Genomic DNA, 57,671 nt, shown 5'->3' on the forward strand with positions numbered 1-57,671 from the left:
CCTCATGCCCCTTGGCAACGAGGAACAAACGAAAACATCAATGGGCTACTAAGAGAGTATTTTCCAAAAGTAGACGATCTAACAGGTTATTCAAAAGACTACATCAATACTTGTATCGAAAAACTAAATAAACGTCCGCGTAAGTGCTTAGGTTGGAAAACACCTTATGAGCTCTTCTTTGGCAAGGTGTTGCGTTTAATTTGACAATTCAAGGGATAATTATTTTTTTGAAGCCATTCAGTACAGTTAAAGGGTAGAATCTTGTGAAAGGTCGATTTAAGCTTACCTAAGGTAGTTGGATTGCCTACAGGCTAAGATTATGTTTAGCAACGAAATCAATCGAAGAACGCTCATAGAAGACTTATTTGGGTATCGTTATAAATGAATAGTAATTTTGAAATGAAACTGAATTTTAATTATCCGATATTTAGACGAATGCTTTCTTTAGTTGCTATTCAGGACATTAGAGAACCTTTTCCTCAACTCGCAAAAGATTCATAGATTAAATTGAATTCAATTGTGGCTATTAAACACAATTGATTCAGGCGATTGCTGGTTTTTGTAGGCAAAGGAGTCCTTGTGTTAAACTACATAAAAGATCAAAAGTAAGGTTGTGGGAAAAGATGAGGTTATTAGTTGTAGAAGACGATGATGATTTACGCTTGGCATTGGTGGAAGGTTTACGGATGAGTCACTATGCGGTCGACGAAACGGCTGACGGAGAAGAAGCATTGTATCTGCTAACGACGGAAGCTTATGATTTAGTATTGCTCGATTTAAATTTACCTAAAATTGACGGGTTTTCTGTTTTGAAACAAATTCGTGAATCAAATGCCGATTTGAAAATTTTGATTTTAAGTGCGAAATCAAATGCTTTAGATAAGGTCGAGGGCTTAGATTTAGGTGCGAATGATTATTTAACAAAGCCGTTTGATTTTATTGAATTAGAAGCGCGGATTCGTAATTTGTTACGGCGTCAGTTTATTCAAGAAAAAAATATCCTGAAATTTCGTAATATCACGTTAAACATTTCAGAAGGTACGGTGGCGATTGGCGATGAAGCGCTCCAACTAACGAAAAAAGAATTTGCGATTTTACGTTACTTCCTATTGAATCGCGACAAGATTATTAGTCAAGAGGAATTGCTGGAACATGTTTGGGATAGTCGTGCCAATCAGTTTAGTAGTTCGATTCGGGTGCATATTGCGTCACTTCGAAAAAAGTTGCAGCATTATGTTGATTATGAAGTGATTGGTACAAAAGTCGGTGTGGGTTACTATTTAGTCAAAGAAGGGGGTATCGGTGATGTTTAAGCGACTCCCTTTACGGATCAAAATCACCATGGTTACAACATTATTATTAGTGATTTGTAGTGTGGGGCTGACGTTAATTATCAGCTATGCCGGAAAACAAATGTCAGTTCAAATTGCTGAGGTGACGACACCAGCTGCGATAATTGATCCGGCTGAACAACCCCAGACAACGCCTGAGACAGCAGAACAAGCCCGAGTCTCTATGACATTAATTGAACAAAATCAAATTTTGAAACGCTATTATTGGACGAGTTTTGGCTATATGATTCTCATTATTTCAATTGGTGGCTTAGCAGCTTATTATTTTGCCGGTGAGGCGTTGCTTTCGGTAAGTGAATTGAATAAAAAAATTCAAGCAAGCTCGTTGGATAATCTATCAGAGCCGCTAACAATTCCTGAATCAAATGATGAAGTCGCGCAATTAACTCGTTCTTTTAATGCTTTAAAAAGGCAGTTGGATGCAGCATTTACGTTTCAAAAAACTTTTTCAGCCAATGTGGCTCACGAATTACGAACACCGTTAACGGTACTTAAAACGAAATTAGCTGTTTTTCAACGTAAAAATCAAGCATTAAATCAAGAAACGCAATTGTTTGTGGCAGATTTAGACAAGCAGGTCACGCGTTTAATTGAAATGGTTGAAAAATTATTAGAGTTAACGAATGATGATGAGATGACTGAGCAATCGGAAGTGGCGCTGTCTGATTTATTTGAAAGCATTCAATTCGATTTTACTGAAAAATTAAACGCGAAACAAATGAGTTTATCGTTCGATGTATCCGATAAAAGTGTCATCAAAGGTGATTTGGATTTACTTTATCAAGCGTTTTATAATCTGATTGACAATGCAATAAAGTACAGTGAAGCGCAAGCAACGATTCGTATTTCCGCGAGAGAAGACGAGCAGTTGCTGACGATATGGGTGACCGATACGGGTATTGGGATTCCTAAAGAACACCATGCGGCGATTTTTAATCCATTGTATCGTGTCGATGAATCAAGGAATCGACAGATTGGGGGTTCCGGACTCGGCCTAGCGATTGTAAAGAAAATCATTACAAAGCATGAGGGAACGATTGAAATCGTTGAGCATGAGGGAACAGGTACGCAATTTTGCATCACTTTGCCGAAATAACAAAAAGGAAGTGTCACAAATCAAAAATTTGTGACACTTCCTTTTTTCTTTACAGCGATTTAACATGCCCTTTGGTAGGATAGTCGTAGAAGATTCGAAAGGGGAAAAAAAGATGATCAAGATTCAACATTTAATCAAAAAAGAGCAAGAGAAAATATTATTAGACGATTTATCCTTAGAAATCGGTAGTGGACTCACATTTATTACGGGGAGTTCTGGAAGTGGGAAGTCAACGTTATTAAGAATTATTGCGGGCATTGATGCTAACTATTCAGGGGGTGTACAAATTTCGGGGCATGCATTAGAGTCGTTAAAAGCTGCTCAAAAAAGCTATTTAGCCAATCGTGTGCTGGGTTTTGTCTGGCAAGATTATCGTTTGTTAGAAGAGTTAACGGTCGAAGAAAACATTCAATTACCGCTGTATTTACAAAAAGAAGCGGCGCAAGATATTCAAAAGGCGATGGCCGATTTAAATATTTTGTCGTTTGCGAAACAAAAAGTCAAAAACTTATCTGGCGGTCAAAAGCAACGAGTGGCGATTGCACGTGAATTAATGAAAGATCCCGCTATTATTTTAGCGGATGAGCCAACGAGTGCCTTAGATCAAGAAACGGCGAAACAGATTATGGCTATTTTTAGAGAGTTGGCTAAAACACGAACGGTAGTGATTGTGACACATGATCAAAGCAATATCACCGCTAAAGATACGGTTATAGAGCTAGAAAATGGTCAAGTGATTGCTTCAAATCAAACCAATCAAACATCAAATACCGTTGATGTCGCCTTGAAAAAAAACCAATCGTTGAGTCTAGTTTCTTTGTTTCGTCTAACGAAGACGAATTTGTTACGTCATCCAGGTCGTGTTGCGATGGCCTTTTTAACATTATTGATTGGAACGAGTTTACTTGTGACAAGTGTTGGGGATAATGTCGAAACCGGAAATAAAGAAGCTTTTGACGCGATTTTTGATGTATACGGACCGAGTGTTTTAGATATTGGGCTCTATGGAAGCTTTACGAGTGCGGTAGGTACTGGTGATGATTCTGAGGACGGGCCAAGTGCGGACGTCAATCAAGACATTCAACACTTATATCAACGGTATTTAAAAGATCCACGCGTTGAATTTGCGGCCTATACACAAGCTTTTGATCAAATTGAAGTCTCGCTTGATTCAGAAACCCATGCAATCACAAGTAGTGGGAATGTACCGGTAATTAATCGGCTAGTTGCGGGGAAAATGCCAACGGGTGCAGGAGAAGAAGTGGTGGTTCCTGAAAGTTTTGCTAAAAAATTAGGTAAAGAACCAGAAGCGTTATTAGGAAAAACGATTGATTTTTCAGGAAAAATTGTTCGGTGGGAAGGCAACGAACCCATTTTTGAAACGACGAAAACCAAAGCGGTAATTGTCGGAGTGATGGATACGACGATGGTCATGAACTCGGAAGGAGAATACTTTGAGTATGTGATTGAAGATTCATTTTTATTTAGTCATCAAGCGTTAACCAATTTATTAAAAGTGATTGACAAAGAAGTGACCGAATTGAGCTTTGTTGTCCGCGCAAAAACACCACAAGAAATGTTAGCGATTCGCGATGAACTCAATCAAGAGGGCATTGTACCATCCGGTCATTTTGAAGTGGTCGAAGATCTTGTACGATTAGGTGACCAGTCGACGACACAAACGACGGTCGTTAACCGTGTGATGATTGCTATCGTATTCGTATTCGTAGCTGCGGTCTATGCCTTTACTGCATTACTTCGTCGACGAGAATATGCGATTTTTAAATTAAGTGGGTATGATCAAGCCAATCTAACAAGATTGACGATTAGTGAAGGGTTGGTTCAAGGCATCTTGGCATTTGTTGGCTTAATCGTGCTATCTCCGGTCATTAATCAACTAAGTACACAGATTTTTTCACAAAAAATGCTGACAGCGGAGACCTTGCCACTTGTCGCCATCTTATTGTTGGCTTTAGTTGGCTTCAGTAGTCTCGTGACCGAGTTAATTTGCCGTCAGACAACGATTATGCGTGCATTTAAGGTAGGGAAGAAATAATGTTTAAATTAACGAATCTAACAAAAAAATACGCTGGAAAAACGATTTTATCTGATGTTAATTACCAATTTCCCGAACAAGGACTCGTTTGTCTACTCGGTGAATCTGGTGTTGGTAAAAGTACGTTAATCAATATTCTGGCCGGACTTGAGACCGATTATCAAGGAACCGTGACAATTGGCGAACAGTCACTCGGACAGTATACACCGGATCAACTAGCCAATTATCGCAAAGATACGATCGGTTTTGTCTTTCAAGACTATCAATTATTGGAAGGTTATACGGCACTAGAAAACGTGCTCTATCCAATGCAGCTACAAGCGCAACCGTTCGAAGCAGCTAAGACTCAAGCACTGGCTTATTTGAGACAGCTTGGACTCACAGCGCAAGTTGACCAAAAAATTGAAACCTTATCAGGAGGCCAAAAACAACGAGTCGCACTGGCTCGCGCACAGATGAATCAGCCACGTGTGATTTTAGCGGATGAACCAACAGGTGCACTCGATCGGAAAAATACAGACGAAGTGATGGCGATGTTGCAGCAAATGGCACAAAAATGTTTAGTTGTGATGATTACCCATGATGCGAGTCTGTGCCAGTATGCCGATGAAGTGATTACGATAGAAGAGCAAAAAATTGTCGTTCAAAAGCAGAGTGAAAATCGAGGCGGAAATCCACCCAAGTCCCTTCATTTAACCGCCTATCCTAAGGTCAAAACTTGGCACTTAGCAATCAAGCAATTCCGTGTGAGCTTAGGCTCGTATGTCTTGATTGCGGCGATGCTTGCGATTGGTGGAATTTGTACTTTATTGACCTTGTCATCGAACCAATTGGTTGGGGATTCACTGCTCGCCTTTCAAGAAAAAAATGACGTCTTGCGTAATGGCTCGATTCGAACGAAATCGGAAACGATTGATTATCAACAGCTATTTAAGGAACTTCTGATCGATCCACGTTTAGAAGAGGTTTATCAACAAACAGTTTTAAAAGATATTCAACTGACAATAGAGGGCCAAACACTTCAATTACCGGAAAAATTTCCGATGGCTAAAAGTGAGGCGACATTTTCTTATGGTGTCATGCCACGTAAAGGAAAAAATGAAATCGCCTTGAGTGGAACGCTAGCTAAGCAGTTTACGCCAAAAATTGATACATTAGTTGGACAAAAAATGATGATTGAAGTTGCGGGGGAAAATTTGACGTTAACAATCAGTGGTATTTACAATGCTGGTTATGATGATTTTTATCTCAGCTCGGATCGTGAACAAATGCTTTACCCGTCAGACCTCAAGCTAAAAGACGTTTATGCCCTTCACTTTGATGTTAAAAATGTTGCTGATGTACCAATAATCAGCCAAATGTTAACCGACAAGAAAATTAAGCACCAAATGTCGGTCGAGCAAGTTACAACGATTTTACAATCTTTCACTAAAATAAAAACGCTCTTTCTCGTTATTGCAGGCTTAGTTATCGCTGTTTGTCTACTGTTGACGGTAATTCTACTTGGAAAATTACAAGCTAGTCGCAAACAAATGATGGGGTTACTAGCAACATTTGGTTTCAATCAAAAACTACGTAATCGATTATTATGGAACGAAAATCTTTTACTGGCTAGTTTAACCGGTGGCTTGCTAGCTATATTTTATATGATTTTAATCGGTTTAACGAAGGTCTTTCACTGGGAATTGGCGATCGGCTGGCTGCCATTTATCTGCTTGTTTGGCTTCATGTTGCTATTAGTCATCGGTACTGGTTGGTTGATTAATCGTAGAACGTTTAAACATTCAACCGTTCAGTTATTGAAAGGCTAGCGAGAATAATAAAAAGGAAGGCGGTGACGGTTGTCAGAGCCTTCCTTTTTCATTCATGTCATCGAATGTAGCACTGATTATTTAGAGAAAAACAACTTTTGTCACACGCCCTTTTTATTGTCGAAAAGATTTCATTTGTCATTTTAAAAATTTGTGTTAGAATTTCTTATATAAAAAGATATTTTCCTAATAGGAAAGGCGTGGGAGAAATGACAAACAAAAAACCTTATGGAACGGTTTTAATCAAAGCAGCGAAAATTTTAGATTATTTGGCGACTGTTGAACAAGGAGCTATTTTAAAAAATATTGCGCAAGAGGTTAAAATGACAGCCTCTACCACTTTGAAAATTTTAGATACATTATTGTTAATTGGCTATGTCAGTCGAAATGAAGCCGATAAAAGTTATACTTTAGGCCCCGCTTTAGCTAAATACAGCAGTCGCTTTTTTGACCATTCACTTTTAAAAAATAGTGCTTCGCCTATTTTAGAACATTTGCAAACGAAAGTCGATGAGACCATTCATTTAGGGATATTAAACGGGATTGAATTAGTTTATGTTGATAAATTAGAACCAAAACATCAGTCGATTTTTATGTCGTCAAAAGTCGGTATGAGTCGTCCATTGTACAGTACAGGTATGGGGAAAATCTTCTTGAGTGATTATACAGAAGAAGAATTAGTTAAATACTTTTCAGAGGTTACTTTGGAAACGTACACGGAAAAAACGATTACGAATAAATTTTTATTAATCAAAGAACTGGCAAAGATTCATGAAACACAAGTCGCCTATGATGATGAAGAGATGGAAAAGGATTGTTTTTGTATTGCGATGCCGATTAATGGACGCGATGGAATGGAAGGTGCCTTTAGTGTCAGTATGCCTAAATTCAGAGGCACGCCAGAAAATGTTGATTACGTGATTACAGAAATGAAAAAGGCCAAAGAACAAATTGAGGAAAAAATCCAACAATATTAATTGTTGGATTTTTTTGTTGAAAAGGGTTGCAATAAAATAAATACTGTTTATAATCAAAGTATAGAATTTCTTTTTTAGAAAAGATATTTCTTAATAGGAAATTAAAGTGAGGGAATAATAATGGAGATGGAAACAAGATACGGTAGTAGTCCAGAAATGATTCGTCATTTTTCAACAGAACAGCTAAGAGATGAGTTTTTAGTCGAGGAACTATTTGTTCCAGGGAAAGTAATGTTAACATACACTCACAATGATCGAATGATCTTTGGTGGTGTGACACCAACAACAAAAGCTTTAGAAATTAAATTATCGACGGAACTCGGTGTCGATTATTTCTTAGAGCGTCGAGAACTGGGTGTCATCAATATCGGTGGTCCAGGCTCAATGATTGTTGAAGGCCAGGAAGAGCCAATGAAAAATCAAGACGGCTACTACATCGGAAAAGAAACAAAAGACGTTCAATTTAAGTCAGACGATGCTGACAACCCAGCGAAATTCTATGTGGTATCTGTACCAGCGCACAAAATTTATCCAACCGTTAAAATTAGTATCGATGAAATTACACCTTTTGAAACGGGCGAAGATAAAACGTTAAATAAACGTAAAATTTATCAATATGTTCATCCAAATGTGTGTGAAAGTTGTCAATTACAAATGGGTTATACGATTTTAGCTGAAGGTTCTTCTTGGAATACGATGCCTTGTCATACGCATGAAAGAAGAATGGAGACGTATTTATATTTTGATATGGATCCTGATACACGTGTTTTCCATTTCATGGGTAAACCAGACGAGACAAAACACTTAGTCATCGGTAATGAACAAGCATGTATCTCACCCAGCTGGTCGATTCATACGGGTGTAGCAACGGCGGATTATACGTTTATTTGGGCGATGTGTGGTGAAAATATTACTTATACAGACATGGATATGGTTCCGATGAAAGACCTTAAATAAAAGGTAGAAGGAGAAAGAGAATGTCGAATTTTAAGATGGATGTATTTAACTTAGATGGAAAAATCGCTTTAGTCACCGGTGGTATTTATGGAATCGGTTTCGGGATTGCTTCAGCTTTGGCTGCAGCCGGTGCCACGATTGTTTATAACAGCAACACAACGGAAGCGGTTGCACAAGCAGAGAAAGATTATGAAGCAAAAGGGATTGACGCCAAAGGGTATGTTTTTGATATTACCGACGAAGAGGCGGTTGCGGCAGCGATTAAACAAATCGAAGAAGAAGTTGGAACGATTGATATTTTAGTCAACAATGCGGGGATTATTAAACGTATTCCAATGCTAGAAATGTCAGCAGCCGATTATCGCCAAGTGATTGATATTGACTTAACCGGTCAATTTATCGTATCAAAAGCAGTAATACCGGGAATGATCACAAAAGGGCACGGTAAAATTATTAACATTTGTTCGATGATGAGTGAACTCGGACGCGAAACGGTCAGTGCATATGCTTCGGCTAAGGGCGGGCTAAAAATGTTAACGAAAAATATTTGTGCCGAGTTTGGTGAACACAACATTCAATGTAATGGGATTGGACCAGGCTACATTGCAACACCGCAAACGGCACCATTACGTGAAGAAGGACATCCTTTCAACAACTTTATTATTGATAAAACACCAGCCGCTCGTTGGGGAGAAGTAGAAGATTTACAAGGACCGGCTGTCTTCTTGGCATCGGATGCTTCAAACTTTGTGAATGGACATGTGTTATATGTTGACGGTGGTATTTTAGCATCGATTGGAAAACAACCATAAATTTAAATGTTTTAAATAAATACGTAAGCGTTATTTTAACAAGTCTAGGTAAAACGCATTAGCGCTTTTTATCCTAGACTTGTTTGATTATATGATTAAGGTGGCAATGATAGATGAATTATCAAAATTTAAGTCACTCAGACAGGTATATCCTACTTTGTTGTTATTTTATATTCTTCGTGAATGGTCTCTATGCAATGGTTTTTGGTGCAATTATTCCCTTGATTAGCACAGAGTACCAATTAAGTGATACGATGAGTGGCTTACTGTTATCAGGGCATCAAATGGGCAATTTAATTGCCGGATTAGTGGCTGGTATTTTACCGGTTTATTACGGACGCAAGAAATCGATTCTCTTTTTGAGTAGTTTTGTGATGGTTGGTTTTCTGATTATGATTGTGACAGGCAATCCAATCTTACTTCTTTCTGGTTTCTTTTTCACTGGAATTAGTCGTGGAAGTATCTCCAATTTTAATAATAAAACTGTGAATGATATATCTCACAGTGATCCCGCTGCGCTCAATTTATTGCATAGTATTTTTGCTATTGGAGCGTTGATTTCCCCTTTTCTAGTAATTGGTACGACAAATTTATTTGGTCATACGGGTTGGAAATGGGTTAGCGGCTTAATGATTGTGCTAATTTTAATTTCACAGATATTGTTTAGCCGAATGGATGTTGAGGACACGGTTGAAGAGAAACAGACACAAAACGTCAAAGATTATTCGTTCTTCAAAGATCGCTTCTTTTGGAATGCCGTGTTGATTTTATTCTTTTACCTTTGCGCGGAGTCCGTCATCACAGGTTGGCTTGTAAAATATTTTATTGATACCAACACGTTACAAGTCAGTCAGGCACAATTAATTTCCTCATTATTATGGTTAGCAATTTTGTTAGGACGCTTGTTCTGTGTCTTTTATGGTAGTCGTTTTACTAAAGGCAATTTAATTACGGGTATTAGTTTTGGGATGACTATTTTTTATTTTCTATTATTAAATAGTACGAATTTAACCATGATTTTAATTTCGATTACAGGTCTGGGTTTTTCGATGGGGGGGATTTATCCAACAGCGATGACGATTGCAGGTGCATCAATTAAAAAGCATCCGATGGCGATGGGCTGGATTTTAATTATCGGTGGTATTGGGGCGATTTTAATGCCAACGATTACCGGTATTTTGTCGGAAAATATGAACATCTTTGCGGGAATCGCAGCAGTGGTTGTGGCAATTATACTGATGTTTCTGAGTGTTTTATGGTACCGTTTCGGTAATGAAAAAAGGATTGAAAAAATAAATAGATAGGGGCGATTGAATTGTTAACATTACGATTAAAAAAAGAAGATAGGGTCATAGCAGAGCGAAGTCATGAGGAAGAAACGTATTTAGCATTTCAAGGTAGGGAATATAGTGTCGGAGAAGTGATTGAATTGGAACTTGAGCAAGCCAATCAGTTGGTTTGGGTTCAAGTCGATGAGGCGCTAGAGCCAAGTTTGATTTATGTCACAGAAAAAAACTGGGAATACCCGATTATTGTAGAAGAACAATTACGACTGGCTTATCCGAGTAAGATTTTTATAGGTGGTGAACATTATCTTCGTGCTTGGTTGCCAACAGCAGAAGAAACTCAACGTTACCGTAACTTGGCTCGTAATACCCACGACCAAAAAGACGATACGAACGCCTATCCTCACGCCCATGCGAACGTTGAGACGAGAAATGATTCAACCTTCTTTGCCCGTAATGCAATTGATGGCATATTAGCCAATGAAGATCATGGACCGTATCCTTACCAATCATGGGGCATTAACCAACGTAAAGATGCCGAAATCACCATCGATTTTGGTCGCGAAGTAAGACTTGATAAGCTAGCTCTAGTTCTACGTGGTGATTACCCACACGATAGTTATTGGACACAAGTCACCGTTGTTTTTTCAAATGGCGAGGAGCGTATTTTGGAGACAACCAATCAACTCGATCGTCAATATTTTGCGATACCTGAAACAAAAACAACGTCGATCACCTTAAAAGACTTAATAAAAAACGAAGATGAATCACCGTTTCCAGCATTGACCCAAGTAGAGGCTTATGGACGAGAAGTGAATTAGCTAGAAAAGTAATGCTCAATGGCACATTGTCATAGAGCATTACTTTTTTGTATTTGGATGAGTCACTTAGTTTTGACTTGTGCTGAGTAAGAATTATCAATCAGGCTATTTTTACTCTCCAAATTTACAAGTAAGTATGTTATTATTCTATAGTGAAATAATATACAATGATGTAAGAAAGAGGAGAACTATGTCAGTAAAACCACTAAACTTATATACGAATTTTTATGAAGCTGCTAAAAAATATCCAGAGAACCGTTTGATTTCAGATGAATTGTTAGGTGCTTTTCCTGAAATTAAATATGAAACAACTTATCAAGAAATAGTCCCGTTAATTCAACAACGAGCGTTTCAGTTGGCAAGTTTTGGAATTAAAAAAGGCGACAAAGTGATGATCTATAAGAGTCCTAAAATGGATACTTATTTATTAGCGGTTGCGTGTGCTTATTTAGGTGCTGTTCCTGTAATGGTTTCGTACCATTTTTCACTAGCAACACTAAAAGTCTTCAATGAGCGCTTGGATCAGCCATTTATTTTGTTTGATCATGAAACACAAACGACAGTCAGCTTATTAAAAGAAAGTGATCCAATCAAACAAATTCATACACGTGATTTAGTTTTGAAGCCCTATCAAGAGGTGGCGCAGCAATTTTTAGCGGATGATGAGATTTCTTATATGACACATACATCGGGTACAACGGGTATTCCTAAGTTAATTTGTCATTCAGCCTATTCGATGGGATGGCGTGTCGCTTGGCAGCAAGAAATTTTTAAGAAAATCGAATCCGATAACAAATTGTTAAGCTTCCATATTTCACCTGTTCATTCGCGTTACAATATTGGCATGACTTCTTTGATGAGTCTGGGCTTTGAAATTTTGTGTTTGAACAACCCAAAATTAGCAAATGTCTCAGCGATGTTGTCATTGTATCAACCGATTGCGCTTGAGACCCATCCAAATAATTTTGTCCAATGGCGTCAATTAGCAACGAGTGCGGCTGAGGCCTTTTATTCGATTAAATATTATCACTCAACATTTGATGCGATTAACTTAGGCACGATGAAAGAATTTTTAACGGCTTCTAATCAGGAAAATGCTCGTTTTCTGCAAGTTTATGGTCAAAGTGAGTGCGGTCCAATGATTTTAAAATCGCATCGTTTGGAGTCGATTAACCAAACCGATTCGCGTAATATGGGACATGGTTTAGAAGGCTTCACACAAGCACGAATTACCGATGCAGCAGGTGTCGAGTTGCCAGTCAATACAAATGGGCATATTCAATTTTACTCAAAAGGGCGTGCATTAACGTATTATAAAGAATCTGAGCGTTTTGATGAAAATGTTTATGACGCTTGGTGGGATAGTGGCGATTATGGTTCAATCGATGAGGAGGGCCAATTGTATTTAAAAGATCGCCAAGTTGATGTGATTGATCAAATCGATAGTACGTTAGCGATTGAAGATTTTTTACTTGATTCGCTTTCGTTTTTAGATGAAGTGGTGATTATTCGTGGTGAAAATTACTCAACCCAGCCGATTGTTGCATTAAAGTCTGACATGCAAATGGATTGGGACGCTTGGTGGCAGGCAATTGCGGATTTGCCACATATGAACGAACCACTAATTTATGCTTTCGATGAAATTCCACGTACAGCGACAATGAAAGTTCAACGCCTATTATTACAGGAAAAATTTAACCAGGAAAAGGGCTTGTCACGATATTAATCTTGTTTAAAGCAGAATAAATAATCAAAAAAACCATTCGCAGATTTTAAAAAATCGAGAATGGTTTTTTGATGTAGAAGATTAAGGCATGGAAATCTCGACTAAATCCGCTTTGATGATACCATTATATTCGCCATAGATAGTCACGGTATTGTGTAGAGAAAAATCAGTCGTTGATTGGTTAATAATATGAAGTCTTGTTTGACCATCGGCTAACTCTAAAACAAATCGATCCGCTTTCTGGATAGACGGACTATTTTTCCCATCTGTTTTAGTAATGACACCAGTCGCTTTGATTAGTGTTCGCATCGGAATTTCCTCCGCGTGATAGGCAGAATCTTCATATAAGACAGCCTTTTCTTTTAAAGAAGCCAAGTAATCTTCGGTGTAGTTTGTGGTTGGCATTTGGTTCGGAATCATTCCTTTAAAAGTAAAAATAAAACTAACAAGTACGATAATGAAAAGGATCATTCTTTTTTTAGTTAGTGTCATGGGCGGTTACCGCTAGTCATGAACAATGTGCTATTTTTAAATAAAATGATAGCAACGATACTAGGGAGTAAAAAGAAGCTAAGGATTGGTTTGATGAATAAGAGTACAAGGAAGCAACTGATTAAAATAGTATTGATGAAGGTTAGGTATATTTTTTGGATGCTAAAATAAAAAGCTGTTTTTAAGAGTACAATTGTTGGCTGAAAAGGATTTCTAATTGAGAAATAGAGATAGGTTAAACTTATACCGAATACGAAGAAAAATAATAACAGATAAATTGGTGGAAAAAATTTTAATTGTTCGGTTTTAATAGTATAATTGATTGATGTATAAACGACAAAAAACAATAAATTTGTGATGAATGAAAAAGGAAGGGCTTTCTTTATGGATTGAAAAAGCGTTGTTAAATATTCTTTGGGTGTTGGAAGTAGCTGAAGACGATCAAACGTGTTCACAGAGTGTAAAAGTAGAAACAAACTTGGAAAAAAAGTTAAAGAAGTAAGAGTGTATAGAAAGATGTTTTTAAAAGAAAAAGGAACAAGAGATATGCTTAAAAATAACGGTAGGTTTATCAAAGTAAAACTAAGGTTATGTAGGAGCGCCCAATAAATAAGTTGTGAAATTTTGTAAAAGTAATGATTATCAAAGGATTTTCTATTCATAATTAACTCACTTTCTGATTTGAGAGTGTTCATCTTTTTTATCTGTCTAGTTTATTTTGTTCATAAATTTGTTTCGCATACTGTTTTGGAGCTAAGCCGGTAATTTTTTTAAACGTTCGAATAAAGTTTGCATAATCATTGAAACCGCTTAAAAAACAAACTTCGGTAACATTGGAGTGTGTCTCAAGCAGTTGTTTTGCGAGAGAAATACGACTCAATAAAATATATTGATAAATGGTACTACCAACTTCTTTTTTAAACAATCGATTTAAATGAAAGCCGGATAGACCAAATTGCTCCTCTAGAGAAGTTAAGCTGATATCTAAAGTAATATTTTCTTGAATATAATTCAACATTTTTTGAATTATATCGGAGAAATGATTCGTCGGAACTATTTTTGGAGCATGGAAAAATTGCTGATTAATTAGAACAAGAATTTGCGTGAGCAAAGAGTTGGTCAGTACATCTTCACCATAATCTAAGGATTTATAAATGGCTGTTAGTTGATCAAATAGAGAAATCAGTTTCTCTCGGGCAGGTGAAGTTAAATGAATTAATGAATGCTTTTTTTCTGGATCAAAACAAACAAGTAAGTTCGTTTTTTTGCTGGATAATTCGATGATTAATTTTCTGGGAAGGTGAATAATATAGCGTTCATACATACTTTTACCTAAAGGTTTGGGTCCGTGAATTTGGTCATTGCGGATTAAAATTAAATCGCCTGGTTTTAAAATCAGTGATTGATTATCGATAAAAAATTGTACATTTCCATCCATAAATAAATAAATCTCATAATAGTTATGAACATGGAGTTCTACAGGTGGACCATGGTTGATTAGATGGCTAAAATCTGCACCATCTTGAAAGTGCTCAATAATATAATCCATTATAAATTCCTTTCTTGATGTCATTTTTCGCAATAAATACGCCATTTTTAGCAAAGAAAAGGCTTACAATGTATATTATAATAAACTCAAGCAAAAGGCAATAACGAAATATTTAGTGGGAAAATTTTGAACAAGTTTGTTTTGTTCAACAAAATAAAATAAAAAAAAGGGGAGATATCCTTGAAAAAGAGAAGTAAATGGTTGGTAGGTTTATTGGCGACAGGTTCATTGTTAGCGTTTGCAGCATGTGGGGAAAAAGAATCTGAAGCAGGGGCAGATGTGGGGTCAGATACAAACGAGACCGCAAAAGATGAGACGACAGAATTATCGGTTTCTGTTTGGGGTTACGATGCGAATCCTGAATTTAAAGCAATGTTTGGGGCGTTTGAAGATCAACATCCGAATGTAAAAATTAAAGTGGTCGATATTGCAGCAGATCAATATGAAAACAAAGTAACCACGATGTTGGCTGGTGGTGATACAACGGACGTCTTAGGAATGAAAGATGTTGGAAGCTATGTGAACTATGCAAACAAAAATCAACTAGTTGATTTAACGGAAGCGATTGAAGGCCTTTCAGAAGATGATTTTGCAAATTATAAAGGCAACTTAGATGGTTATAAGACAGAAAAAGATCAGTATTTTGCCATGCCTTTTAGAAAAGAAATTTATATGATGTTTTATAACAAGGGGATTTTTGATGAGGCTGGTGTAGACTATCCCGGCGATTTAACTTGGGATGAATATGAAAAACTAGCAGCGGATTTAACTAGTGGCGAAGCCGATAGCAAGGTTTATGGAACATACTATCATACATGGTATCCGTTAGTTCAAGCATTGGCAGCCAATCAAACAGGAAATGATTTAATGTCTGGTAAATATGACTTTTTAGCAGATTATTATGATCGCGTTTTACGTTTACAAAATGAAGGTCATGCAATGGACTACGCAACAATTAAAACAACAAGCACAACGTATTCTTCCGTTTTTGAAACGGGAAAAACAGCAACGATGATCATGGGAAGTTTTTACCTAGGAAAATTGATTAATTCGATTAATACCAATAATTTAGACCTTGATTGGGGCGTAACAACGATCCCTCAAAATGAAAAGGGTGAGATTAAAACATACGGTGGACCAACAGGATTTGCTGTGAGTAACCATTCAAAAAACAAAGATTTAGCAACGGAATTTGTAAAATTCTGTTCAGGTGAAGAAGGAGCGAAGGCTGTTTCTGCAATCGGAATGACAACTGCTTATCAATCAGATGCTGTTTTAGATGTCTTAGCCAGTGTTGAAGGAATGCCACAAGACGAACAATTTAAAAAAGCATTAAAACCTGATCATAATGGTTGGGAATTATTAGCACGACCAGAAGCTGCGGCAATCAATACCATTTTAGGTGAAGAGCACGATTTAATTATGGTTCAAGATAATACAGTGGAAAAAGGCATTAAAGAAATAACCAAACGAATAGAAACAGAAGTGGAATAATCAAAGTGAGTAAGAATCTTGAGGAAAAGATAATCTGCGTCTGAGAGATCATCTTCAAGATTCTTCTTTTCTTTCAAGCTTCTGTCGAGAGGAGGAACTATAGATAAACGACTATCTATAGTGTAAAAAATGGCACAAGTAATCAAGAAAAAAACAAATAGCTTAAAAATAAAAAAGAATCTTACAGGTTTATCTTTTATTCTACCAAACTTTGCTGGATTTTTAGTTTTTACGGTTATTCCGGTGTTTTTCTCATTCATACTTGCTTTTATGAAGTGGGATTCTTTTAGTAAACCTGAGTTTGTCGGATTAGCAAATTTCACAAAAATGTGGAACGATACTTCTTTTTGGATTTCTTTCAAAAATACCATTGTTTATACCGTTGGGGTGGTACCTTTAACACTGATTTGTGCTTTAGGTCTGGCGCTATTATTGAATCAAAAAATTAAAGGGGTTAGTTTTTTTAGGACGGCTTTTTTCTTCCCTTACGTGACCTCTTTAGTCGCGATAGCAGTTGTTTGGAATATGTTATTTCATCCAACTATGGGACCAATCAATCAGTTGTTAAAAGTGGTGATTGCTAACCCACCAGGTTGGACATCTAGTTCTGACTGGGCTTTATGGGCAATTGTGATTGTCAGTGTTTGGCGAGGGATGGGCTATTATATGATCTTATATTTAGCAGGATTGCAGAGTATTTCCAAAGAATTATATGAGGCAGCATCGATGGATGGAGCAAATAATTGGAAACAATTTTGGAATATTACTCTGCCCTCACTAAGACCGACCACTTTTTTTGTAACGGTTATGTTGGTTATTAATAGTTTCAAAGTCTTCGATCTGATTCAAGTAATGACGGATGGTGGTCCAGGTCGTTCGACAAATGTCTTAGTTTATAAAATTTATAACGAAGCGTTTGTTAATTTTGAGTTCGGCTATGCGTCAGCAATCTCATTAGTGATGTTTGTGATTGTGTTAGGAGTTACAGTGATTCAATTTAGTTGGAATAAACGGATGGAGAGGGTGTAGAAGGTGGAAGCAATGGAAGAAGCAACCGTGTTAAAAGGAACGCAGAAAAAAATAAAAAAAGAAACATTGAATTACCGAGAAGGCATTATGATTGCGGTGTTATCGATTCTTTCTCTAGTAGTCCTTATTCCATTTATCTGGATGCTCTCAGCGTCACTCAAAGAAAACAATGATGTTTTTAGTGTACCCATTCAGTGGATTCCGACAAAATTTCGTTGGGAAAATTATGCTGAAATTTGGACAACAATTCCTTTAGTCACATTTTTTAAAAATACGGCATTCTTAAGTGTGACAATTACACTGATTCAATTATTGACAAGCAGTTTTGCAGCTTATGGTTTTTCTAAAATGGCATTTAAAGGTCGAGATATTTTATTCTTAGCTTATATTGGAACAATTGCGGTACCGTGGCAAGTCTATATGATTCCACAATTTATTATGATGCGTCAATTAGGGTTGACGGATAGCTTGCTATCACTTGTATTAATGCAAGCATTTAATGCATTCGGTGTCTTTTTATTAAAACAATACTATGAAAGTATTCCAGATTCATTATGTGAAAGTGCACGAATTGATGGCTTAACTGAGTGGGGCATTTATCGAAGAATCATTTTACCTTTAACCAAACCAGCTTTAGCGAGCTTAACGATTATTACATTTGTTAATACTTGGAATGATTATATGGGACCGTTTATTTATTTAACATCAACAGAAAATAAAACGATTCAATTAGGATTAAAGATGTTCGTGTCATTATATGATGCAGAGTATGCCTTGATTATGGCCGCGTCAGTCATTTCTATTTTACCAGTTGGAATTATTTTCTTATCCATGCAAAAATATTTCGTTGAAGGAATTGCTTCTTCAGGTGTAAAAGGTTAGTACAAAAATCACTTTTTTAGAGTGGTAAAACTAGGAGGTTGTTTCGTTGTCGGAAAAACAAAAGTGGGCAGAAGAGGTTGTCAGAAAAATTGAGGGAAAAATTGAGAAAGAACGTGTGAATTTGTCGGGAGGGATTCCGTATATTCCCGAAAATAATCGTTACATAGACGTCGGAGCAACTGATTTATCATGGTGGACAAATGGCTTTTGGGGTGGACTCTTATGGCAGTTATATGGGGCAACTCAAAAAGAGGGATTTAAAGAATCGGCAGTTGCACTAGAAAATCGTTTAGACCAACCACTAGAAGAGTTCGAAGAGATCCATCACGATGTCGGTTTTATGTGGCTGCACACATCAGTAGCCCAGTATCGTCAACTTGGAAGTCATAAATCTTATCAAAGAAGTTTGCACGCAGCAACTATTTTGGCAGGGCGTTTTAATTTAGCAGGTCAATTTCTACGTTGTTGGAATGAAGATAAAGTTGGCTGGGTAATTATTGACAGCATGATGAATATCCCGTTACTTTACTGGGCAAGCAGCGAGACCAATGATCCACGCTTTAGTCAAATAGCTGAGGCTCATTCTGAAACTGTCCGTCAATATTTAGTACGAAAAGATGGATCCGTTAATCATATTGGTGTATTTGATCCGGAATCAGGTACTTATTTACATTCAGTAGCAGGCCAAGGTTATGCCGCGGATTCTTCATGGTCAAGGGGGCAAGGCTGGGCAATCTATGGTTTTGCATTAAGTTATAAATACTCGCAAAAGATGGAATACCTAGAAACGGCAAAACAAGTAGCCAACTATGTCATTAGTCAGTTACAAGAAACAAATTATTTAGCCAAATGTGACTATCGTGCCCCTTCAACTCCAGAAATTTATGATAGTACGGCATCTGTGATTACGGCATGTGGATTGCTAGAAATCGCGAATTGGTTGGATGGCCCAGAAAAAGAATTTTATACAAATGTAGCATTTAAAATCTTATTAGCGGTCGAGAAAATTGCTAATTGGAATCCAGAAGAAGCAGGCATTATTCCAATGGGAACCGTTCAATATCATAGTGAACGAGGCCGACATGTGCCCATTATTTATGGAGATTATTTCTTTACGGAAGGCATTTTAAGGTTATTAGGTCGAGAAAGTGATATGTGGTAAAAAGCATAATCCAATAAGATTTGTTTCAATATAGACTGAGCGAAATCGCGATTGATTTCACTCAGTCTATAAGTGTTTTCAGACAAAATAAAAGGCGAGCAAGGCAACTAGAGATTCCTTCCCAGTAATTTCCTTTCATGGAAAGTAAGCGTTTTATTTAATTTGTTGTCTGCAAATGTTACAATCATTTTAAGAGTTGAAATAAGATAGTTATCGTTATTTTTAGGGGGAGTGTAAGTGAAGAAATTAATTGGTGTCGATATTGGCGGGACAAAAGTAGCGGTGGGCTTGATTGATCTGAGTGGGGCTGTTTTAGAAGAATTGATTGTGGCGAGTGATGGAAGGAATCGGGAGCCGATGTTTGAGATTGTGGTCGACGCGATTCGTTCGTTATTAAAAAAAGTCGGTTTAGCAGAAGAGGAAATTGCTTTAGGCGTTGGCGTTCCAGGGATTGTCGACAGTAAAAATGGTATTGCTATTTTCCAAAATAATTTAGACTGGGAAAATTTTCCGATTCGTGATCGATTACAAGCGGCCTTTCCTAAAGTAGACATGATTAAGATTGATAATGATGTTGTACATGCTGGATTTGCTGAATGGCGGGCATCGGGTTTAACAAAAGAAGATTCCCTCGTGTTTTTAACGATCTCAACGGGAATTGCGAGTCCAATTTTTGAAGGGGGCGTACCGATTCGTGGTCGAGGGTTAGCGGGTGAGGTCGGGCTTGTACCAGTTCGGACGGCGAATGGAACGAAGACGGAACGCTTAGAATTTGTTGCCAGTGGTTCGGCTTTAGAAGCGAAAGCACAAGCACGTTATGTCGATGCTACAATGACATCAGCTCGATTATTTGAACAATATCTTCAAAATGAGGCACGAGCAGTCGAGCTGATCGATGACTTTTTAGATTCATTGACACATGGTGTTTATATCATTACCTCGCTGATTAATCCGACACAAATCGTCTTAGGCGGAAGTGTGTTGATGCGCAATCCGTATCTATTGCCACTCCTAAAAGAACGTTTGCTAAATGAAATGCTACCAGTTCAACAAGAAAGTGTGGCAGCACTTGTTTTGAGTCAATACGAAAACAATGCGAGTTTAGTTGGTGCTGGGTTATCGGTAGTATAAAATCGTAGCCGTAACAACAGAAAAAGAGAACCCTGAAGTTCTCTTTTTCAGTTTTATTTTAGGATGATTCTGTTGTTTCTAAAATTGAAATCGTTGGGTCTTTAAATCTATCAAGATTAATTGGTAGATTTTTATCCATTAGTGCGGCGATGTCTGCTCGTTTTTCGGCATTATTTGCAAAAAGAACACCCAATGGGCGACGATTTTCATCGAGGTAAGCAATCGTGAACTTCGGTTCGTCGCTTGAACCACGAGTCACGGTTTGGTTCCAAGTTAACGTATGACCTAAATATTCAAAGGTTTGATCGTATTCATCTGTCCAGAAATAAGGACGTGTCGCATAGACTTCACTTTTTGGTTGGATAATATTATGTGCCACGCAACGCCCATGAGCTCTTGCGTGTTCCCAGTGTTCGACGTGAACAAGCTCACCTTGGTACGGCCAAACGGTACAGTCACCGGCGGCATAAACGTCTGGTAAAGAAGTTTCACCGTATTCATTCACGACAATCCCTCGCTGCACTTCTAAATCAGGATGGGCGATGGATGTATTTGGAACGACGCCAATACCGATAATCACCATTTGGCAGTTAATTTTTTTCCCACTCGCCGTCAAAGCTGCTGTCACATGACCTTGTTCATCTTTTTCGAATGCTGTTATATCTTCACTTGTCAAAAGAGTAACGCCGTGCGAACGATGCATATTGCTAAAATAATGGGATGCTTCTTCACCGACAATTCGACCAAGTGGCAAGGGTGCGTGTTCGATGACCGTTACATTTAATCCAACTTGTGCGAATGTTGACGCCATTTCGAGGCCAATGAAGCCCGCCCCAACAATCACGATATCTTTTGATTTTTTATCCCAAGCTTTAATTTTTTGAGCGTTTTCAAAATCGCGTAAATAAAAAATCCCTTCTGCATCAACGCCAGGTGCATTGAACATTCGTAAAGTTGAACCAATCGCTAAAACTAACTGATCGTAAGGAATCGATTCTTTTTTATTTGTTTGAACGGTGTGATTTTCCGGGTCAATCGAAACAATTTCTGTTCCTAATTTTAAGGTGATTTTTTCATCTTCGTAAAAAGTTTCATCGCGAAAAACAGGTGGTGATACGGTCTCTTGCGCCAACATCCAGTTTTTTGACAACTCTTTCAAATCATACGGCAAACTTGCTTGCTTTCCGACTAATGTAATTTTTCCTTGGTACCCTTTCGTACGTAATTCCTTCGCAACATTATACCCTGCAATTGAAGCACCAACTATGACAACACCGTGTGCCATTTTCATCATCTCCTAGATTGATCGTAAGTTATTTGGTATTCGTACTACTTTCAGTATACCGCTCGGAAGTTTTTTACGCACGTAAAGCGATTATGAGCGTAACTCTTTGTAAAAAAACGCTTTCTTCCTATAATAAGAACAAGACGTATTTTTTTATCGTGTTTCAAAAGTAAACCAAAGAGGTGAAGCCAGATGGTTCCATATGAAAATGATTATGAGAGAGAAAAACAACTACTCCAAACGTATTTCCCATCCATTCAAGCAGATTCAGCAGAGATGGATTCAAAAATAGAAAAGGTAGCCGCTTTTGAACAAGCGCTCCGAGGATTGATGGCTGTTTGCGGCGACGATCCGACACGTGAAGGTGTGATTGAAACACCGTATCGTTTCATGAAGGCCTTTTTAGAATATACAGAGGGGTATCGTGAAGATCCGAAAAAACACTTGGAAAAGGTCTTTGATGTGCCGTATCAAGAACTAATTGTCGTCAAAGACATTGAATTTTATTCGATGTGTGAACATCATCTCGCCCCATTTTTTGGCGTCGCACATGTTGGTTATTTTCCAGGCGAAAAAATTACTGGTCTATCGAAAATCGCGCGGATGGTTGAGGGGTACGCGCGTCGTTTTCAAGTGCAAGAGCGATTAACGACGCAAATTGTCGAGGCGCTAGAGGAAGTGCTGAATCCAACCGGCATTATGGTAGTCGTCGAGGCAAAACATTTATGCATGTGTAGTCGTGGCGTTAAAAAATCCAGTGCCGTCACTTTGACTTCAGCTACTCGTGGCGCGTTTACAACGGATTCCGCTTTGCGCGGTGAATTTTTGTCATTGATTAGAGAACATTAGGAGGGATGCTCCGATGAAAAAAGTAGCGATTATCACTGGGAGTGCCACCGGGTTAGGGAAGCAGACAGCGATTGCACTTGCCAAAGCAGGCAACCAAGTAGTGATTAATTACGTTCATAGTCAAGCAGCAGCCGAAGAGACAGCCGGGCTGATTCAAGCGAAATATGAAGTCGATACGCTCATTGTTCAAGGCGATATGCGTCAAATAGACGATGTTCAACGACTAGTTTCCGAGACGAAAGCTCGATTTGGACGTATCGATATTCTGGTGCATAATGCCGGCCCTTTTATTAAAGAACAAAAGAAATTGAGTGAATACGACTTAAGTGATTGGCAGTCAATGATTGATGGGAATTTGAATAGTTATTTTTATCTATTACACGCGGTCTTACCTGAAATGATCAAAAATCAATGGGGACGCATCGTGATGCTTGGTTTTGAAAAAGTCGGTAACGCCCCGGCTTGGCGTTATCGCAGTGCTTATGCTGCATCCAAAAGTGGCGCTGCTTCTTTGACGAGAACCGTCGCTCTAGAAGAAGCCGAAAACGGTATTACAGTCAATATGGTTTGTCCGGGCGATATAAAAGGAGCGTTTAAAGAAATGACGATTAAAGAGGCGATGCAAGTACCTTTCGAAGGTAAGCGACGCCCGGGTGTCGGCGAAGATATTGCACGAACCATTGCTTTTTTATGTGATGAGCAATCCGATTACCTGACCGGCAGCATTATCGAAGTCACAGGCGGTAAAGAAGTCTTAGCCAAACGTAATCAAAGATAATAAAAAGAACAAGGAGCGGAGAAGCTCCTTGTTCTTTTTATTACGCATGTGAAACTAGATTTCCATGATTAATAAAACGTTTACAAAATGAAATTAACGTGCTACGATTCTCTTGTAAACATTATAATGAATGGCTAAACCTGTAAAGGAAAATATATAGCTGTGGGTGGAGAGTGCTTGAGTAAATAATGATTCTAAGTAAAATTAGTCATTTCTCATATTGATAAAGCCATTTAATTATTGATTGAAAAGTCAATAATACACTCTAAAAAGGAATAAAAAGTTGTTGACGATAATACAAGATATTTTGTCTACATGAAGTGTATGTTTATTAATAGAAATGAGGAGGCTGGCTAATGAGTTTGTTTAAAAAGAAGAACGAAAGGTCACTATTCACTGCTTTTATCTCTTATTTTTTAATTTTTTTGATTCCATTTTTATTGCTAACGACTGTATTATATTACTCAGCTATTATAGGATTAAAGCAACAACTTTATTCAACGAATCAAAATAGTTTAAAACAAGCAATGAATCTTTTAGATGAGCGCCTAAAAGATTTAGAAAAATTAACGGATACGATTCAATTTAACCCAAAACTATCAAGTTTTATGCTCAACCATCCGTTCTACTCATTAGATAGCAATAATGAATTAGGAAGAATACAAGCAAACCATAGTTTTATTGAGGAAATGTATGTCTACTATGATCAAGATAAAAAATTTTATTCTAAAAATGGTAGTTATGATTTGGCGACTTTTCAATTCAATAAGTATGAGACAGTCGCTTTTGAAGCAGGTGAATTAGAAGAAAATCTAACGAAGAATCACCCAAAACTAAATGCTACACTTTATAGTAGTGGCGTATCAGATAAATTGTTTCAGTATTATGTTCCTTTGAAAAATAGTGGGATTACTTATGGTAACGTTTTATTTGTTTTGAATAACAGTGAGTTAGAAAAAATGATGAATATGACATCAAATGATTTACCAGGATTTACGTACCTCTTAGATGAAAGCTACAGTACCTTACTCTCACTAACTGAATCAGGCAAAGAGCATGCTGACCTTAAAATAGAAAAAGAAACATTGAATAACAAAAAATTGGAATATGCTGATAAGCAATACGATTTATCTTCTTTTAAATCCGAAATATCAGGAATTACGTTGGCTTTATTAGTTGAAGATAATCAATTTTTAAAGCCAGTTATACAAACAAGGAATCTTTTCTACTTGTTAATTGCACTAATTTTTATATTAGGAAGCCTTTTTAGTTATATTCTAGGACTAAAAAAATATTTGCCTATGAAAAAAATAGAAGATTCATTTGAAAAAATTTTATCAAAAGAATCACTTGATTTTGAAGATGGAAATAGATTATTTTTTGAAAATAAGATTAATTTGGTTTTGAAAAATCACTTGGAATTAAATCAAATTGTAAGTGAGCAGAAAGTTTATTTATTAAACTACTTTTTAGAGAGCTTAATCAGTGGGCACTATCGAGAGGAAAATCAGTTAAAATATGAAATGGAAAAACTTGATTTTAAATTAGCTGGTAAAGCATTTTTTGTTGTTGTGATGTCATCGGAATGGTCAGAGAATAAAGAAGAAAATACAAAAATAAAAACGGTTTTTATTGATCAGTTCCCCCGAACGATAAAAGGAACAACATATCATTTGATTGAGTTAGCTACAAAGAAACAAATTGTTATGCTGGGTTGTACAACCAAAGCAGAAATAAATTCATTGTTGGCAGTTAGTGAGTTAAAGCAATTTAGTCAAACTTTCTTACCTGCAAAATTGAGTTTTACTGTTGGAAATTTTTATGACAACTTGTTATACATCAATCGATCGTATATCGATGCGTTAACAGCTGCAGAATATTTTAAAGACACAGATAGGGATATTATTTATTATGAGGAGATATCTCATCGACAAGTATATTTTTCAAGTATACCAATTGATAGTAAAAGCAAATTACATAAAAGTTTAATGGAAGGCGATGAAGTAGTAGCAAAAGAAGTATTAGAATCTATTTTCTCTAAGAATAAGATCGCTCAAATGAGTATCTATGAAAAACGTTATTATTGCTATGATGTAATAAGCACGGTTTTCAATTGCGTGAGTCAAGAGAATCAGCAATCTATAGTTAAAAATTTTGATCATTTGATGAGTTCGGATGTTTTAGATGATATTCATGAAGAGTTGAAAAAAATAACAGATGATTTTTGTAGTGTGATGAACTTCATGAAAGAAAAAGAAACGAAAGATTTAGGACAAAAAATAATGAAATATATCCATGAAAATTATGCTTCAATGGATTTGTCGTTAGAAGCAATTGCGGTCAATTTTGACTTTTCAGTTTCATATCTCAGTCGGGTCGTCAAAGAACAAGTTGGAATCACTTTTTCTAACTATGTTCAAGAATTAAGATTAGTGAAAATAAAAGAAGAGCTAATTTATACGCCAAAAACAATTAAAGAAATTGTGAATGATGCAGGCTACCATGATGTGTCAAATTATACTAGAAAATTTAAACAAATAATTGGTGTTACTCCAGGTCAGTATAGAAAAGAGAATAGAAAAGAAAACTCAATGATTCGGTTGTAATTAATTATCAAATAAGAATCAAATCATTGAACTTTACTGAAAATCCCTCAACCTTATCTTAATGGTTGAGGGATTTTCAATAACTAGTATATAAATTGAAGAAGATAAAAGAGAAAGATAGACTTAGGATATTAAAAAAAGTCAAAACTTACATACTCCATCATTAGCTAAAAGTGATAAAAGGCTATATATCAACGTTAATTGAAGAGAACAACTACATATTGAATAAATATCAAAAATAAATTATCTTTAAGTAGTCATGTTGAATGCGCTTTCAAAAAAGTTTTTTTATATTATGTGACTAAATTAGAAATGAATAGGAGAGAGAATAAATGAGAAGAATGTCTAAATTATTCGCTGTAGCCACAATATGTGGTGTTTTATTATCTGGTTGTGGAAAAGCAAAAGCAGATAGTAAAAAGCAAGAAGAGATACAGGTCGATGTAGAGATGGCGAATTTCCCAATTGTGAAAGAGAAACTTTCATTAACAATGATGGCTCCAGGAACAGGTTTGTCAGAATGGAAAGATATGCCAACCCTGCAAGAATATGAGAAGATGACAAATATGAGTTTTGAATATACTACACCTCCGATGAGTGATTTTCCGACTAAGCTAAATCTGATGTTTGCTAGTGGTGATTTACCAGATATTATTATGGGCGCGGGTAAAAAATATTTAACACCTGCAATGGAAGTCGCTTATGGTAGTCAAGGATTACTCCTACCGTTAGAAGATTTAATTCCTGAATACGCACCTAATTTTAATAAATTGATGGAAGAAGATCCAAATATCAGAAAATCAATTACAACTCCAGATGGACATATTTATTCCTTACCAGCTATTGGTAGATTACCGCAATCAATTTGGGCGAAAAACCCTTTATGGTACAAAGGCGAATGGTTAGAAAAATTGAATATTAGTAATGAAGAGTTACCAAAAACGACGGAAGAATTTTATGATTTATTAGTCCGATTTAGAGATGAAGATCCGAATGGTAATGGCAAAAAAGATGAGATTCCATTGACTGATTCTAAATTAAACAGTGTTCGTCCATGGTTACTCGCTGCTTTTGGTATGAAAGAATTAGGAATCGAAGAAGTAGATGGTGTTGTCCGATATACACCGATCACAGAGGAATATAAAGCTTTTCTTGAGTATACGAACAAATTATTCACAGAAAAGTTACTTGATACGGAAGTATACTCACAGTCAGATGAACAAAAGAAATCAAAAGGACAAAATAATGAAATTGGGGTTTTCCCAGATTATTTCGCCTTTTTTACAACAGGATCAAGTGAATCAGAGAGTTTAAATGATTACATGTTTCATCCATTAACTAGTGAACAATCACCAAAAGCAGTCGTTCCAGGGAGTCCTAGAATCAATCGAGGAACTTTCTTGATTACAAAAAATAACCCCAGTCCAGAAGCATCTTTACGATGGGCCGATTACTTTTATTCAAAAGAAGGATATGAATTTATTAGTCAAGGTCCAGAAGGTGTCTTATGGGAATATGCAGAAAATGATAAAGGAGAACAAGTAAAAATCTACGCAGAAAACGTCAATATAGCGAAAAAAGAAGAAACAAGAGGAGCAATCACTCCGAACTATGGTATTCCACTACCGTCAGCAGATATTCCACTTGTAGGACCAAAAGAAAACCCAAATGACCCGGATTCTTCAGAATTCCAACAATTTATTGAAAAAGAAACAGAGGAAAAAGTTGTCCCTTATGCAGAAGTTCCGTATCCATTAATCTTTTTGACGAAAGAAGAGCAAGATAAAGTTAACGCGATTGAAACGGATTTGAAGACGTACATTGAACAAATGGAAGCGAAGTTTATTACTGGTGTTGAGCCACTTAGCAACTGGGATACGTATATAGATACGATTGAATCAATGGGTGTCGAGGCTTACATCCAAGTTTATCAAGATGCATATGATTCATGGGAAAAACAATAAACGGTCGTGTATTACTAGACGTAATCTGAAAAAGAAAAGAGTAATCAAGAACGGAGCCTATTTATGAAAAAAGAATATAAGTTTCCCGAAAACTTTTTTTGGGGAACTGCCACAAGTGCTGTGCAATCAGAAGGTAGAGTATCAGGGGATCAAAAAGGGATGGACATATGGGATTATTCTTCAAAAGAGTATAATCATCGATTCTATCATGGTATCACAACGGAACAAGTCTCAGGATTTTATCGAGATTACAGAGAAGATATAAAAAAAGCTAGTGATATTTCTCTAAACTCTTTTCGAACATCTATTTCTTGGGCACGGTTGATACCAAATGGTGTGGGTGAGATAAATCCAGAAGCAATTACCTTTTATAAAAATGTTTTTACAGAACTGCGAGAAAAAGGCTTGTCTGTCTTTGTAAATCTCTATCATTTTGATATGCCAATGGCGCTACAAAAAGAAGGTGGATTCGAAAATAAAAATACTATCGAAGCATATAAGAACTATGCGGAAACTTGTTTTGACTTGTTTGGAGATTTGGTCGATTATTGGTTCACTTTTAATGAGCCAATGATTCCAGCTGAGGCAGGCTATTTACATGATAGACACTATCCTTATGTTGTTGATTTTAAGCGAGCGGCTCAAGTACTCCATAACATTGTTGTTTCCCACTGTGAAGCTGTTCGTGTTTTTCGTAAAAAGAAACGAAATAACCAGATAGGAATTATTATGGATGTCTTACCTGTCTATCCTAGGAGTAGTCACCCCGCAGATATGGAAGCTGCAAGAATGGCTGATTTATTTTATACGAGAAGTTTAAATGAAGTGATTTTAAAAGGGGAATACCCCGTAGAATTAATTGAGATTCTCACAGAATATAATCAATTACCTCCTCAAGTGTCGAAAGAAGAATTAGCATTAATAAAAGCTACAAAAATTGATTTATTGGGAATTAATTATTACCAACCAAGGCGTGTGAAAGCCAAAGAGTGTCTAGTTAATCCCAACGGTGTATTTATGCCTGAGAATTTTTTTGATCCTTACATTATGCCAGGTCGTCGGATGAATACTTCTCGAGGCATTGAAATCTATCCTAAGGGAATCTATGATATTGCCATCAATATAAAAAAATTATATGGAGACATTCCGTGGTTTGTTTCTGAAAATGGTATAGGTATTCAAGACGAAGAGGCGTTTATCAGGGATGGTATTGTTCAAGATGACTATCGTATTGAATTCTTAACGGAACACCTACAGTGGCTTCATAAGGCGATGAAAGAAGGCGTAAATTGCAAAGGTTACCATATGTGGACTTTTGTCGATTGTTGGTCATGGATCAATACATTTAAGAATAGATATGGTTTTTATCGTTTGAATTTAGAAACGGGAGAAAAAACCTTGAAGAAATCAGGTATTTGGTTTAAAGAAGTTATTGAAAATAACGGATTTGAGGTTTAGTAATCAAGTGATGAGGCTGAGGAGATAGAATGAAAAATCAAGCAGATGTAATCAATCGAGTAGAAATTGTTTTTCAAGATAGACCTAAAATCGTCGAAATGTTTAAAGCTTGTTATAAAAATACTTTAGAAACTACATTGTCTTATGATGAGCAAACAGAAACATCTTTTATGGTGACAGGAGATATTCCTGCGATGTGGCTACGTGACTCTGTCAATCAATTAAGACCATATTTATTGATTGCTGAACACGATGAGTCATTGCAAAGAGTAATTGAAGGGGTAATAAAAAAACTAAAAATATGTGTATTACATGATCCTTATGCTAATGCATTTAACGAGGAAAACAATAATAAGGGGCATCAAACTGATCTGACCAAAATGACCGGAAATGTTTGGGAACGAAAATATGAAATTGACTCCCTTTGTTCTCCGATTCAGTTATCTTATTTGTACTGGAAGAATACTGGAAAGAGTAATCATTTTGATGACTTATTTTTTAAAGTCATACTAAATATATTAGATGTTTGGGAAACTGAACAGGAACATTTTAAAAAATCTGATTATACTTTTCAGCGTCCGGGTGCGAGATATACGTCAATTTTACCAAATGATGGGCAAGGAACTAAGGTTTCTTATACAGGAATGACCTGGTCAGGTTTTCGACCGAGTGATGATCGTTGTGAATACGGTTATCTCATTCCATCGAATATGTTTGCTACAGTGGTGTTAAATTACATTTTAGAAATAAATAATTTTTTTTATCAAGATATGACACTGGCTGAACGAGTGGAAACATTACGAAATCTTATCCAAGATGGTATTAAGAAGAACGCTGTGATTAATGATAGTGATTTTGGTGAAGTATATGCCTATGAGGTCGATGGCTTAGGAAACACATTGATAATGGATGATGCGAATGTACCTAGTCTACTGTCACTACCTTATATTGGTTATTGTGATGTAGAAGATGAAATTTATCAGAATACACGTAAAATGATTCTGAGTAAAAAAAATCCATACTATTTTGAAGGTGAGTTTGCAAAGGGTATTGGTAGTCCACATACACATCCAGATTATATTTGGCATATTAGTTTGGCAGTTGAAGGGATGACATCTATTAATCCAGCAGATCATCAGCGGTTGTTGGATTACTTTGAGAAAACAGATGCAGACACTAATTTAGTTCATGAAGGTTTTCATAAAGATGATCCTTTTGTTTATACTCGCGAGTGGTTTTCTTGGTCAAATGCGATGTTTGTTGAATACATCATGAAGTTATGTGGTTTAGAAATTAAAACTGTTTGACGATTTGGGAATGAAAAGGATGAGTAAAATGACTGAACAATCATTGTTTGTTTTAGATTTGGGTGGATCCGCTGTGAAATATTCTGTCTGGTACCAGGAAGAGTTACATGAAAAGGGAAAATTTAAAACACCTAAAACATTCACTTCTTTTTTAGAAAAAGTCGTTGGAATTAAAGAACGACTCGCAAAGAAATACAATTTGGTTGGATGCGCATGTAGTTTGCCAGGGACAGTAAATGTGGAAGAAAAAATAATTGAGGGAACAAGTGCGATAAAATATATTCATCAAGAGACCTTTATTGAATCATTAGAGTCATGTTTAGGTCTACCTATTCGCTTAGAAAATGATGCAAATTGTGCTGCTTTAGCAGAAGTTTCTTTAGGTGCTGCCAAAGGAAAGAAAGATGTTTTAGTCCTTGTTTTAGGATCAGGGATTGGTGGAGCAATCATCAAGCATGGACGATTAGAAAAAGGTTATCACTTAGTAGGAGGTGAATTCGGTTATATGCTACTAAATGAGGAACAAAATTTTAGTCAATTATCTTCACCAGTAGCATTAGCTAAGAGAGTTTCAGAAAGAAAAGGCTATTCTTGTGATAAAATGACGAGTAGAGAAGTATTTGATTTAGCGGATAAAAATGATCCGATAGCATTCGAGGAAGTTGAGAAGATGTTTCATTTTTTGGCAATTGGATTATATAATTTACAGATGAGTATTGATCCAGAAATTATTTTAATTGGTGGTGCAATTTCAAAAAGAAGTGATTTACTACAAAGAATAAACGCGAAATTTGAAACATTATTTTTAGGGAAAAAGCAGATTGGGATTCGTCCCAATATTGCGATTTGTCAATTTGAAAATGATGCTAATTTAATCGGTGCTGTTGTTAATTATCACATCGGATAAAAAACAATTAGAAGTAAAGGTTGTTTTAACATTCCACGAGTATCTGAAATGATGTTTCATTTAAATTTTCACAAATGACGATTCTGATAATTTATTCATGTTAAGAAAATTATGAAATATTAAGCGATAGAAAGGCTGAATTGACAGTCATTTTATCGCTTTTTATTTTATTTGAAAATAATTAAGATGGAACTATGAAACATTTATATGTGATTTGACTCGACGTATCCCAGAAAGTCAATTTGAGAGGATTCAATACTACGAAGTTTGTAATTATTGAATCCTTTTTATTGGTAATTAAGGAGCAATAAGCAAGTAGGTCACGAAAATGGATGTCCATTGAGAATCCCATGAGTATTATTTTAAGTCCATTACATTTCAGCAGTTTATTCTGTTTTTCTCGTCGAATTAGCATAGGAATCAGGCGGTAAGTCAGATATAATAGAGAAAGTTCAATCAAGTAGATGAGGAGTGTTTTTATGGAAAATTTATTGGAATTAACAAAGGAATTAACGATGATTCCGTCACCGACGGGGTATACGCGTACGATTATTGATTTTTTAGCGAACAAATTAAGTGCAATGGGTTATGAAACGACAGAAAATCGAAAAGGGAGCTTAATTGTAACCGTTCCCGGTAAAAATACGCAAGAGCATCGTTTTATTACGGCGCATATTGATACGTTAGGCGCAATGGTTCGTGGGATTCGTCCAAATGGTCGACTAAAACTTGATCGCGTCGGCGGCTTTACCTTTAATGCGATTGAAGGTGAATATTGTACGATTCATACACAAACAGGGAAAGAAATTAGTGGGACGATTTTAATGCGTCAAACAAGTGTCCATGTGTATAAAGATGCGGCAACGGCTGAGCGTAATCAGGACAATATGGAAATTCGTTTAGATGAAAAAACGACCAACGCCGAAGAAACACGGGCGTTAGGGATTGAAGTTGGCGATTTTATCAGTTTTGATCCACGAACCGAAATTACCGATGGTGGATTCATTAAATCACGTCACCTAGATGATAAAGTCAGTGCGGCGATTTTATTAGTGTTTTTAGAAAAAATCAAAGCAACAGGCGAAGAATTACCGTATACAACTCATTTCTTATTTTCAAATAACGAAGAAATCGGTTATGGAGGCAACTCCAATATTGATGACAAAGTCGTTGAATACGTTGCGGTTGATATGGGTGCAATGGGCGATGACCAGCAAACCGATGAGTATACGGTATCGATTTGTGTGAAAGATGGATCGGGTCCTTATCATTTAGATTTACGCAATCATTTTGTGGCGCTTTGCCAAGCGAATAATATTCCATACAAATTAGATATTTACCCGTTTTATGGTAGTGATGCTTCAGCGGCGATGCGTGCCGGAGCGGATGTAAAACACGGATTGATCGGGGCTGGGATTGAAGCAAGTCATGCGTATGAGCGAACACATCGCGATTCAATCGAGGCAACGTATCAGTTAGTTGAGAAGTATTTATTTAGTTCAATGGTTTAATCAAATAATAGAGATGGTTAGGGAGTAAAGATGGAAAAGAAGCTGCACTATCAATATGTGTTATTGCAATGTAGTTTTTACGCTGTTTCGGCGTGTTTTATTGGTTATATGGTTCCTGTTTTGCAAAAACAAGGGTTTAATCATTCACAAATCGGCTTATTTTTAGGATTAAGGGCGTTATTTAGCGTGATCTTTCAACCAGCCATTGCGAATTTTATGGAAAAATTTCAAGCAAAAATTTCCTTTAATCAACTGATTGCCGCAATGGTTGTTGTTAGTATGGCGATGACCGGTGTGCAATTGCTACAACCTGCCTTTTTGGGGATGACCTTTGTCTTTATCTTATACGGTGTCTCATCTTTTAGCATGGTGTCTTTTATTGATGCCATGTCGACGTTGTATTTTTACCAAGGAAAAAAAGTCAATTATCCTGTGGCACGTGGAGCAGGTTCCTTGAGTTATGCGATTAGTGCCTTATTAATTGGTTCATTGGTCGAAGCACAGACCATTTTAATGGCACAGTTCTTCTTATTTATTCCGTTACTATTGGCCGTTTTAAGTATTGAAAAAATTAAAGGCATTGAAGCAGCACACGATGAAAAGGAAGCGCAAGTTTCCTTTAAAGCACTCTTTAAAGAATATCCCGTTTTTAAGTATTTCTTGTTAGCAGTGATTTTTTCATTTGTTGGAAAAGAGATGTCTTCTAGTTTCTTGATTGATGTTTATCGTTCATTAGGTGGCGACAATCAAAGCTATGGCATCGGAACGTTTTTACTTGCTTCAAGTGAAATACCAGCAGCCATTTTGTTTACGAAATTATTGGATCGTGTAGGTATTCGTCGTTTAATGCTCATGTCATTCTTCTTTGCTTTTTTACGTATCTTCCTAATTATGCTTGCGCCGAATCTGTTCTTTTTAAATTTCGCGCAAATGTTACAAATGTTTGGTAACGGGCTATTTTGGGCAGGAAATATTCAATTTATTCGGACCGTTTTACCGGCAAAATATTCCGTAAAAGCGCAAGCGGCCGTGGGTGTTTGTTATTTAGGAATTGGTAGTGGCATCGGTGCTCCGTTAAGCGGGGTCATACTCGAACAAACAAACTTACTAACGTTATTGGCGGTTTCTTCCTTACTTGCTTTGGTCGGACTAATTGTTTTATTTTTTGGTTCCAAGCATCAAGCACATTCAAAAGTAATCCAACCAATTGAATAAAGAATAAAAGATTTCAGGTCTTGACATTCGGCCTGAAATCTTTTATTCTCTTTGTAAGCGGTTTATGTTTATCGATAAACAAAAAAAGAAAGTGAGCAATTAAAGTATGAATAAATCAGTTACAATTAAAGACATTGCTCAAAAAGTTGGCGTCAGTGAAACGACGATTTCCCGTTATTTAAATCAGAAATACGAATACATGTCTGAAAAAACCCGTGATAAAATTGCGACCGTCATTCAAGAGCTCGATTATCGACCGAATCATATGGCACGCTCGTTGAAATCACAAAAAAGTCGGATGATTGGCGCAGTGATTGCCGATATCGAAAATCCCTTTTCAGCGATGATTATTAAAGGATTGAGTGATAAATGTGAAGCGTTGGATTACACTTTGCTCATTGCGATTTCTGATAACTCGGCAGCAAATGAACGCAAACAAATTGAAAAACTTTTGGACAATCAAGTCGATGGACTCATCGTCAATACGTCCGGTGATAACGAGGACTACTTGCTAGTCTTAAACGAAAGTGGCTTTCCAATGATTTTACTGGATCGTGGCGTCAGTCAAGGAAAAATAGATACCGTTACGACTGATAACCAAGGTGCTGTGCAAGACATGTTGGCGTTTCTTGTGGATGAAGGTTTTCGCTCGATTGGCTTTTTTTGTGATGAACTTTCGAATACGGTTCGGCAAGAGCGCTGCAATAGTTTTGAAAAAGTCATGGTAGCACAAGCGGAAAAGAACCTAAAAGGGGTCGTTTATTTAAGGAATCCAGCGATGGACTCGGAATTGGCAGCTGCCTTACAGGATTTTTACACTTATCCGGAACCACGCGTTATTTTTGGCGCCAATAGTTTGATGACTCTGAAGCTTTTGGAATTAATGAAACAAGCCAACTATGTGATTAATCAAGATTTTAGTATTTGTGGCTTTGATGATTTAGCTTGGGCTAAAGTCATGACGCCAGCGTTAACAACGATTCACCAAAACTCCTATGATTTAGGTGTGGAATCATTGAACCAACTTGTTGCCAAAATCAATCAAAAGACAGTTGGGCAAGCCAAGATAACCAAACTTCCAGCGCACTTGAAAATCAGGGAATCAACTCAAATCAAACCCTAAAAACCGAGCAATCGGTTTTTATATCACTCTTTATGTTTATCGATAAACATAAAGCTATGAAAGCATTTATAACAAGAGAGGAGACTGAAAATGGCAGATGTAATGTTAGTCGGAGAACCGCTAGTTTTATTTTATGCGCAAGAGTATGGTTCATTAGCAGAAGTGAACCATTTTACGAAAGGACTTGCTGGAGCGGAAGTCAATGTCGGAATTGGTTTATCAAGATTGGGGCACCAAGTTTCGTATTTAACGAAAATTAGTACGGATGAAATGGGTGATTATATTTATCAGGCGCTTGAAAAAGAGCAATTGGCTTCACCTTATATTTTAAGGGAACCGACCTTGCCAGTCGGTATCATGTATAAGAATAAGGTTAAAGAAGGCGATCCAAAAACCCTCTACTATCGTAAAGGCAGTGCGGCTTCGAAAATGACGAAAGCAGATATTGACCGGATTGATTTCAGTCAGTTAAAACTTGTCCATTTAACCGGCATTCCAGCCGCACTTAGCCCAGAGTTTAGAGAAGCCTGCTTTTATTTGATACAGCAAGCAAAAGAAAGCGGTTGCTTATTGACGTTTGACTCGAATTTACGTCCAAGTTTATGGGAATCCGAAGCATTAATGATTCAAACGATTAATGAATTAGCGGTCCTTTCAGATATTTTTTTACCTGGTTTAGAGGAAGGACAATTGTTGACAGGATTAACGACAACGGAGGAAATCGCGGATTATTATTTAACGCGTGGCGTGTCACACGTTGTGGTTAAAAATGGGGCACAAGGAGCGTTTGTCAAAAGCCAAAATCAAGAGAAGCAGTTGGTTGAGGGGTTTCTAGTGGAAAAAGTTGTGGATACGGTCGGAGCAGGCGATGGTTTTGCGGTTGGCATTATTGATGGTTTACTCCGAAAACTTTCACTGCCAGAAGCAGTTGAAAATGCCAATGCGATTGGGGCCATCCAAGTGCAACATGTTAGTGATAATGAAGCGTTACCTACTTTGGTAGAACTTCAAGAATTCAAAGAAAACACACAGAGAGGGCGTTAAAAATGTCGAGAAAAATGACGATTTTAAATCAATTAAAAGAAAATTATGTCTTTGCCGTAGTTCGAGGGAAATCGGTTGAAGAAGCGTTAATTATTTCCAAAAAATGTGTGGCAGGAGGCATTAAAAATATAGAATTGACGTACACAACACCAAATGCTGCTCAGGCGATTCGTACATTTGTGGAAAAAAATACGGATGTAGAGGTGGTCGTTGGTGCAGGGACCGTTCTAGACAGTGCAACGGCTAATGAAGCCATTTTAGCGGGTGCGCAATTTATCGTTAGTCCACATTTCGATGCAAAAATTAGTGTGGTGTGTAATCGTTATGCGATTCCTTATTTACCTGGTTGTGGCAGCGTAACGGAGATGGTTACCGCGATGGAAAGTGGCGCAGATGTCGTTAAACTCTTCCCAGGCGGTCTATTCGGTGCCAATTTCATTAAAGACGTACATGGTCCGTTGCCATTTGCTGAGATGATGCCCTCAGGAGGTGTTTCAATCGATAATATCGATCAATGGATGGCTGCAGGTGCTTGGGCAGTCGGAGTGGGTGGTGCGTTAACGCAAGACGTTGCAACAGCTGGTTATGGGAGTGTCGAAGCGATTGCCAAACGTTTCATTGATAAAGTAAACGAGTCAAAATAAAAACAACGGACGCGTAAGAAAGTAGCTAGTAAAAAGCCATTTCTTACGCATCCGTTTCTTTTTTAGTACCCAGCTGTTAAATCAACTGGATTGCGTGTTAAGGTCTGATTCGTCAGATAACTAGTCAAATTTTCGCGATAAATTTCAGTGACTTTTTGTTGGAAATGACGAACTAAACCAGAAATATGTGGTGTAATCAATACATTTTCCATCGCCCATAGTGGACTATCTGCTGCCAAAGGCTCTTCTTCAAAAACATCCAATCCAGCGAAGCTTAGCTGCTTGGTTTCCAACGCACGAATTAGAGCGTCTGTATCAACGCTTGGGCCACGCCCGACGTTGATGAAGCTTGCGCCAGGTTTGATTTGTTGGAAGAAAGAATCGTTGTAGTAATGATGCGTCTCCTTCGTTAGTGGTAAAATATTGACGATAATATCATATTCGGCGAAATGTTGTGCGGCATCGGCTTGTTTATAGATGGTTTTAAAATGTTCCAATTGGCGACCGCTGCGACTCACTCCAGAAACTTCTACCCCTAGACCTTGAGAAATAAGTGCTAATCGTTGACCGATTTTTCCAGGACCGATAATCAGCATTTTTTTACCATTTAACTCATCATAAGAAATGGTCTCATAAGAAACCCACTCACGCTTGGCTTGTCCTAAAATAGACGCTTGAATGCCGCGGTAACGAGTTAAAAGCATACCGATAACCGATTCAGCAATTGGAATGGCATGAATCCCGCTCATGTTGCTTAGTAAAATGCCTTGTTCAGCAAGCTGAGCTAAATCCAAATAGTCGACACCCGCACTATTGGCTTGTATCCACTTGAGAGAGTGATTTTCTAAAGCTAAAATTTGTTGACCAATCTCAGGATGCCAACCAAGTAACATCTCCACCTGAGCGAGCTCCTCCGTAGAAATGGGGGTCTCTGGATTACGAAATTCATAATTGGGAGCAAGAGCTTGTAAAGTATCCAAATATTCAGGACGTAAGGTAATAGCGGTATAAATAATTTTATTCGTCATAATGTCCTCCTTTAAAGTTGTTGCTTCAAGTGTAACAAATAAAACAAAACGAAGAAAGTATTCTCGATGTTCGCTGTCTGTATGGTAAAATCATTCATAAGGAACAAGGAAGGAACGAGATCAAATGAAACAAAAAAGTGTCTATTTGAATACGCGTTGGATCGGTTATTTTTTGATCGGTATGGGTGTTTTCTTTTTTGCATTGGCGTTATTTGCTCAAGTCATCAGTCCGACAACGAATACCTTGCCGTTAGAGCAAACAATCCTTTTCCGCTTGATTTTCTTAGCCTCGTTCGGCTTACCAGCATTGGTTTTACTAATCATTGGTGGCATCGTTCTTTTTCGGAACAGTCGTAAACGAAAAAGAGAAGAAGCATTAAAAGCACATGGAAAGAAAATTCAAGCAACGAATTTAACAATTGAAAGTTCAAATGTTCAAGTCAATCGACAATATCAAATGTATCTTACTTGCACGTATCAAGATAAAAAAGGCGATTATTTCCTTTTCAAAAGTCGTTTATTACGCTTGAATCCACTCCCTTTTTTAGGTGACGAGGTAACGGTTTATGTCGATCCAGAAAAACAACAAGATTATTTTGTCGATATTGAAGGCAGTATGGCTAAAGTTTATGAATAATAAAAACAGCTTCCATGGCGTGATTGGCCAAGAAGCTGTTTTTTTTAGTGTCGTTAAGCAGAAACCAGTTGTACACGAATGCCTGAAGGATCCGTCACGGTTGCACCTGTTTCATTTTTTTGAACGCTATGACCGAGTGCTTCTAAGTGTTCAATTGCTTGGTTTAAAGCCGTTATATCTGGATATTTTAGCGTATAAAAAGCCATGCCTAACTGATTCGGTTGGGATTTTGGTGCGCCAACACCCATCCATGTATTAATGGCGATGTGGTGGTGATATTGACCGGTTGCAAGGAAGAGTGCTTGATTGGCATAACGGCTAACAATATCAAAGCCAAGGCCTTTCGTGTAGAAGTCTTTCGTTTGTTCTAAGTCCGAAACATATAAATGCAAATGACCCATAATCGTTTTCGTTGGGATGCCTTGCCAACCAGCGGCTGTTTGTTGTTGTGCAAGTGCATTGAAATTCAACGGATCAATCGTCATCTCAACGAGTTCGTCTTGCCATGTCCATTCTTCTGGTACGCGATCAATGTAAATCTCAATTTCATTGCCCTCAGGATCAGTTAAATAAAGAGCTTCACTAACACTGTGATCGGCTGCGGCAAAAGGATAACCGGCTTGATGTAAATGAGCGGTAAAGTTAGCTAAATCTGAGCGTTCTGGTAATAAAAGGGCAAAATGATACATCCCAGCAGAACGTTTTGGTCGTGGTGAAAAATCAGGTGTCGCAACGAGTGTTAATAAGACTTGTTGACCATCCGCTGTAAATGCTATCGTTGAAGGCGTTTCGTTGATTATTTTTAAGCCTAAAATGGTTGTATAAAAATCTTTCATTTTTGAAAAATCTTGGACATTCAATTGAACCTCAGTCACAATCGTATTTGGTTTTTGATGAAAATGCATGATGTCATCCTCCGATACATAATTTGTAGGTCTAAAGTAGCATGCATTTTTTTGAGGGTCAACGAACTTGCCTTGGCCCAAAATAGGCAAAGAAGTTATTTTTTGGTAAAGTAAGGATAATCATAAATAGAGAGGAAGAATCGCATGTCATTATTATTATCACCTGTTCAGATTGCTAAATTAGCGTTAAAAAACCGCGTTGTGATGCCACCGATGTGTATGTATGAAGTCCACAAAGAAGATGGGGTTGCGACACCGTTTCACTTTGCTCACTACGGTGCACGAGCAATTGGGCAAGTTGGTTTGATTATTATTGAAGCGACAGCTGTAGCTCCGGACGGTCGCTTAACGAACCAAGATTTAGGTTTATGGAATGAAGAACAAGCACAAAAACTAAAAGAACTAGTGGCAACCCTCCATTTTTTAGGGGCGAAAGTCGGTATCCAGTTAGGTCATGGGGGACGTAAAGCCAAAGATGCCGTACAACCGATTGCATCAAGTGCGATTCCATTTAACGAGACGTACAAAAGGCCGCATGAGATGACCAAAGAAATGATCAAACAAACGCAACAAGATTTTATTGACGCAACGAAACGAGCCATTGCAGCGGGTGTCGATATGATTGAAATTCATGGTGCGCACGGCTATTTATTGAATGAATTTTTAGCCCCTCAAACGAATCAAAGAAAAGACGAGTATGGGGGAACTTTAGAAAATCGCTATCGTTTTGTCCGAGAAATTATTCAAGAAATTCGGCAATTTTATCAAGGTTCCTTGTGGATTCGTCTTTCACTAAGCGATTATTCGGAACCGCAAAATAGCTTAGAAGAGTGGCAAACATTGGCACAATGGTTGGAAGCCGATGGGATCGATTGCATCGATGTATCGACTGGCGGCTTACTTGATAGGACACCAAATATGCCAATTCATGCAGGGTATCAAGTTCCTTTTGCCACGCAGATAAAAGAAGCGGTTTCGATTCCAGTGACAGCGGTCGGCTTACTCGACAACCCGGGCTTATGCGAATTTCTATTACAGACCAATCAAACCGACTTGGTCGCAATTGGTCGAGGCCTGATTCGAAATACCAATTGGCTAGCCGATGCGGCAAAAGAGTTAAAAGAGCGCGATTTTCAAGTTTATAATCATTCTTATTTTAGAGGACAGCAGTAAATCAAGGAAAGTCGCCAATTGATAAGGGATTAATGGTACAATAACGGTGTCTTTTTCGTTTAAGTGATGAAAAAGGGAAATTTGAAAAGGGTTGGTGAAAAGAATGGGGAAATATTTAGTACTGCAAACCGATTTTGGGTTAGGAGACGGTGCAGTGAGTGCGATGTATGGTGTAGCACGCATGGTAAGTAACGAAATTACGATCAGTGATTTGACACATGAAATTCCACCATATGATATTTGGGTGGCATCGTATCGCTTGTATCAGACGGTGAAGTATTGGCCTGTCGGTACAGTCTTTGTTTCGGTGGTCGATCCAGGGGTTGGAAGTACGCGTCGAAGCATTGTTTGTAAAACAAAATCAGGCCATTATATTATTACGCCAGATAACGGCACGCTGACACATATTCAGCATTATGATGGAATTGAAGAGATTCGCGAAATTGATGAGGTGACGAGTCGTTTACCGCATTCAGAAGAGAGTCATACGTTCCACGGACGTGATATTTATGCCTATAATGGTGCACGTTTGGCTAGTCAAGAAATTACTTTTGAAGAACTAGGTGAAGTCGTAGCGCTCGAAAGCATTGAATGGTTAACCATTGAAGAAGCACAATTATCAGAAGGTCGTTTGACGGGAAGTATTGATGTGTTAGATGTGCGTTTTGGTTCACTTTGGACCAATATTCCGTTAGCTTTCTTTAAAGAATCCAATATTCAACATGGAGATTTATTACAAGTAACGATTTTCCACCAAGGGCGAAAAGTCTATCAAAACTTATTACAATTTGCCAAATCATTTGCGGATGTTAACGTTGGTGAACCACTAGTCTATATCAATTCCTTGGTCAATATAGGCGTGGCAGTCAACCAAGCATCTTTTTCAGAGTTGTATCAAATTGGTACGGGGATTGATTGGAAAATTGAATTAAGAAAAGCGAAGAAAATTGTCTTCGAGGAGGAAAACGAATGAAAAAAGAAATTTCAGTTAAAACAATTGTAGCTATCGGAATCGGTTCGGCGGTATTTGTTATTTTAGGGCGTTTTGCAGTGATTCCAGTACCGGGCGTGCCAAATACTAACTTAGAAACAGCGTATCCATTCTTAGCTTTAATGTCAGTTTTATTTGGACCCGTTGCCGGTGGCTTAATCGGCTTTATCGGTCATACGTTAAAAGATTTAACATACGGGACACCTTGGTGGAGCTGGATTATCTGTTCCGGTGTCATGGGCTTGATTTATGGCTATGCAGGGCGTAAAATTGATTTGAAAAGTGGCATATTTGCTAAAAAAGAAATTATTACATTTAATTTATATCAAATCGTTGGTAATGCACTTGTTTGGGGGTTATTAGCTCCAGCATTAGATGTTTTAATTTATGCAGAACCAGCTAAAAAAGTCTTCACACAAGGGATTGTTTCAGCTACTTTTAATGCGATTTCTGTCGCAATTATTGGGACATTATTAATGAAAGCTTATGCAGCAACACAAGTTAAAGCAGGCAGCTTGAAAAAAGATTAACCAAGGTGAACGAATGCGTGTTTTGTGTCAGCAGCGCATTCAAACCCGTAAACCAAAATAGCCGAGAGGAATTTCTCGGCTTTTCGTTTGTCGTTGGTGCATCGTATCGAAAAAAAGAGAAAGGAAGACAAGATGAAAAAACCAATGATTCAGTTTACTGATTTTACGTTTCAATACCATAGTCAGTCAGAGCCAACGTTAAAAAATCTGAATGTGACGATTAACGAAGGCGAAAAAATTCTTGTTGTCGGACCATCAGGAAGTGGGAAGTCAACCTTTGCCAATTGCATCAATGGGCTGATCCCAAATCAATACGAAGGGCATTTAAGTGGTGCAGTTCAGATCAATGGCAAAGATTTAGCTAGCCATTCCCTGTTTGATTTATCTTTCAGTACGAGTACAGTTTTACAAGATACAGACGGTCAGTTTATTGGCTTAACTGTGGCAGAAGACATTGCTTTTGTGCTTGAAAATGATACCGTTGAACAAAAAAAGATGCACGAACAAGTCGCTTATTGGTCCGAAGTCGTATCGATTGATGGCCATTTAGACAAGCGCCCACAAGATCTTTCTGGTGGACAAAAACAGCGAGTATCGATGGCAGGCGTCTTGATTAATGAGGCACCAATTTTGTTATTCGATGAGCCGTTAGCCAATTTAGATCCTGCGGCAGGTAAAGAGGCAATTCACTTAATTGATCGCATTCATCAAAAAAATGAAACGACAATCGTGATTATTGAGCATCGATTAGAAGATGTTTTAGCGAGTCCTGTCGATCGTATTATTATTTTTAACGAAGGAAAAATCATTGCCGATGATACGCCAGAAAAAATATTGAAGACGAATATTTTAACTGAAAGTGGTATTCGGGAGCCGTTATATATTACCGCAATGAAAAAAGCCGGTGTCGATTTGGACCAAATTACCGCGATTGCGGATGTTGAAACAGTTAATGGTCCAAATCTAAAAGCACAAATGCAAAATTGGCAAGGGGATTCTTTAGTTAAAGAGCCAGCCATTGCGAAAGAACCTTTGTTAGCACTAGAAAATATCACGTACCGTTACCGTAAGCATGACCGTTTTGTCTTGGAGAATTTAACAACAACCATTGGACAAGGCGAAAAAGTCAGTATTGTTGGCAGAAACGGTGCGGGGAAATCAACGCTCTTTAAAGCCATTTGTGGTTTTATTGCGGCCCAAGGGGCGATGACTTGGAAAGGAATCGATTTAACGCACGATTCAATTAAAGAACGAGCGGATAAAATTGGTTACGTCTTACAAAACCCAAATCAGATGATTTCTCAAAAAATGATTTTTGATGAAGTCGCACTTGGATTGAGATTACGTCATGTGTCGGAAGAAATGATCAAAGAACGAGTCGAGAAAGTTTTAACGATTTGTGGCTTGTATCCATTTCGTAATTGGCCGATTTCAGCGTTAAGTTACGGACAGAAAAAACGCGTAACGATTGCCTCGATTTTAGTTTTAGAACCTGAGATGATTATTTTAGATGAGCCAACAGCGGGTCAAGATTACCACCACTACACGGAAATGATGACCTTTTTAGATACGTTGAACCAATTAGGTAAAACCATTGTGATGATTACGCACGACATGCATCTGATGCTCGAGTATAGTGAACGAACCTTGGTGATCGATCAAGGAACCATTTTAGCGGATGGCACGCCGATTGAAATCTTAACGTCACCACTCTTTGTTGAACAAGCGTCACTCAAAGAAACGAGCTTATTCACCTTTGCCAAACAAATTGGCTTAGTCGATCCAATCGGTTTTACCCAACATTTTATCGATAGCGAAAAAGAGGTGACTCACAGATGAAAGAACAACAAACACTGGGGTTCCATCCAGGCGAGACTTTGATTCATCGTGTGAATCCAACCGCCAAACTGGTCTTTTTATTACTCGTATCGATTGCTTGCATGACAACTTATGACACGCGATTTTTAATCGTAGTCAGTCTGTTGTCGATTGGGTTATTTCCTTTATCGCAAATAAAATGGCATCAAATTTCGTTTGTCATTAAATTTATTGCCGTCTTTTCAATCTTAAATTTAGTGATGGTTTATATTTTTGAACCCGAATATGGTGTTTTTATCTACGGAACGCGTCATGTCCTTTTAGAAGGCTGGGGCCGTTTTACTCTGACACAAGAGCAAGTCTTTTATTTGTTTAATTTAGCGCTGAAATATTTTTGTACGATTCCGCTAGCGATTGTCTTTTTATTAACGACCAATCCGAGTTCCTTTGCGTCGAGTTTAAATAAAATTGGCGTCAGTTATAAAATTGGTTATGCAGTCGCACTTGCTTTGCGTTATATTCCAGATATTCAAGAGGAGTTTTTCACGATTTCTCAAGCGCAACAAGCTCGAGGCTATGAAATGTCTAAGAAAGGGAAGCTTATCCAACGCGTGAAAGGCGTTGCACAAATTATCGTGCCCCTTATTTTCTCAAGTCTTGATCGAATTGAAACAATTAGTACAGCGATGGAGTTGCGTCGTTTTGGTCAAAAGAAAACCCGAACATGGTATGTGGAACAACCGTTTAAAAGAAGTGATTTTCTACTGATGTTGCTCGCTGTTTTCATTGTTGGTATCAGCTTAAGCCTGTTTAAAATTAATGGCGGACGTTTTTACAATCCGTTTATTTAACTCAAGAAAAGGAAATGGCCGAAGACGCTATTTTCTTTTTTTGTTCTTTTTCGAGTTCAATTGTTTGACGATTGTTTTATTATCGATTATGATTAGTACGAATTCGAGGTAATATATCTCGAAATAAAACTAATTTGTTTACTTAAAAGGAGAAAATTACATGTCAAACTATATTTCAATGTTAGAAAACCGTCGTTCAATTTATGCTTTAGGAAATGATTTACCAATTTCAGAAGAAGCAGTAACAGATTTAATTAAAGCGGCTGTTAAAGCAAGCCCATCATCATTCAACTCACAAACATCTCGTGTTGTTATCTTAATGGATGACGCACATGCAAAATTATGGAACATCGTTGAAAACACATTAAAACCATTAACACCAGCAGAAGCTTTCCCAAATACTCAAGAAAAATTAGCAAGTTTCGCAGCAGGTAAAGGCACGATTTTATTCTTTGAAGATACAAGCGTTGTTAAAGCGTTACAAGAACAATTTGCTTTATATGCAGAAAACTTCCCAATTTGGTCAGACCAATCAACAGGAATTGCACAACACGCTGTTTGGGTAGCCTTAGCAGAAGCAAACATTGGCGCAAGCTTACAACACTACAACCCAATCATTGACGCAGAAGTTGCTGCAACTTGGGATATTCCAGCAAACTGGAAATTAACAGCACAAATGCCATTTGGTTCAATCAAAGCACCAGCTGCTGAAAAAGAATTCATGAATGACGCTGAGCGTTTCATGGTCATCAAATAATTTATAGCTACAACATGCACACGACGAAGGAAACTTTTTCGTGTGTTTTTGTATGATACAATATAAGAAAGCGTTTTAATTTAAGGAGGGAAAAAGCATGAAGATTTATTATCATGGGCATTCTGTTGTTCGAATAGAATTGGCAAATGGAGAAACCTTATTAATTGATCCGTTCATTAAGGGGAATCCTTTAACCGATTTAGAAGTTACGACAGTCAAAGCCAATTACGTATTGGTCACACATGGTCACAATGATCATGTGGGTGATATGGTTGAAATCGGTCAAGCGAATGAGGCTTTATTGATTAGTATGGTTGAGATTTGTGATTTTGCCACGACACAAGGAGTAAAACGAACACATGGGATGAATCTGGGTGGGTCGTATGATTTTCCATTTGGAAAAGTGACGCTCACTCCGGCTTTGCATAGTTCAAGCTACACTTTTGGCGAGCAGACCCTTTATATGGGAGAGGCTGCGGGAATCATGATTGAAGCGGAAGGAAAAACGATTTTTCATGCCGGCGACACGGCAGATTTTAGCGACTTGTCTTTGATTGGTGAACAATATGACATTGATGTGGCTTTTTTGCCAATTGGTGATAATTTTACGATGGGACCAGAGGCTGCCGTCCGTGCGGCTAAGCGTTTAAAAGCCAAAAAAGTTGTACCGATTCACTACAATACCTTTCCAATAATTGAACAAGATCCGCACGCATTTGTGGCGAAGTTAGCCGGTATCGGCCAAGTCTTAGCAGTCGGTGAATCATTGACTCTTTAATTTAATTGTAGGTTATCACTTGACAATTAAAAGAAGTTTCGTTAAAGTATCATTAATTTCATATGAAACGTTAATGAGAAGAGTAACGATGGCTTTTGTTTGTAGAGACCTCTGTTTGGTGAAAAAGAGGAACAAAGAAAATCGTGAAGATGAACTCAGAGTTTTCCATAAGGTTCACGCTTTATGGACGGGTGCGACCGTTACATTGTCAGGTTTTATTTGAAACTGTTGAGGTGTTGTTTGTGAAAACAACATAAATTTGGGTGGTAACACGGAAAATATCCGTCCCTTCGTCAATTCATTTTGGCGAAGGGGCGGTTTTTTTATTTTATAATCTATTTTTGGAGGAGAAAAAAATGGCAGAAGTTGAAAGTTTTACATTAGATCACACAAAGGTAAAGGCACCGTATGTTCGCTTAATTGCAGAAGAACAAGGTACAAAAGGGGATGTCATTGCCAATTACGATATTCGATTCTTACAACCGAACGAAAAAGAATTACCAACGGGGGTTGTCCACACGTTTGAACATTTATTAGCCGACTTATTACGCGATCGGATTGATGGGATTATTGATATTTCACCTTTTGGTTGCCGGACGGGTTTTCATTTAATTACTTGGGGTGTGCCAAGTGCAAAGGAAATCGCGATTGCTTTGACAGAAGTTTTGAATATTATCGCCTATGAAACAAAGTTTGAAGACATTCAAGGTGTATCGCTTGAAAGTTGCGGCAATTATCGCGATCATTCACTATTTGGTGCCAAAGAATACGCCAAAATTGTATTGGCGGATGGCATTAGTGAGGATGCGTTTGAACGACGCGTAGTGGGCTAATGTATTTCCCGAATTTACGCTTGAAAGTTGTCCTAGTGGTTGGGACGGCACAAGGCATCGGTGAGGCAGTTGTTGAGCATTTTCTGACAGAAGGCGCAATCGTCATTGCTGCGGATATTGCTTACACTTCAAAAAAATTGGAAAAAATAACGGAAACGTTGCACCAAATACAGGTTGATGTCTCACAAGAAGACAGTCTGATTGCTTTGGTTAAGCAATTAGAAGAATATCAGTTGGTTCCTGATATTTTTGTAGCTGTTGCAGGGATTTCAACGATGGACTTTTTAATTGAGAGTCAAACGAGTGATTACGACCGCGTCCAAGCAGTCAATGCGCGCGGCGTTTATCTCAGTTGCAAGTATGTTGTCCGTCTAATGACCACCTTCAAACAATCTGGACGGGTGATTTTAATCGCTTCACAAGCCGGAAAAAATGGCTATCGTGGGATGTCTGCTTATGTGGCTTCGAAATATGCGGTTCTTGGTCTAACGAAAACCTTAGCGATTGAAGTCGCCTCAAAAGGCATTTTAGTCAATGCCGTTTGTCCGGGTATTATCGAGACGCCAATGAAACATCGTGAACGGGTCGAAGGTGGGCAACTACGAGGGATGAGTGCGGTGCAAGTCTTAGCAGAAGATCAAAGTCAAGTACCGCTCGGTCGAACAGGAACACCGCAAGATGTGGCAAATGTGGTCTTATTTTTGGCCAGTCCATTAGCGAGTTATATGACAGGACAAAGCATCAATGTTACGGGTGGTATGACAATGCACTAATAAAAAGGAGAATGAAAATGAAAAAGAAAAAAGTTGGTTATGGGTTTTTATTGTTTGCGAGTATTATACTAATTAGCGGTTGTGGCAAAGCATCAAATGCGGAAACACCAGAGAAAAAATCAATCGCTTCAGAACAAGCAGTCGAAAAAGTGATTGTTGGATCGGTTGGTTCCGATGCAGATATTTGGACTTTTATTTCCAAATCAGAGGCAGCGAAAGAAGCGGGCATCGAAATTGAAGTGAAAAATATTACCGGCGGACCAATTACCAACGCGGCAACCGTTGATGGAGATGTGGATGCGAATGCGTTTCAGTCGATTGGTTATTTAGAAAGCTTTAACGAATCAAGTCCAGATAAATTAGTACCAATTGCGACAACGTATGTTGAACCTTTAGGGATTTACTCAGAGAAATTTGAATCGGTTGAAGACATTGCAGAAGGTTCAACCATTGCATTAGCGGATAATCCATCGAATACAACGCGCGGCTTACGTTTACTAGAAACTGCAGGATTAATTAAGTTAAAAGCGGATTTTGATGATGGGATCGGCACGCCTGACGATATTATTGAAAATCCGAAATCGCTGAAATTTACCTTAATCGATGATCTAACAGGACCAAGAATTTTACCCGACGTTGATGTCGTTCTAATTAGTAATACGATTGCCTTAGAAGGCGGGTTAAATGTCTTAAAGGATTCTATTTTCCATGAAGAAGCGGATACGGCTTTACGTGCCACGATTAACGTGATCGTTACGAAAGAAGGACGCGAAAATGAAGCGGCACTCCAAAAATTAGGTGAATTGTATCACTCACCAGAAGTCCAAGCATACATTGAAGAAACCTTTGATGGGACAAAAGTTGAAGTCGAAGAATCGATTGAAACAATCTGGGGGGAATAAAGTGAAAATAGCGGTGATAGCGGCAATGTCCGAGGAATTAGCTCCGTTACGAAATTTTTTCCCCTCAACAATGGTTTGGCGACGTGGCAAAACAATCATTGAAGAAGTCCATGCCAATTTGTACCTTGTCGAATCAGGCATTGGAAAAACGAACGCCGCTGCAATGAGTGCTTGGTTGTGTGAAAAAATCAAACCAGATCTCATCATTAATACTGGAACAACGGGCGCTTTTCAATCGGATATTCCTTTAGGAAGTGTCATTTATAGTCCAACGTTCCTTTATAGTGACGTTGATGCAACAGGATTTGGTTACAAAGTCGGTCAGGTGCCTCAAATGCCAGCGCAGTATCCGGTGGACGAGGCCTTGTTGCAAAAAACGGCAACGATTTTAAAACAAGCGGAAATCGATGCGAGAGAAGGGTTAATTGTCACGAGTGATTCATTTATGAGTGACCTTTCAGCGATTGCAACGATTCGCCAAAAATTTCCAACAATCGTGGCTTCTGATATGGAAAGCGCGGCGATTGCGCAAGTCGCTCATTTTTATCAGATTCCGGTGTTAAATATTCGGGGTGTCTCAGATCATGTCGGGCAAGAAGCGCCCGAAACGTTTGAAGCGACATTGGAATTGGCAGCGAACAATGCGTTTGCGAGTGTTAAAGTTCTTTTAGATGCTTGGGGATAAAAAATAAAAGATACGTCCAGACAAATTAAAAACTGTCGGGCGTATCTTTTGTTTCACGTGAAACATTTATTAAGGTAATTCAGTTAAAAAGCGTTCTTTTCCTTGAAAGACAACGAGTTGATTGACATCAAATTCTTTTAGGAGTTGGCTCATTTCCGGGAAAAGTAAGCGATAGTCTTCCGCGACATGGGCATCCGAACCAAGTGTAAATAATTTTCCACCTAAGCTTTGGTACAAAGGAATGCCATAACGGTATAAGTGGGCATTTTGATACTTACCAAAACTTTTAGCATTGACTTCAAAAGCCAAGTCACGCTCGATGACCTTTTTGAAAATAGCGGTTAATTCTTTTTCGAAGTGTTCTTCGAGCTCTTTTTCAGTAAAATCAAAACGACGCAAACCGTATTCAAAGTGGGTTAAAATATGTCCGTCTGGGAATTTCTCTAAGACAGCTAACATTTGATCAAAATAGGTTTTAACGACAGTTAATTTGTCCATCGTTAAGACACGATCGTCCATGTAATCAAACTTTCCGTTTTGATGAATGCTTAACAGCTTTAAATCATACGGATGTGCCGTTAAATAATCCATGATTTTTTGTTCTTGGCCAGGAACGACACCGATTTCAATCCCTCGTAAGAGCTTAGTAGCTGTCGTTTCTTGTAGTTCTTCCAGTTTCTTCGTTAAGACATGATAATCAGGAATATCATCTTTAAAGCCCGTCCCTGAATTCTCTAAGTCAAAGTGATCAGTGGCAACAAAAAATTCGGGTTGGTGGATCAAATAGTTTTCAAACTGTTCATTGGAATCAAAGGATAAAAAGGTATGTAAATGTTGATCGTAATACTTCATAAAATCCCTCCCTAGTGAAGATAAGGATAGCATAATTTGAAAAGAAGGGACAGTTGGAGTTCTTTTTTGTCAAAAAGCACCTACTAAGATTCGAGGAGAAGAGGTATACTAAAAGAAAAACAATAATGAGGTGGAGAAATGTATCAAGCACAAGAAAAACGTTACGAAAACATGCAATATCGTTCGGTTGGTAAGTCAGGTCTTAAGCTCCCATTAATTTCTTTAGGTTTATGGCATAATTTTGGCGATGTCGATCCGTTAGACAATCAAAGAAAACTCATTTTTAAAGCATTTGATGAAGGGATTACGCATTTTGACTTGGCGAATAACTATGGTCCGCCAGCCGGTTCAGCTGAAAGTAATTTTGGACGCATGTTAAAAGAAGATTTAAGCGCTTACCGCGATGAAATGATTATTTCGTCAAAAGCGGGTTATTATATGTGGGAAGGACCTTACGGTGAGTGGGGGTCCAAGAAAAACTTGATTGCTAGTTGTGATCAAAGTTTAAAACGTTTAGGCCTTGATTATGTCGATATTTTTTATCACCATCGTCCAGATCCGAATACACCGTTAGAAGAAACAGCCCATGCGCTTGATTTACTCGTGCGTCAAGGAAAAGCGCTATATGTTGGGATTTCGAATTATTCTGCGGAGCAAACAACAGCGATGACTAAAATTTTGAAAGAACAAAAAACACCATTTATTATTCATCAACAAAAATATAGTATGTTCGAACGGACGCCGGAAGAAGGTTTGTTTCAAGTTTTAGAAGAGGAAGGCATTGGTGCGATTACTTTTTCACCTTTAGCTCAAGGTTTATTAACGGATCGTTACTTAAATGGCATTCCGGAAGATTCACGTGCAGCGCGTTCCGATAGTCCGTTTTTATCAACCGATCGTGTGGAGGAAACGTTAGCGAAGGTGAAAGAACTCAATAAGATTGCTGAAGCAAGAGGACAAACATTAGCAGAAATGGCGCTTTCGTGGAATATTCGTCAAGAAGTTGTCAGCAGCGTCTTGATTGGTGCTTCAAGAGTGTCACAATTAGAAGATAATTTAAAAGCGTTAAACAATCTCGCGTTCTCAGAAGAAGAATTAGCGGAAATTGATGCCTTAACGTTAACGTAAGAAAGTAGGGATGGCGTATTTTAAGCATCGAAAAAGTCATGACAAAAGACCAAATGCGAATCGTGGATCAATTAGTGAAAGACATTTGGCCAGAAATCTATACGCCAATTATTGGGACAGAGCAAGTCAATTATATGTTAGAAACGTATCAATCACTTGAAAATATCAAAAAAGAAATCGCACAAGGGGATCAATATTTTATTTTAATGGCGGATGATCAGCCCGTTGGTTATACGGCTTATCGTGCGTCGTCGGATGAAATCTATTTGAGTAAGCTGTATTTAAGTGAGCGCACTCGTGGTCAAGGCTATGGGAAACAAGTTTTTGCTTGGTATGATCAACTAGCTGCCGGCAAGAAAATCCGCCTGAATGTGAATAAATACAATCAGCGCGCGATTGCTGTTTATGAACATCAAGGCTTTCAATGCGTTGAAGCTTGCCAAAATGATATTGGTCAAGGTTATATTATGGATGATTATGTTTATTTGAAGGATTTAAGTTAGGAATCCATCGTTAAAGGAGAGGGGAGAAATTCTTTCTCCTTTTTTGTGACATTTTAGCTAATCAAACGTTTGATTAATGAAGGGAGGGGGAGTAGGTTGGAGCAAGAGGCGATAGAAAGACTTTATCAAGCATATGGTCAAGGGATGCTGCTTTATGCTTGGAGTTTAACGAAACACAAAAGTGATGCGGAAAATCTTGTCAGCGAGGCGTTTTATCAATTGGCGCTACAAAAAACGGCACCAAAAGAAATCAAATTTTGGCTGTACCGTGTCATTAAAAATGGATTTCTGGATCAACAACGGCGAAAAAAGCGCTGGAAGTTCACCTTATTTCATCACGAGGCGAAAAGCCAGACGCAACAAGTAGATGAGTGGTTAATTGAAAAAGAAAGCCACCAAGCGCTCTACCGTAGCATTGAAAAATTGACTCCCCCTTACAAAGAAGTTCTTGTATTCTTTTATTTTTTAGATTGGTCGATTCAAGAAATTGCTGACTATCTAGCCTTATCAAATGGACAAACAAGAACGATTTTGTACCGTGGACGCAAGAAATTAAAGGAGGATTTAGGCGATGACTGATTGGCAAGCATTAATCAAACGAGTGAAAAATAAACAAGCAACCCCAGAAGAGCAAGCACTCTTTGAAGAAAAACGTGCGGAGTATCAAGCATTTCAAGATTACTTATTAGAAGATGAATGGGAAAGAATAGTAGAAAAACCAGCGATGGATTTACCAGAAGAGTCTTTTCAAAAAATGAAACGGGCGACAAATCGTCGGATTGTTATCAAAATTCTTTTAGTACTGTTGTGTCTAGTGGGTATTTTGGGTATCGGAAATTATATAGGTAAGAAGGTAATGGATCGCTTCTATTATAATCCCACGGTGACTAGTTTGGAGAGTGAACTTTCCGATTTAGCCATCTATGATTTGCTGTATACGGAACTGACCAGACCGGAAATCGAATGGAATTATAGCCAAACGACACCTTTATCGGGTGGTAACTATCAAATTCAAAATTATTATCAAGAAAAATATGCACTGAATCAAACGCCAAGTTTACAAGTCACCTATCAAATAAAAAAAGGAAAAGTGACTTATCCTAACAATTATGAAAATCCTTTATTGGATGTCGAGCATTATCCGATGTTTTTATATAGTGATCGGCAAGAGAACGCTCAGATGATTGAAACAACCAAAGCAACAACGTTAAATAAAGTCAAACAACTCCCTAAAAGTGGCAGTGTTTTTGGTTTTTTTACCTTTAAAGAAGCCTTAACAACACAAGAAATGCTTGAATTTTTTGGAAAATTTGGTGGAGTGAATATTCGTGGGCTGTCCGTAGAAAATCAAACACTAGAAGATAGTCAAAACAATGGTGATTTACATGGGTTAGGAATGGATTTGATGCATGGTATTTCTGCTCAACATGGAAATAAAGCTCTTATGGAAATGAATAAAGAGTACCCTGAGCTTTTCCCATTTGCATATTTATATAGTCGACCTGGATTTACGGCGGAAACTTACGAACAACATTATTTATCCTTGTTACGTTATTTGATCGATCATCAAGAGCTGTTGTCGTACATACCTGACGCATCAGTGACAATGGATGAATTGAAACAAGCGCTGGCTTATGTTGAAAAAAATGGCGTGAAAATTAACGGTATTTATTTTTCTGGCAGTGTCGATGACTTTTTATATTATGCTCAAAAAGAAGAAGTCTTAATAATGGACGTTTTTGAAGCGAGCTTGTATCGTCAAGGTGAATAATTGTTCGTTTGAATCTTACGAATGAATCCTGATTTTTCAATCAAAAATCGTTGCCTTTTCTTTCAAAATTGAGTATGCTTTGCAAAGCAATTTATTTTGAAAGTAGGGATCGAAGAAGTGAAGCGTTTATTGGTATTTGTGATCGGAATTTTACTCCTTTTAGCGGTGTTGTTTAGTGGACGAACATGGTTAAATCAAACGGAGAATAACAATAGTGAAGCGGTTGGTGGAACGAAAGAACAGGTGACGATTTTTAACTGGGGCGAGTATGTCGATCCTGATTTAATTCAGAAATTTGAAGAAGAAACTGGCTACAAAGTGATTTATAGTACGTTTGATTCCAATGAAGGAATGGAGACCAAAATTAAGCAAGGCGGAACGGCGTATGATTTGGTTTTTCCGAGTGAATCGATTATTCCTAAAATGCTCGAAAACGGCTTATTACTTCCTTTAGACCACGATAAAATCGAGGGAATGGATCAGCTATCAAGCTTTTTAATGAATCAAAATTTTGATCAAGGGAATCAATACTCGTTGCCTTATTTCTGGGGGACGTTAGGCTTGATGGTCAATACGGAAGAAATCCCGGTTGATCAAATTAAAAGTTGGGATGATTTATGGAATCCGGCTTTTAAAAATCAAATTTTAGCGATGGATGGTTCACGTGAGACGATGGGGATGAGCATGCAGTCGCTTGGTATTTCCTTAAATGAGAAAAACCGTGAGACTTTAGCGCCTGCGATGAAAAAATTAGAAGCCATTCGTCCGAATATTAAAGCGGTTTTGACCGATGAAATTAAAACGTTGATGATTCAAGGGGATGCGCCGATTGGTTTAGCCTATTCAGGTGATGCGGCTTTTGTGATGGCTGAAAATCCAGCGATTGCCTATGTTGTGCCAGAAGATGGCGGTGTGATTTGGACCGATAATTTTGCCATTCCGAAAACGGTCAAGAACCTTGATGGCGCCTATGCCTTCATTAACTTTATGTTACGAAAAGAAAATGCCAAACAAAATGCAGAATACGTCGGCTATGCGACACCGCATGAAGGCGCGAAGGCATTGTTACCGAAAGAATTAACGGAAGATCCAACCTTCTATCCAGAACCAGAAGCATTGGAGCAAATGGAGCATTATGAGTACCTTGGGCAAGAAACGGTTGAGCTATATAACGACCTATTTTTAGAATGGAAGATGGGGTTATAGGTGATGATTTTACGATCGAATGCAATCTTTGATACGCAAACAAAAACAACCTTTGCCGGTTATATTCAAATTCAAGACGAAGAAATTATCGCAGTCGGTCCTTTAAATGAGTGCCCATCGGACGCAGAAGTCATTGATTGTGGCGATCAAATGATTATTCCGAGTTTTATTGATTGTCACGTGCATTTCTTTTTATCGGCTTTAATGCATGCCGGAAAATTAACAGCATTACAAGGAAGCAGTGAAGCAGCCTTTGCTCAACAAGTACCTGATTTACCGACGATTCATGGTTGGAAAATCGGTATTGGTTGGTTTGGTAGTGATTTTGGTCAAAATGTTTACCCAACAAAGGAATCGTTGGACAAATATTGTGCCGATGTGCCGGTATTATTAATTGCTGGCGATGCCCATAGTATTTGGTTAAACACCAAAGGCATGCAGCAATTAGGCATGACGGTACAAAATATTCCTCAAGGGATGAGTGGTGAAGCGTTGATCAGTCAAGGCGAATTGACGGGTTGTTTTTTAGAAGCGGTGGCAATTCATTATTTAGCACATGTTTTAACGGTCTTTCAAAAAGAAACGCCGGAAATTTATTTAGCCTACATGCAACAACTCAATCAAATGGGCGTGACAACAATCGGCGATGTGGCGTTAACAGGTGAGAGTTGGGATGATTTAATTTATCCAGAAAACTATCAAGCGATTGAAGACGAAGCGACAGTACGTGCGGTTTTTTATCCAGCAATGCGCGAGGAGCTTAGTAACTTACAAAAAATTGCAGCGACTTACCAATCAGCGAAAGTGCAAATGGGTGGCGTTAAGCAATTTTTCGATGGCGTAACGAGTACCCATACGGCCTTTTTAAAAGACGTCTATGAAACGCCTTATTATCAAGGGGATGTTGGGGGACCGTTGATTCCTGTTGAACAAATGCGTCAGTTTATTTTGATGGCGAATCAACAAGGATGGCCGATGCGTATCCATACCATCGGTGACGAGGCCATTCACCAAGCTTTACTATATTTTAAAGAAAGTCAGCGTGAATTTCCTTTAGAATCAGGCAAGTTTAATACATTGGAACATTTAGAAGTCATGGACCCAATCGATTTAGCTGAAGTCGGGCAAGAGCAACTCGTCATTTCTGTGCAACCGAGCCATTTATTAGTCGGATATGAGACATTAGATGAAGAAGTCGGTACAAAGCGAGCAGCGAAGATGTTTCCTTTCCAATCATTCTTAAATCATGGAGCAACCTTAGCTTTTGGGACAGATAGTCCAGTGGTCGTCGGTGTAACGCCACTTGAGTCGATTTATTATGCTGTCGCAAGACGTGAAAAATCAGGTGTACCAGTCGAACGTTTAATGCCAGCCGAAGTATTGTCGATTGCAGAATCCTTATACGCCCAAACAAAAGGTGCGGCACAAGCGTTGAGTCGACAAGATATTGGGGAGATTCGAGTGGGAATGAAAGCTGACCTTTGCCTATTATCACGCAATCTTTTAACGTGTTCAGAAGAAGAAATTTTAACAACGAATGTTAATGCCACGATGATGAATGGGCAGTTCGTCTATCAGAGATAAAAGCAGAAATTTCAGTTCGTTTGGAACTGTGTGAAAGTGATTTAGAATTCTTGGATTTTGAACTTCGATAGAAAAATAAATAAGCCGCGACACTCAACTTTTTGTTGTTTGTGTCGCGGTTTATTTTTGATTAATAATGATTTGTAATAAGGGGGTTAACTCTTTGAAACCTTGTAAGATAAAGGCTTTCTCATCGCCTAGATCATTCGTTGTATAACGAATTTTTCCAAGTTGAAAGCTTTTTTCGTATGCTTGTGCTTGTAATGCTGCTTGCTTTTCGGCATCAACTAAATAGTCGTGCAGCAATAAGTGATCCACTAATTCATGCTCTTGTTGTGGCCAAATATAGTAATCGTGAAGGTCGATCGCTTCGCTCCAACTCGGTAAATGAGCGAGCATTGCGTTGTATGTTTCGATGTCCCCTGATCGCTGTTCACTCCGATAATGTTGATACATTAAGTAAATTTGCAGTTGCTTACGGTTAAATAAGACAGCTAAGCAAGCATTGCTATTGGGTGCGTCGCTTAAACGATAAGCCGCCCAAAAGTGATTTCGTAAGTTCCAACCATTCGTCCAACTCTCAATCTTCGGTTTTTCAAAAGAATCGACCACGGAAAGGGAAGCGAAAACGTCTAACTGTAA

The 57,671-nt window shown here is 37.9% G+C and carries 53 protein-coding genes and 1 other annotated feature (1 of these 54 running past the window's edge); of the genes, 46 read left to right on the plus strand and 7 right to left on the minus strand.

Annotation, left to right across the window (positions count from 1 at the left end; translation table 11 throughout):
• From IEV09_RS04655 to IEV09_RS04705, 11 genes are all read left to right on the plus strand, one after another.
• Window positions 1-204, plus strand: a 204-nt coding sequence (locus IEV09_RS04655; RefSeq protein WP_188367104.1) for an IS30 family transposase, incomplete at its 5' end; no start/stop codon positions are given.
• Between the two features lie 419 nt (window positions 205-623).
• Entirely contained in the window at window positions 624-1,313 is a 690-nt protein-coding gene (locus IEV09_RS04660) for a response regulator transcription factor (protein ID WP_188367105.1), read from the plus strand.
• Entirely contained in the window at window positions 1,306-2,448 is a 1,143-nt protein-coding gene (locus tag IEV09_RS04665) for a sensor histidine kinase (protein ID WP_188367106.1), read from the plus strand. Before IEV09_RS04660 ends, IEV09_RS04665 begins: the two co-directional genes overlap by 8 nt.
• A gap of 112 nt (window positions 2,449-2,560) precedes the next feature.
• A complete protein-coding gene (locus tag IEV09_RS04670; protein ID WP_188367107.1) occupies window positions 2,561-4,504 on the plus strand; it encodes an ABC transporter ATP-binding protein/permease in 1,944 nt (647 codons plus the stop codon).
• On the plus strand, window positions 4,504-6,315 hold the full coding sequence (locus IEV09_RS04675) for an ABC transporter ATP-binding protein/permease (protein ID WP_188367108.1): 1,812 nt from the start codon (window positions 4,504-4,506) through the stop codon (window positions 6,313-6,315). Before IEV09_RS04670 ends, IEV09_RS04675 begins: the two co-directional genes overlap by 1 nt.
• A gap of 209 nt (window positions 6,316-6,524) precedes the next feature.
• Entirely contained in the window at window positions 6,525-7,292 is a 768-nt protein-coding gene (locus IEV09_RS04680) for an IclR family transcriptional regulator (RefSeq protein WP_188367109.1), read from the plus strand.
• 117 nt (window positions 7,293-7,409) lie between these two features.
• Window positions 7,410-8,249, plus strand: a complete 840-nt coding sequence (gene kduI / locus IEV09_RS04685; RefSeq protein WP_188367295.1) for a 5-dehydro-4-deoxy-D-glucuronate isomerase — start codon at window positions 7,410-7,412, stop codon at window positions 8,247-8,249.
• A gap of 20 nt (window positions 8,250-8,269) precedes the next feature.
• Window positions 8,270-9,061, plus strand: a complete 792-nt coding sequence (locus IEV09_RS04690; RefSeq protein WP_188367110.1) for a gluconate 5-dehydrogenase — start codon at window positions 8,270-8,272, stop codon at window positions 9,059-9,061.
• Between the two features lie 113 nt (window positions 9,062-9,174).
• Window positions 9,175-10,365 (plus strand): MFS transporter, encoded by a 1,191-nt coding sequence (locus IEV09_RS04695; RefSeq protein WP_188367111.1) that lies wholly within the window; start codon window positions 9,175-9,177, stop codon window positions 10,363-10,365.
• A gap of 11 nt (window positions 10,366-10,376) precedes the next feature.
• The gene (locus tag IEV09_RS04700) at window positions 10,377-11,168 is read left to right on the plus strand and encodes a hypothetical protein (RefSeq protein WP_188367112.1); all 792 of its coding nucleotides are present in this window, start codon (window positions 10,377-10,379) and stop codon (window positions 11,166-11,168) included.
• Window positions 11,169-11,358: 190 nt separating this feature from the next.
• The gene (locus IEV09_RS04705) at window positions 11,359-12,894 is read left to right on the plus strand and encodes an AMP-binding protein (RefSeq protein ID WP_188367113.1); all 1,536 of its coding nucleotides are present in this window, start codon (window positions 11,359-11,361) and stop codon (window positions 12,892-12,894) included.
• Window positions 12,895-12,975: 81 nt separating this feature from the next.
• Here IEV09_RS04705 and IEV09_RS04710 read toward each other — a convergent pair whose 3' ends face one another.
• Together IEV09_RS04710 and IEV09_RS04715 are read right to left on the minus strand one after the other, a co-directional pair.
• Window positions 12,976-13,386: a hypothetical protein gene (locus tag IEV09_RS04710; RefSeq protein ID WP_188367114.1), complete on the minus strand. Its 411-nt coding sequence runs from the start codon at window positions 13,384-13,386 to the stop codon at window positions 12,976-12,978.
• 700 nt (window positions 13,387-14,086) lie between these two features.
• Window positions 14,087-14,935 (minus strand): AraC family transcriptional regulator, encoded by an 849-nt coding sequence (locus tag IEV09_RS04715; protein ID WP_188367115.1) that lies wholly within the window; start codon window positions 14,933-14,935, stop codon window positions 14,087-14,089.
• A 180-nt stretch (window positions 14,936-15,115) separates the two neighbouring features.
• Between IEV09_RS04715 and IEV09_RS04720 the strand changes: the two genes are divergently transcribed.
• From IEV09_RS04720 to IEV09_RS04740, 5 genes are all read left to right on the plus strand, one after another.
• Window positions 15,116-16,429, plus strand: coding sequence for an ABC transporter substrate-binding protein (locus tag IEV09_RS04720; RefSeq protein ID WP_188367116.1), 1,314 nt, complete (start codon window positions 15,116-15,118; stop codon window positions 16,427-16,429).
• 129 nt (window positions 16,430-16,558) lie between these two features.
• The gene (locus tag IEV09_RS04725) at window positions 16,559-17,458 is read left to right on the plus strand and encodes a carbohydrate ABC transporter permease (protein ID WP_188367117.1); all 900 of its coding nucleotides are present in this window, start codon (window positions 16,559-16,561) and stop codon (window positions 17,456-17,458) included.
• A gap of 87 nt (window positions 17,459-17,545) precedes the next feature.
• Window positions 17,546-18,340, plus strand: a complete 795-nt coding sequence (locus tag IEV09_RS04730) for a carbohydrate ABC transporter permease (protein ID WP_373281474.1) — start codon at window positions 17,546-17,548, stop codon at window positions 18,338-18,340.
• Between the two features lie 46 nt (window positions 18,341-18,386).
• On the plus strand, window positions 18,387-19,502 hold the full coding sequence (locus IEV09_RS04735; RefSeq protein ID WP_209651419.1) for a glycoside hydrolase family 88 protein: 1,116 nt from the start codon (window positions 18,387-18,389) through the stop codon (window positions 19,500-19,502).
• A 237-nt stretch (window positions 19,503-19,739) separates the two neighbouring features.
• Entirely contained in the window at window positions 19,740-20,633 is an 894-nt protein-coding gene (locus IEV09_RS04740) for an ROK family protein (RefSeq protein ID WP_188367118.1), read from the plus strand.
• Window positions 20,634-20,691: 58 nt separating this feature from the next.
• On the opposite strand, the gene IEV09_RS04745 is transcribed toward IEV09_RS04740, so the two are convergent.
• The gene (locus IEV09_RS04745; RefSeq protein WP_188367119.1) at window positions 20,692-21,918 is read right to left on the minus strand and encodes an NAD(P)/FAD-dependent oxidoreductase; all 1,227 of its coding nucleotides are present in this window, start codon (window positions 21,916-21,918) and stop codon (window positions 20,692-20,694) included.
• Between the two features lie 276 nt (window positions 21,919-22,194).
• On the opposite strand from IEV09_RS04745, the gene folE reads away from it, so the two are divergent.
• The 12 genes from folE (at window position 22,195) to IEV09_RS04805 (ending at window position 37,324) form a co-directional block, all read left to right on the plus strand.
• Complete coding sequence (gene folE / locus IEV09_RS04750; RefSeq protein ID WP_209651421.1) at window positions 22,195-22,767, plus strand: GTP cyclohydrolase I FolE; 573 nt, start codon at window positions 22,195-22,197, stop codon at window positions 22,765-22,767.
• A gap of 13 nt (window positions 22,768-22,780) precedes the next feature.
• On the plus strand, window positions 22,781-23,545 hold the full coding sequence (locus IEV09_RS04755) for an SDR family oxidoreductase (protein ID WP_188367121.1): 765 nt from the start codon (window positions 22,781-22,783) through the stop codon (window positions 23,543-23,545).
• Window positions 23,546-23,901: 356 nt separating this feature from the next.
• Window positions 23,902-26,151, plus strand: coding sequence for a helix-turn-helix domain-containing protein (locus IEV09_RS04760; RefSeq protein ID WP_188367122.1), 2,250 nt, complete (start codon window positions 23,902-23,904; stop codon window positions 26,149-26,151).
• A 332-nt stretch (window positions 26,152-26,483) separates the two neighbouring features.
• The gene (locus IEV09_RS04765) at window positions 26,484-28,115 is read left to right on the plus strand and encodes a type 2 periplasmic-binding domain-containing protein (RefSeq protein ID WP_188367123.1); all 1,632 of its coding nucleotides are present in this window, start codon (window positions 26,484-26,486) and stop codon (window positions 28,113-28,115) included.
• 63 nt (window positions 28,116-28,178) lie between these two features.
• Window positions 28,179-29,573, plus strand: a complete 1,395-nt coding sequence (locus IEV09_RS04770) for a glycoside hydrolase family 1 protein (RefSeq protein ID WP_188367124.1) — start codon at window positions 28,179-28,181, stop codon at window positions 29,571-29,573.
• Window positions 29,574-29,602: 29 nt separating this feature from the next.
• Window positions 29,603-30,880 carry a glycoside hydrolase family 125 protein gene (locus tag IEV09_RS04775; protein ID WP_188367125.1) on the plus strand — a complete coding sequence of 426 codons (1,278 nt, stop codon included), beginning with the start codon at window positions 29,603-29,605 and terminating at the stop codon, window positions 30,878-30,880.
• A gap of 19 nt (window positions 30,881-30,899) precedes the next feature.
• A complete protein-coding gene (locus IEV09_RS04780) occupies window positions 30,900-31,787 on the plus strand; it encodes an ROK family protein (protein WP_188367126.1) in 888 nt (295 codons plus the stop codon).
• 479 nt (window positions 31,788-32,266) lie between these two features.
• Entirely contained in the window at window positions 32,267-33,298 is a 1,032-nt protein-coding gene (locus IEV09_RS04785; RefSeq protein ID WP_188367127.1) for a M42 family metallopeptidase, read from the plus strand.
• Between the two features lie 30 nt (window positions 33,299-33,328).
• Window positions 33,329-34,513, plus strand: coding sequence for an MFS transporter (locus IEV09_RS04790; RefSeq protein ID WP_188367128.1), 1,185 nt, complete (start codon window positions 33,329-33,331; stop codon window positions 34,511-34,513).
• 106 nt (window positions 34,514-34,619) lie between these two features.
• Window positions 34,620-35,636 (plus strand): LacI family DNA-binding transcriptional regulator, encoded by a 1,017-nt coding sequence (locus IEV09_RS04795; protein ID WP_188367129.1) that lies wholly within the window; start codon window positions 34,620-34,622, stop codon window positions 35,634-35,636.
• 90 nt (window positions 35,637-35,726) lie between these two features.
• Window positions 35,727-36,680, plus strand: coding sequence for a sugar kinase (locus IEV09_RS04800; protein WP_188367130.1), 954 nt, complete (start codon window positions 35,727-35,729; stop codon window positions 36,678-36,680).
• 2 nt (window positions 36,681-36,682) lie between these two features.
• The gene (locus IEV09_RS04805; RefSeq protein WP_188367131.1) at window positions 36,683-37,324 is read left to right on the plus strand and encodes a bifunctional 2-keto-4-hydroxyglutarate aldolase/2-keto-3-deoxy-6-phosphogluconate aldolase; all 642 of its coding nucleotides are present in this window, start codon (window positions 36,683-36,685) and stop codon (window positions 37,322-37,324) included.
• A gap of 62 nt (window positions 37,325-37,386) precedes the next feature.
• Here the strand turns inward: IEV09_RS04805 and IEV09_RS04810 are convergent, their stop codons facing one another.
• A complete protein-coding gene (locus IEV09_RS04810; RefSeq protein ID WP_188367132.1) occupies window positions 37,387-38,352 on the minus strand; it encodes a phosphoglycerate dehydrogenase in 966 nt (321 codons plus the stop codon).
• A gap of 124 nt (window positions 38,353-38,476) precedes the next feature.
• Here IEV09_RS04810 and IEV09_RS04815 point away from each other — a divergent pair, with 124 nt between their 5' ends.
• Window positions 38,477-38,989: a DUF3592 domain-containing protein gene (locus tag IEV09_RS04815; protein ID WP_188367133.1), complete on the plus strand. Its 513-nt coding sequence runs from the start codon at window positions 38,477-38,479 to the stop codon at window positions 38,987-38,989.
• 53 nt (window positions 38,990-39,042) lie between these two features.
• Here IEV09_RS04815 and IEV09_RS04820 read toward each other — a convergent pair whose 3' ends face one another.
• Window positions 39,043-39,894, minus strand: coding sequence for a VOC family protein (locus tag IEV09_RS04820; protein ID WP_188367134.1), 852 nt, complete (start codon window positions 39,892-39,894; stop codon window positions 39,043-39,045).
• Window positions 39,895-40,038: 144 nt separating this feature from the next.
• On the opposite strand from IEV09_RS04820, the gene IEV09_RS04825 reads away from it, so the two are divergent.
• The 11 genes from IEV09_RS04825 to IEV09_RS04875 all read left to right on the plus strand — a co-directional run bounded on the left by IEV09_RS04825 (window position 40,039) and on the right by IEV09_RS04875 (window position 49,985).
• Window positions 40,039-41,067, plus strand: coding sequence for an NADH:flavin oxidoreductase/NADH oxidase (locus IEV09_RS04825; RefSeq protein ID WP_188367135.1), 1,029 nt, complete (start codon window positions 40,039-40,041; stop codon window positions 41,065-41,067).
• 103 nt (window positions 41,068-41,170) lie between these two features.
• A complete protein-coding gene (locus tag IEV09_RS04830; protein ID WP_188367136.1) occupies window positions 41,171-42,040 on the plus strand; it encodes an SAM hydrolase/SAM-dependent halogenase family protein in 870 nt (289 codons plus the stop codon).
• On the plus strand, window positions 42,037-42,588 hold the full coding sequence (locus IEV09_RS04835) for an ECF-type riboflavin transporter substrate-binding protein (RefSeq protein WP_188367137.1): 552 nt from the start codon (window positions 42,037-42,039) through the stop codon (window positions 42,586-42,588). The genes IEV09_RS04830 and IEV09_RS04835 overlap by 4 nt, the downstream gene beginning before the upstream one ends.
• A 132-nt stretch (window positions 42,589-42,720) precedes the next feature.
• On the plus strand, window positions 42,721-44,427 hold the full coding sequence (locus IEV09_RS04840) for an ABC transporter ATP-binding protein (protein ID WP_188367138.1): 1,707 nt from the start codon (window positions 42,721-42,723) through the stop codon (window positions 44,425-44,427).
• Window positions 44,424-45,257: an energy-coupling factor transporter transmembrane component T family protein gene (locus IEV09_RS04845; protein ID WP_188367139.1), complete on the plus strand. Its 834-nt coding sequence runs from the start codon at window positions 44,424-44,426 to the stop codon at window positions 45,255-45,257. The genes IEV09_RS04840 and IEV09_RS04845 overlap by 4 nt, the downstream gene beginning before the upstream one ends.
• Window positions 45,258-45,417: 160 nt before the next feature.
• Window positions 45,418-46,014, plus strand: a complete 597-nt coding sequence (locus IEV09_RS04850) for a nitroreductase family protein (RefSeq protein ID WP_188367140.1) — start codon at window positions 45,418-45,420, stop codon at window positions 46,012-46,014.
• Window positions 46,015-46,111: 97 nt separating this feature from the next.
• A complete protein-coding gene (locus IEV09_RS04855) occupies window positions 46,112-46,792 on the plus strand; it encodes a metal-dependent hydrolase (protein ID WP_188367141.1) in 681 nt (226 codons plus the stop codon).
• A 61-nt stretch (window positions 46,793-46,853) separates the two neighbouring features.
• Window positions 46,854-47,085 (plus strand) — a binding site (T-box leader).
• 63 nt (window positions 47,086-47,148) lie between these two features.
• Window positions 47,149-47,625 carry an S-ribosylhomocysteine lyase gene (locus tag IEV09_RS04860; RefSeq protein WP_188367142.1) on the plus strand — a complete coding sequence of 159 codons (477 nt, stop codon included), beginning with the start codon at window positions 47,149-47,151 and terminating at the stop codon, window positions 47,623-47,625.
• Window positions 47,625-48,398: an SDR family oxidoreductase gene (locus tag IEV09_RS04865; RefSeq protein WP_188367143.1), complete on the plus strand. Its 774-nt coding sequence runs from the start codon at window positions 47,625-47,627 to the stop codon at window positions 48,396-48,398. The genes IEV09_RS04860 and IEV09_RS04865 overlap by 1 nt, the downstream gene beginning before the upstream one ends.
• 17 nt (window positions 48,399-48,415) lie before the next feature.
• Window positions 48,416-49,300 carry a MetQ/NlpA family ABC transporter substrate-binding protein gene (locus IEV09_RS04870; RefSeq protein ID WP_188367144.1) on the plus strand — a complete coding sequence of 295 codons (885 nt, stop codon included), beginning with the start codon at window positions 48,416-48,418 and terminating at the stop codon, window positions 49,298-49,300.
• A gap of 1 nt (window position 49,301) precedes the next feature.
• Window positions 49,302-49,985, plus strand: a complete 684-nt coding sequence (locus IEV09_RS04875) for a 5'-methylthioadenosine/adenosylhomocysteine nucleosidase (RefSeq protein ID WP_188367145.1) — start codon at window positions 49,302-49,304, stop codon at window positions 49,983-49,985.
• 69 nt (window positions 49,986-50,054) lie between these two features.
• On the opposite strand, the gene IEV09_RS04880 is transcribed toward IEV09_RS04875, so the two are convergent.
• Window positions 50,055-50,837, minus strand: coding sequence for a PHP domain-containing protein (locus IEV09_RS04880; protein ID WP_188367146.1), 783 nt, complete (start codon window positions 50,835-50,837; stop codon window positions 50,055-50,057).
• Between the two features lie 138 nt (window positions 50,838-50,975).
• Here IEV09_RS04880 and mgrA point away from each other — a divergent pair, with 138 nt between their 5' ends.
• The 6 genes from mgrA (at window position 50,976) to IEV09_RS04910 (ending at window position 57,029) form a co-directional block, all read left to right on the plus strand.
• Window positions 50,976-51,965 (plus strand): L-glyceraldehyde 3-phosphate reductase, encoded by a 990-nt coding sequence (gene mgrA / locus IEV09_RS04885; protein ID WP_188367147.1) that lies wholly within the window; start codon window positions 50,976-50,978, stop codon window positions 51,963-51,965.
• A gap of 38 nt (window positions 51,966-52,003) precedes the next feature.
• Entirely contained in the window at window positions 52,004-52,468 is a 465-nt protein-coding gene (locus tag IEV09_RS04890) for a GNAT family N-acetyltransferase (RefSeq protein WP_188367148.1), read from the plus strand.
• A 96-nt stretch (window positions 52,469-52,564) separates the two neighbouring features.
• Complete coding sequence (locus IEV09_RS04895; protein ID WP_229731666.1) at window positions 52,565-53,047, plus strand: RNA polymerase sigma factor; 483 nt, start codon at window positions 52,565-52,567, stop codon at window positions 53,045-53,047.
• Window positions 53,040-54,239, plus strand: a complete 1,200-nt coding sequence (locus IEV09_RS04900) for an anti sigma factor C-terminal domain-containing protein (protein ID WP_188367149.1) — start codon at window positions 53,040-53,042, stop codon at window positions 54,237-54,239. The genes IEV09_RS04895 and IEV09_RS04900 overlap by 8 nt, the downstream gene beginning before the upstream one ends.
• Before the next feature lie 117 nt (window positions 54,240-54,356).
• Window positions 54,357-55,445, plus strand: coding sequence for an ABC transporter substrate-binding protein (locus IEV09_RS04905; protein WP_188367150.1), 1,089 nt, complete (start codon window positions 54,357-54,359; stop codon window positions 55,443-55,445).
• Between the two features lie 3 nt (window positions 55,446-55,448).
• Window positions 55,449-57,029 (plus strand): amidohydrolase, encoded by a 1,581-nt coding sequence (locus IEV09_RS04910; RefSeq protein ID WP_188367151.1) that lies wholly within the window; start codon window positions 55,449-55,451, stop codon window positions 57,027-57,029.
• A 120-nt stretch (window positions 57,030-57,149) separates the two neighbouring features.
• Here IEV09_RS04910 and IEV09_RS04915 read toward each other — a convergent pair whose 3' ends face one another.
• Window positions 57,150-57,671: the 3' portion of an HI_0552 family protein gene (locus tag IEV09_RS04915; RefSeq protein WP_188367152.1), read on the minus strand. 144 nt of this gene lie beyond the right edge of the window; only the last 522 of its 666 coding nucleotides appear in the window; its start codon lies beyond the right edge, outside the window; it ends in the stop codon at window positions 57,150-57,152.

It is taken from the genome of Enterococcus alcedinis, assembly GCF_014635985.1.
Lineage (GTDB): Bacteria > Bacillota > Bacilli > Lactobacillales > Enterococcaceae > Enterococcus_I > Enterococcus_I alcedinis.

What these genes read in the sequence shown, in the direction of transcription:
- mgrA (WP_188367147.1), top strand. Translation starts at nt 50,976, where the DNA reads ATGTATCAAGCACAAGAAAAACGTTACGAAAACATGCAATATCGTTCG.
- IEV09_RS04790 (WP_188367128.1), top strand. Translation starts at nt 33,329, where the DNA reads ATGGAAAAGAAGCTGCACTATCAATATGTGTTATTGCAATGTAGTTTT.
- IEV09_RS04660 (WP_188367105.1), top strand. Translation starts at nt 624, where the DNA reads ATGAGGTTATTAGTTGTAGAAGACGATGATGATTTACGCTTGGCATTG.
- IEV09_RS04800 (WP_188367130.1), top strand. Translation starts at nt 35,727, where the DNA reads ATGGCAGATGTAATGTTAGTCGGAGAACCGCTAGTTTTATTTTATGCG.
- IEV09_RS04860 (WP_188367142.1), top strand. Translation starts at nt 47,149, where the DNA reads ATGGCAGAAGTTGAAAGTTTTACATTAGATCACACAAAGGTAAAGGCA.
- IEV09_RS04695 (WP_188367111.1), top strand. Translation starts at nt 9,175, where the DNA reads ATGAATTATCAAAATTTAAGTCACTCAGACAGGTATATCCTACTTTGT.
- IEV09_RS04850 (WP_188367140.1), top strand. Translation starts at nt 45,418, where the DNA reads ATGTCAAACTATATTTCAATGTTAGAAAACCGTCGTTCAATTTATGCT.
- IEV09_RS04680 (WP_188367109.1), top strand. Translation starts at nt 6,525, where the DNA reads ATGACAAACAAAAAACCTTATGGAACGGTTTTAATCAAAGCAGCGAAA.
- IEV09_RS04805 (WP_188367131.1), top strand. Translation starts at nt 36,683, where the DNA reads ATGTCGAGAAAAATGACGATTTTAAATCAATTAAAAGAAAATTATGTC.
- IEV09_RS04715 (WP_188367115.1), bottom strand. Translation starts at nt 14,935, where the DNA reads ATGGATTATATTATTGAGCACTTTCAAGATGGTGCAGATTTTAGCCAT.
- IEV09_RS04690 (WP_188367110.1), top strand. Translation starts at nt 8,270, where the DNA reads ATGTCGAATTTTAAGATGGATGTATTTAACTTAGATGGAAAAATCGCT.
- IEV09_RS04865 (WP_188367143.1), top strand. Translation starts at nt 47,625, where the DNA reads ATGTATTTCCCGAATTTACGCTTGAAAGTTGTCCTAGTGGTTGGGACG.
- IEV09_RS04855 (WP_188367141.1), top strand. Translation starts at nt 46,112, where the DNA reads ATGAAGATTTATTATCATGGGCATTCTGTTGTTCGAATAGAATTGGCA.
- IEV09_RS04675 (WP_188367108.1), top strand. Translation starts at nt 4,504, where the DNA reads ATGTTTAAATTAACGAATCTAACAAAAAAATACGCTGGAAAAACGATT.
- IEV09_RS04820 (WP_188367134.1), bottom strand. Translation starts at nt 39,894, where the DNA reads ATGCATTTTCATCAAAAACCAAATACGATTGTGACTGAGGTTCAATTG.
- IEV09_RS04840 (WP_188367138.1), top strand. Translation starts at nt 42,721, where the DNA reads ATGAAAAAACCAATGATTCAGTTTACTGATTTTACGTTTCAATACCAT.
- IEV09_RS04745 (WP_188367119.1), bottom strand. Translation starts at nt 21,918, where the DNA reads ATGGCACACGGTGTTGTCATAGTTGGTGCTTCAATTGCAGGGTATAAT.
- IEV09_RS04670 (WP_188367107.1), top strand. Translation starts at nt 2,561, where the DNA reads ATGATCAAGATTCAACATTTAATCAAAAAAGAGCAAGAGAAAATATTA.
- IEV09_RS04900 (WP_188367149.1), top strand. Translation starts at nt 53,040, where the DNA reads ATGACTGATTGGCAAGCATTAATCAAACGAGTGAAAAATAAACAAGCA.
- IEV09_RS04705 (WP_188367113.1), top strand. Translation starts at nt 11,359, where the DNA reads ATGTCAGTAAAACCACTAAACTTATATACGAATTTTTATGAAGCTGCT.
- IEV09_RS04765 (WP_188367123.1), top strand. Translation starts at nt 26,484, where the DNA reads ATGAGAAGAATGTCTAAATTATTCGCTGTAGCCACAATATGTGGTGTT.
- IEV09_RS04755 (WP_188367121.1), top strand. Translation starts at nt 22,781, where the DNA reads ATGAAAAAAGTAGCGATTATCACTGGGAGTGCCACCGGGTTAGGGAAG.
- folE (WP_209651421.1), top strand. Translation starts at nt 22,195, where the DNA reads ATGGATTCAAAAATAGAAAAGGTAGCCGCTTTTGAACAAGCGCTCCGA.
- IEV09_RS04780 (WP_188367126.1), top strand. Translation starts at nt 30,900, where the DNA reads ATGAGTAAAATGACTGAACAATCATTGTTTGTTTTAGATTTGGGTGGA.
- IEV09_RS04880 (WP_188367146.1), bottom strand. Translation starts at nt 50,837, where the DNA reads ATGAAGTATTACGATCAACATTTACATACCTTTTTATCCTTTGATTCC.
- IEV09_RS04770 (WP_188367124.1), top strand. Translation starts at nt 28,179, where the DNA reads ATGAAAAAAGAATATAAGTTTCCCGAAAACTTTTTTTGGGGAACTGCC.
- IEV09_RS04910 (WP_188367151.1), top strand. Translation starts at nt 55,449, where the DNA reads ATGATTTTACGATCGAATGCAATCTTTGATACGCAAACAAAAACAACC.
- IEV09_RS04795 (WP_188367129.1), top strand. Translation starts at nt 34,620, where the DNA reads ATGAATAAATCAGTTACAATTAAAGACATTGCTCAAAAAGTTGGCGTC.
- IEV09_RS04815 (WP_188367133.1), top strand. Translation starts at nt 38,477, where the DNA reads ATGAAACAAAAAAGTGTCTATTTGAATACGCGTTGGATCGGTTATTTT.
- IEV09_RS04710 (WP_188367114.1), bottom strand. Translation starts at nt 13,386, where the DNA reads ATGACACTAACTAAAAAAAGAATGATCCTTTTCATTATCGTACTTGTT.
- IEV09_RS04785 (WP_188367127.1), top strand. Translation starts at nt 32,267, where the DNA reads ATGGAAAATTTATTGGAATTAACAAAGGAATTAACGATGATTCCGTCA.
- IEV09_RS04665 (WP_188367106.1), top strand. Translation starts at nt 1,306, where the DNA reads ATGTTTAAGCGACTCCCTTTACGGATCAAAATCACCATGGTTACAACA.
- IEV09_RS04760 (WP_188367122.1), top strand. Translation starts at nt 23,902, where the DNA reads ATGAGTTTGTTTAAAAAGAAGAACGAAAGGTCACTATTCACTGCTTTT.
- IEV09_RS04775 (WP_188367125.1), top strand. Translation starts at nt 29,603, where the DNA reads ATGAAAAATCAAGCAGATGTAATCAATCGAGTAGAAATTGTTTTTCAA.
- IEV09_RS04890 (WP_188367148.1), top strand. Translation starts at nt 52,004, where the DNA reads ATGACAAAAGACCAAATGCGAATCGTGGATCAATTAGTGAAAGACATT.
- IEV09_RS04725 (WP_188367117.1), top strand. Translation starts at nt 16,559, where the DNA reads ATGGCACAAGTAATCAAGAAAAAAACAAATAGCTTAAAAATAAAAAAG.
- IEV09_RS04830 (WP_188367136.1), top strand. Translation starts at nt 41,171, where the DNA reads ATGGGGAAATATTTAGTACTGCAAACCGATTTTGGGTTAGGAGACGGT.
- IEV09_RS04825 (WP_188367135.1), top strand. Translation starts at nt 40,039, where the DNA reads ATGTCATTATTATTATCACCTGTTCAGATTGCTAAATTAGCGTTAAAA.
- IEV09_RS04870 (WP_188367144.1), top strand. Translation starts at nt 48,416, where the DNA reads ATGAAAAAGAAAAAAGTTGGTTATGGGTTTTTATTGTTTGCGAGTATT.
- IEV09_RS04810 (WP_188367132.1), bottom strand. Translation starts at nt 38,352, where the DNA reads ATGACGAATAAAATTATTTATACCGCTATTACCTTACGTCCTGAATAT.
- IEV09_RS04845 (WP_188367139.1), top strand. Translation starts at nt 44,424, where the DNA reads ATGAAAGAACAACAAACACTGGGGTTCCATCCAGGCGAGACTTTGATT.
- IEV09_RS04730 (WP_373281474.1), top strand. Translation starts at nt 17,546, where the DNA reads ATGATTGCGGTGTTATCGATTCTTTCTCTAGTAGTCCTTATTCCATTT.
- IEV09_RS04835 (WP_188367137.1), top strand. Translation starts at nt 42,037, where the DNA reads ATGAAAAAAGAAATTTCAGTTAAAACAATTGTAGCTATCGGAATCGGT.